Origin of the sequence: Curtobacterium sp. L3-7, assembly GCF_048756585.1 — a bacterium.
In the GTDB taxonomy this organism is placed as follows: Bacteria; Actinomycetota; Actinomycetes; order Actinomycetales; family Microbacteriaceae; genus Curtobacterium.
The window spans coordinates 1177453-1234610 of the sequence record NZ_CP151474.1 but is presented as its reverse complement, the minus strand read 5'-3'; the positions used below and the strand labels follow the sequence as shown (position 1 = coordinate 1234610).

General features: G+C 71.3%; 52 protein-coding genes and 1 pseudogene (2 of these 53 only partly in view). 21 read left to right on the top strand and 32 right to left on the bottom strand.

Features of this window, described 5'->3' with window-relative positions; translation table 11 throughout:
• Window positions 1-514, top strand: the 3' portion of a protein-coding gene (locus tag AAEP80_RS06210) for a M23 family metallopeptidase (RefSeq protein ID WP_420366371.1). The gene continues 797 nt to the left of window position 1, outside the view; only the last 514 of its 1311 coding nucleotides appear in the window; the start codon falls outside the window, past its left edge; it ends in the stop codon at window positions 512-514.
• 19 nt (window positions 515-533) lie between these two features.
• Here the strand turns inward: AAEP80_RS06210 and AAEP80_RS06205 are convergent, their stop codons facing one another.
• Window positions 534-1307 (bottom strand): phosphotransferase, encoded by a 774-nt coding sequence (locus AAEP80_RS06205; RefSeq protein ID WP_420366370.1) that lies wholly within the window; start codon window positions 1305-1307, stop codon window positions 534-536.
• 57 nt (window positions 1308-1364) lie between these two features.
• Here AAEP80_RS06205 and AAEP80_RS06200 point away from each other — a divergent pair, with 57 nt between their 5' ends.
• Window positions 1365-4310: a hypothetical protein gene (locus tag AAEP80_RS06200; RefSeq protein WP_420366369.1), complete on the top strand. Its 2946-nt coding sequence runs from the start codon at window positions 1365-1367 to the stop codon at window positions 4308-4310.
• Window positions 4311-4361: 51 nt separating this feature from the next.
• On the opposite strand, the gene AAEP80_RS06195 is transcribed toward AAEP80_RS06200, so the two are convergent.
• Genes AAEP80_RS06195 through AAEP80_RS06175 form a run of 5 tightly spaced genes read right to left on the bottom strand, consistent with a single transcriptional unit; the run spans window position 4362 to window position 6661 of the window.
• Window positions 4362-4958: a hypothetical protein gene (locus AAEP80_RS06195; RefSeq protein ID WP_420366368.1), complete on the bottom strand. Its 597-nt coding sequence runs from the start codon at window positions 4956-4958 to the stop codon at window positions 4362-4364.
• Entirely contained in the window at window positions 4955-5632 is a 678-nt protein-coding gene (locus AAEP80_RS06190; RefSeq protein ID WP_420366367.1) for a hypothetical protein, read from the bottom strand. The genes AAEP80_RS06195 and AAEP80_RS06190 overlap by 4 nt, the downstream gene beginning before the upstream one ends.
• Window positions 5629-6030, bottom strand: coding sequence for a hypothetical protein (locus AAEP80_RS06185; protein ID WP_420366366.1), 402 nt, complete (start codon window positions 6028-6030; stop codon window positions 5629-5631). Before AAEP80_RS06185 ends, AAEP80_RS06190 begins: the two co-directional genes overlap by 4 nt.
• On the bottom strand, window positions 6027-6218 hold the full coding sequence (locus tag AAEP80_RS06180) for a DUF2273 domain-containing protein (RefSeq protein ID WP_281266823.1): 192 nt from the start codon (window positions 6216-6218) through the stop codon (window positions 6027-6029). The genes AAEP80_RS06185 and AAEP80_RS06180 overlap by 4 nt, the downstream gene beginning before the upstream one ends.
• On the bottom strand, window positions 6215-6661 hold the full coding sequence (locus AAEP80_RS06175) for an Asp23/Gls24 family envelope stress response protein (protein WP_413602915.1): 447 nt from the start codon (window positions 6659-6661) through the stop codon (window positions 6215-6217). The genes AAEP80_RS06180 and AAEP80_RS06175 overlap by 4 nt, the downstream gene beginning before the upstream one ends.
• 130 nt (window positions 6662-6791) lie before the next feature.
• Here AAEP80_RS06175 and AAEP80_RS06170 point away from each other — a divergent pair, with 130 nt between their 5' ends.
• A complete protein-coding gene (locus AAEP80_RS06170; RefSeq protein ID WP_420366365.1) occupies window positions 6792-7628 on the top strand; it encodes an exodeoxyribonuclease III in 837 nt (278 codons plus the stop codon).
• A 495-nt stretch (window positions 7629-8123) separates the two neighbouring features.
• Here the strand turns inward: AAEP80_RS06170 and AAEP80_RS06165 are convergent, their stop codons facing one another.
• The gene (locus tag AAEP80_RS06165; protein ID WP_420366364.1) at window positions 8124-9047 is read right to left on the bottom strand and encodes an AEC family transporter; all 924 of its coding nucleotides are present in this window, start codon (window positions 9045-9047) and stop codon (window positions 8124-8126) included.
• A 124-nt stretch (window positions 9048-9171) separates the two neighbouring features.
• Between AAEP80_RS06165 and AAEP80_RS06160 the strand changes: the two genes are divergently transcribed.
• From AAEP80_RS06160 to AAEP80_RS06150, 3 genes are all read left to right on the top strand, one after another.
• Complete coding sequence (locus tag AAEP80_RS06160) at window positions 9172-9762, top strand: nitroreductase family protein (RefSeq protein WP_420366363.1); 591 nt, start codon at window positions 9172-9174, stop codon at window positions 9760-9762.
• 66 nt (window positions 9763-9828) lie between these two features.
• On the top strand, window positions 9829-10239 hold the full coding sequence (locus AAEP80_RS06155) for an acyl-CoA thioesterase (protein ID WP_281266818.1): 411 nt from the start codon (window positions 9829-9831) through the stop codon (window positions 10237-10239).
• A gap of 49 nt (window positions 10240-10288) precedes the next feature.
• Window positions 10289-11059 carry an HAD-IIB family hydrolase gene (locus AAEP80_RS06150; RefSeq protein WP_420366362.1) on the top strand — a complete coding sequence of 257 codons (771 nt, stop codon included), beginning with the start codon at window positions 10289-10291 and terminating at the stop codon, window positions 11057-11059.
• Between the two features lie 37 nt (window positions 11060-11096).
• On the opposite strand, the gene AAEP80_RS06145 is transcribed toward AAEP80_RS06150, so the two are convergent.
• Together AAEP80_RS06145 and AAEP80_RS06140 are read right to left on the bottom strand one after the other, a co-directional pair.
• Complete coding sequence (locus tag AAEP80_RS06145; RefSeq protein ID WP_402728045.1) at window positions 11097-11720, bottom strand: phosphoribosylanthranilate isomerase; 624 nt, start codon at window positions 11718-11720, stop codon at window positions 11097-11099.
• A gap of 49 nt (window positions 11721-11769) precedes the next feature.
• Window positions 11770-12822: a serine/threonine-protein kinase gene (locus tag AAEP80_RS06140; RefSeq protein ID WP_413602919.1), complete on the bottom strand. Its 1053-nt coding sequence runs from the start codon at window positions 12820-12822 to the stop codon at window positions 11770-11772.
• Window positions 12823-13012: 190 nt separating this feature from the next.
• On the opposite strand from AAEP80_RS06140, the gene AAEP80_RS06135 reads away from it, so the two are divergent.
• Window positions 13013-13216 (top strand): DUF2945 domain-containing protein, encoded by a 204-nt coding sequence (locus AAEP80_RS06135; RefSeq protein WP_413602920.1) that lies wholly within the window; start codon window positions 13013-13015, stop codon window positions 13214-13216.
• A gap of 6 nt (window positions 13217-13222) precedes the next feature.
• On the opposite strand, the gene AAEP80_RS06130 is transcribed toward AAEP80_RS06135, so the two are convergent.
• Both AAEP80_RS06130 and AAEP80_RS06125 read right to left on the bottom strand, forming a co-directional pair.
• Window positions 13223-13927: a DedA family protein gene (locus AAEP80_RS06130; protein ID WP_420366361.1), complete on the bottom strand. Its 705-nt coding sequence runs from the start codon at window positions 13925-13927 to the stop codon at window positions 13223-13225.
• 79 nt (window positions 13928-14006) lie between these two features.
• Window positions 14007-15110, bottom strand: a complete 1104-nt coding sequence (locus tag AAEP80_RS06125; protein ID WP_420366360.1) for an ROK family protein — start codon at window positions 15108-15110, stop codon at window positions 14007-14009.
• A gap of 56 nt (window positions 15111-15166) precedes the next feature.
• Here AAEP80_RS06125 and AAEP80_RS06120 point away from each other — a divergent pair, with 56 nt between their 5' ends.
• Both AAEP80_RS06120 and AAEP80_RS06115 read left to right on the top strand, forming a co-directional pair.
• The gene (locus AAEP80_RS06120; RefSeq protein ID WP_420366359.1) at window positions 15167-16888 is read left to right on the top strand and encodes a beta-N-acetylhexosaminidase; all 1722 of its coding nucleotides are present in this window, start codon (window positions 15167-15169) and stop codon (window positions 16886-16888) included.
• 69 nt (window positions 16889-16957) lie between these two features.
• A pseudogene (locus AAEP80_RS06115) lies at window positions 16958-17956 on the top strand (UDP-N-acetylglucosamine 4,6-dehydratase family protein); the annotation flags it as partial.
• 410 nt (window positions 17957-18366) lie between these two features.
• On the opposite strand, the gene AAEP80_RS06110 reads toward AAEP80_RS06115, so the two are convergent.
• From AAEP80_RS06110 to AAEP80_RS06085, 6 genes are all read right to left on the bottom strand, one after another.
• Window positions 18367-20457, bottom strand: coding sequence for a PTS fructose transporter subunit IIABC (locus AAEP80_RS06110; protein WP_420366358.1), 2091 nt, complete (start codon window positions 20455-20457; stop codon window positions 18367-18369).
• Between the two features lie 91 nt (window positions 20458-20548).
• Window positions 20549-21550, bottom strand: a complete 1002-nt coding sequence (locus tag AAEP80_RS06105) for a 1-phosphofructokinase family hexose kinase (protein WP_420366357.1) — start codon at window positions 21548-21550, stop codon at window positions 20549-20551.
• Entirely contained in the window at window positions 21547-22335 is a 789-nt protein-coding gene (locus tag AAEP80_RS06100) for a DeoR/GlpR family DNA-binding transcription regulator (RefSeq protein ID WP_420366356.1), read from the bottom strand. Before AAEP80_RS06100 ends, AAEP80_RS06105 begins: the two co-directional genes overlap by 4 nt.
• Before the next feature lie 358 nt (window positions 22336-22693).
• Window positions 22694-23527 (bottom strand): carbohydrate ABC transporter permease, encoded by an 834-nt coding sequence (locus tag AAEP80_RS06095; protein ID WP_420366355.1) that lies wholly within the window; start codon window positions 23525-23527, stop codon window positions 22694-22696.
• A gap of 32 nt (window positions 23528-23559) precedes the next feature.
• Entirely contained in the window at window positions 23560-24597 is a 1038-nt protein-coding gene (locus AAEP80_RS06090) for a carbohydrate ABC transporter permease (protein ID WP_420366354.1), read from the bottom strand.
• A gap of 3 nt (window positions 24598-24600) precedes the next feature.
• Window positions 24601-25926 (bottom strand): sugar ABC transporter substrate-binding protein, encoded by a 1326-nt coding sequence (locus AAEP80_RS06085; protein WP_281266805.1) that lies wholly within the window; start codon window positions 25924-25926, stop codon window positions 24601-24603.
• Window positions 25927-26158: 232 nt separating this feature from the next.
• Here AAEP80_RS06085 and AAEP80_RS06080 point away from each other — a divergent pair, with 232 nt between their 5' ends.
• Complete coding sequence (locus tag AAEP80_RS06080) at window positions 26159-26914, top strand: DUF2071 domain-containing protein (RefSeq protein ID WP_420366353.1); 756 nt, start codon at window positions 26159-26161, stop codon at window positions 26912-26914.
• Between the two features lie 101 nt (window positions 26915-27015).
• Here AAEP80_RS06080 and AAEP80_RS06075 read toward each other — a convergent pair whose 3' ends face one another.
• The 11 genes from AAEP80_RS06075 to AAEP80_RS06025 form a co-directional block, all read right to left on the bottom strand.
• A complete protein-coding gene (locus AAEP80_RS06075; RefSeq protein ID WP_420366352.1) occupies window positions 27016-28206 on the bottom strand; it encodes an ABC transporter permease in 1191 nt (396 codons plus the stop codon).
• Window positions 28203-28925 carry an ABC transporter ATP-binding protein gene (locus AAEP80_RS06070; protein WP_420366351.1) on the bottom strand — a complete coding sequence of 241 codons (723 nt, stop codon included), beginning with the start codon at window positions 28923-28925 and terminating at the stop codon, window positions 28203-28205. The genes AAEP80_RS06075 and AAEP80_RS06070 overlap by 4 nt, the downstream gene beginning before the upstream one ends.
• Window positions 28922-29977 (bottom strand): peptidoglycan-binding protein, encoded by a 1056-nt coding sequence (locus AAEP80_RS06065; protein WP_420366350.1) that lies wholly within the window; start codon window positions 29975-29977, stop codon window positions 28922-28924. The genes AAEP80_RS06070 and AAEP80_RS06065 overlap by 4 nt, the downstream gene beginning before the upstream one ends.
• The gene (locus AAEP80_RS06060; RefSeq protein WP_420366349.1) at window positions 29974-30468 is read right to left on the bottom strand and encodes a hypothetical protein; all 495 of its coding nucleotides are present in this window, start codon (window positions 30466-30468) and stop codon (window positions 29974-29976) included. The genes AAEP80_RS06065 and AAEP80_RS06060 overlap by 4 nt, the downstream gene beginning before the upstream one ends.
• A 47-nt stretch (window positions 30469-30515) precedes the next feature.
• Window positions 30516-31694 (bottom strand): sensor histidine kinase, encoded by a 1179-nt coding sequence (locus AAEP80_RS06055; protein ID WP_420366348.1) that lies wholly within the window; start codon window positions 31692-31694, stop codon window positions 30516-30518.
• Window positions 31691-32344 carry a response regulator transcription factor gene (locus AAEP80_RS06050; protein WP_420366347.1) on the bottom strand — a complete coding sequence of 218 codons (654 nt, stop codon included), beginning with the start codon at window positions 32342-32344 and terminating at the stop codon, window positions 31691-31693. Before AAEP80_RS06050 ends, AAEP80_RS06055 begins: the two co-directional genes overlap by 4 nt.
• Before the next feature lie 85 nt (window positions 32345-32429).
• Window positions 32430-32984 (bottom strand): DUF2231 domain-containing protein, encoded by a 555-nt coding sequence (locus AAEP80_RS06045; protein ID WP_420366346.1) that lies wholly within the window; start codon window positions 32982-32984, stop codon window positions 32430-32432.
• An 83-nt stretch (window positions 32985-33067) separates the two neighbouring features.
• Complete coding sequence (locus AAEP80_RS06040) at window positions 33068-35236, bottom strand: ATP-dependent Clp protease ATP-binding subunit (protein WP_420366345.1); 2169 nt, start codon at window positions 35234-35236, stop codon at window positions 33068-33070.
• Between the two features lie 54 nt (window positions 35237-35290).
• Window positions 35291-36694: an MFS transporter gene (locus AAEP80_RS06035; RefSeq protein WP_420366344.1), complete on the bottom strand. Its 1404-nt coding sequence runs from the start codon at window positions 36692-36694 to the stop codon at window positions 35291-35293.
• Window positions 36695-36788: 94 nt separating this feature from the next.
• Entirely contained in the window at window positions 36789-37061 is a 273-nt protein-coding gene (gene tatA / locus AAEP80_RS06030; RefSeq protein ID WP_413602936.1) for a twin-arginine translocase TatA/TatE family subunit, read from the bottom strand.
• Between the two features lie 163 nt (window positions 37062-37224).
• Window positions 37225-39855: a glycoside hydrolase family 2 protein gene (locus AAEP80_RS06025; protein WP_420366343.1), complete on the bottom strand. Its 2631-nt coding sequence runs from the start codon at window positions 39853-39855 to the stop codon at window positions 37225-37227.
• Between the two features lie 229 nt (window positions 39856-40084).
• On the opposite strand from AAEP80_RS06025, the gene AAEP80_RS06020 reads away from it, so the two are divergent.
• The 4 genes from AAEP80_RS06020 (at window position 40085) to AAEP80_RS06005 (ending at window position 42481) form a co-directional block, all read left to right on the top strand.
• Window positions 40085-40504: a pilus assembly protein CpaE gene (locus AAEP80_RS06020; RefSeq protein WP_402728024.1), complete on the top strand. Its 420-nt coding sequence runs from the start codon at window positions 40085-40087 to the stop codon at window positions 40502-40504.
• Window positions 40505-40559: 55 nt separating this feature from the next.
• Window positions 40560-41390, top strand: a complete 831-nt coding sequence (locus AAEP80_RS06015; RefSeq protein ID WP_420366342.1) for an aldo/keto reductase — start codon at window positions 40560-40562, stop codon at window positions 41388-41390.
• Between the two features lie 158 nt (window positions 41391-41548).
• The gene (locus AAEP80_RS06010) at window positions 41549-41686 is read left to right on the top strand and encodes a hypothetical protein (protein ID WP_420366341.1); all 138 of its coding nucleotides are present in this window, start codon (window positions 41549-41551) and stop codon (window positions 41684-41686) included.
• A gap of 72 nt (window positions 41687-41758) precedes the next feature.
• Window positions 41759-42481: a hypothetical protein gene (locus AAEP80_RS06005; protein WP_420366340.1), complete on the top strand. Its 723-nt coding sequence runs from the start codon at window positions 41759-41761 to the stop codon at window positions 42479-42481.
• A 133-nt stretch (window positions 42482-42614) separates the two neighbouring features.
• Here AAEP80_RS06005 and AAEP80_RS06000 read toward each other — a convergent pair whose 3' ends face one another.
• Complete coding sequence (locus tag AAEP80_RS06000; RefSeq protein ID WP_420366339.1) at window positions 42615-43763, bottom strand: class I SAM-dependent methyltransferase; 1149 nt, start codon at window positions 43761-43763, stop codon at window positions 42615-42617.
• A gap of 44 nt (window positions 43764-43807) precedes the next feature.
• On the bottom strand, window positions 43808-45154 hold the full coding sequence (locus tag AAEP80_RS05995) for a right-handed parallel beta-helix repeat-containing protein (protein WP_420366338.1): 1347 nt from the start codon (window positions 45152-45154) through the stop codon (window positions 43808-43810).
• A gap of 227 nt (window positions 45155-45381) precedes the next feature.
• Here AAEP80_RS05995 and AAEP80_RS05990 point away from each other — a divergent pair, with 227 nt between their 5' ends.
• The 7 genes from AAEP80_RS05990 (at window position 45382) to AAEP80_RS05960 (ending at window position 54770) form a co-directional block, all read left to right on the top strand.
• Window positions 45382-47247: a hypothetical protein gene (locus tag AAEP80_RS05990; RefSeq protein ID WP_420366337.1), complete on the top strand. Its 1866-nt coding sequence runs from the start codon at window positions 45382-45384 to the stop codon at window positions 47245-47247.
• 85 nt (window positions 47248-47332) lie between these two features.
• Window positions 47333-48769 carry a hypothetical protein gene (locus AAEP80_RS05985; protein ID WP_420366336.1) on the top strand — a complete coding sequence of 479 codons (1437 nt, stop codon included), beginning with the start codon at window positions 47333-47335 and terminating at the stop codon, window positions 48767-48769.
• A gap of 101 nt (window positions 48770-48870) precedes the next feature.
• On the top strand, window positions 48871-50247 hold the full coding sequence (locus AAEP80_RS05980) for a polysaccharide biosynthesis tyrosine autokinase (RefSeq protein ID WP_420366335.1): 1377 nt from the start codon (window positions 48871-48873) through the stop codon (window positions 50245-50247).
• Window positions 50244-50834: a sugar transferase gene (locus AAEP80_RS05975; protein ID WP_420366334.1), complete on the top strand. Its 591-nt coding sequence runs from the start codon at window positions 50244-50246 to the stop codon at window positions 50832-50834. Before AAEP80_RS05980 ends, AAEP80_RS05975 begins: the two co-directional genes overlap by 4 nt.
• Complete coding sequence (locus AAEP80_RS05970) at window positions 50834-52135, top strand: glycosyltransferase family 4 protein (RefSeq protein ID WP_420366333.1); 1302 nt, start codon at window positions 50834-50836, stop codon at window positions 52133-52135. Before AAEP80_RS05975 ends, AAEP80_RS05970 begins: the two co-directional genes overlap by 1 nt.
• On the top strand, window positions 52132-53247 hold the full coding sequence (locus AAEP80_RS05965) for a glycosyltransferase family 4 protein (protein WP_420366332.1): 1116 nt from the start codon (window positions 52132-52134) through the stop codon (window positions 53245-53247). Before AAEP80_RS05970 ends, AAEP80_RS05965 begins: the two co-directional genes overlap by 4 nt.
• Entirely contained in the window at window positions 53232-54770 is a 1539-nt protein-coding gene (locus AAEP80_RS05960; RefSeq protein WP_420366331.1) for a hypothetical protein, read from the top strand. Before AAEP80_RS05965 ends, AAEP80_RS05960 begins: the two co-directional genes overlap by 16 nt.
• Here the strand turns inward: AAEP80_RS05960 and AAEP80_RS05955 are convergent.
• Window positions 54755-56155, bottom strand: a complete 1401-nt coding sequence (locus tag AAEP80_RS05955) for a right-handed parallel beta-helix repeat-containing protein (protein WP_420366330.1) — start codon at window positions 56153-56155, stop codon at window positions 54755-54757. The two genes, AAEP80_RS05960 and AAEP80_RS05955, sit on opposite strands and share 16 nt — an antisense overlap.
• Window positions 56156-56206: 51 nt before the next feature.
• Window positions 56207-57158: the 3' portion of a lipopolysaccharide biosynthesis protein gene (locus AAEP80_RS05950; protein WP_420366329.1), read on the bottom strand. It continues 287 nt past the right edge of the window; the window shows 952 of its 1239 coding nt (coding positions 288-1239); the start codon falls outside the window, past its right edge; the stop codon is at window positions 56207-56209.

Below are 57158 nucleotides of genomic sequence, written 5' to 3'. Positions count from 1 at the left end.
GGCCCGTGAAGCAGCGGCGGCAGCGGCACGTGCGGCAGCCGCGGCGAACAGCGGCGGCGGGTCGAGCGGTGGCGGTGGCGGCGGGGCCGTCGGCTCGGGCTCCGGCAGCGGGTGGGTCCGTCCCGCCGGCGGCTGGATCACGAGCTCGTACGGCACGCGTGTGCACCCCATCACCGGCGCGACGAGCTTCCACGACGGCATCGACCTCGGCAGCGGCTGCTCGACGGCGATCGTCGCCGCGTCGGCCGGCACGGTCGAGTACGTCGGGTGGTACGGCGGGTACGGCAACTACGTCCGGATCAACCACGGCAACGGCGTGAAGAGCGCGTACGGCCACATCGTCAGCGGTGGGTTCCGGGTGTCTCCCGGGCAGCAGGTCGCCGCAGGGACGCTCGTCGCACTCGTCGGGTCCACTGGGAACTCGACCGGGTGCCACCTGCACTACGAGACCCACGTGGGCGGCGGCACCACCAACCCGGTGCCGTTCATGGCCGCGCGCGGGGTCGGCTTCTAGCGGTCCCGACGCCCTCGGGTCAGACCTCGTCCTCGTCGAGGTTCCAGAGGGCGCGGTACCAGGCCGTCCGTTCCTCGTCGAAGGGGACGCCGTACGCCTCGTGGAACAGCTGCTCCCATCCGGGACCGTGGTTCCACCCGAGCGCCATCGTGGCGACGGCGATGTCGGCCCAGCGGTCGGCGATCCCGAGCGCGCCGAGGTCGACGTGCCCGTACCAGCGCCGGTCCGCCCCGATGAGGGTGTTCGGCGTGCAGGGGTCGCCGTGACACACCACCGTGCGGTCCGACGCCGGCTCGGGGCCGAGCGTCGCGGGGTCGGACCCGGCCGCACGCGCCCGCGCCGTCCGGTCGGACGTCGACCACGCGAAGGGGCAGTCGTCGACCGGCAGTGTGTCGTGCATCGCCCGGAGGCCCTCCCCCACGGCGATCACGGCAGTCCGGGGCTCGTCGCGCCATCGGGGGTCCACGGCGCTCCACCCTGGTAGCGCGCGAGTCCGGAGCCAGGCACCGTGCTCGTCCGCGTCGTCCTCGACGACCTCCGGCACGCGGAGCCACCGGCCGGCCCAGGTCAGACGTGCCGCTTCGGCCGCGATCCAGGCCCCGTAGTGGGTCGGCACCCACTTGACGTACTCCTCGGCGGATCCGACGCTCCCGTCGCCACCGATGCGGAACGTCTTCCCGCCGATCTCGTTCACCCACACGGGGACGGCACGTCGATCGCCGACGATGCGTCGGACGGCATCAGGTGTACTGACAGCGCCCAGCGGTGTGCCGGCCTCGGGCATCGGTCCCATGACGGCGATCCTCCCACCACCCTCGGACGACAGGGTGGATCACGGTAGCGTGGGATCGTGCTGGAAGCGGGGGCGGGTGCGGCGGGCAAGGGGCTCGCGATGGCGGCGAGTGTGGTCGCGCGCCGAGTCAGGAACCGCGGAGCCGTCGAACGCGCGCTCCTCGTCTGTGTCACGGGCGCGATCGAGGACGCAGCCACCGAGCAGATGCCCGAGGCATCGGCGTTCACCACCGTGTTCTTCCGCGAGTTGGCCCGTACGGGCAGTCTCGTGGACCTGTTCCTCGCCGACGAGACGATCCGCGGCGGGATCGAACACGCGGAGCCGATTTGGGCCGAGGTGGTCGGACGCGTCCTCCGGAGCAGCCGTCGGATGGACGTCTCGGAGTTGAGCACGGACCGGTTTGCATCGACCTTCGCCGGGGCGATGTCGGCGAGGATCATCCGAGCGGCCCGGTCCGGTGAGAGTCCGCTGCACACCGAGTTCCTGGTGGCGCAGCTCAGCCCGCGGAAGGCCAGACGGCGCTCCACGGCGAACGTGTCCAAGCACCCCGACGAACCCCTCGCCGTCGGCAGTGCGCCGAGGCTCCTCGGGTTCGGGTCCCTCAACGAGCGCCAGGGAGCATCCCGCGGGTACCGGCATCGGACCGAGGAAGAGGACTCGGTGCGGCGTGCCCTCGACCGACACGGGCGTTGTGTCATCGTCGGCTCGCCGGGCGTCGGGAAGTCCACCATCGCCCGCGCCGTCTCGCGGACCGGATGGGACACGGTCTTCTGGCTCCGCGCGGGCTCGGAGGACGCGCTGCTGGCGGACTGCGCGGCCGCGCTCGCGGCGAACGGGATGGACGACACCGAGGATCCCGTACGCGCGCTCGCCCGGGCGCTCGAAGGGCGGTCGGGGTGGCTGGTGGTGCTCGACGGCGCGGCGTCGCGCGATCCGGTGGACGCCTTCGGCGCGCGCCGGGACGACCGCAGCGCGGTCCTCGTGACCGCGCAGTCGGACCTCGGGCTCCCGCGGAGGTGGGAGACGCCGGTCGGTCCGCTCGACCACGATCGATCTGTCGAACTCCTCGCTGACCTCCTCGGCGGCGGCGACCACGAGGGAGTGGACGACCTGGTGACGTTCCTCGGCGGGACGCCGCTCGTACTCCACCAGGTGGCGTCGTACATGCGCGCGACCGGCGTCACCCCTGCGGGCATGCTCGAGCGACTCCGGAGCGACACCGGGCCCGTCCTCGACCGGTACGCGCCGCACGACCACCCCGACTCGTTCACCCGCACCTTCGCGCAGGGCCGCGCGCGTGCGGTGAGCTCGTGTCCCGCAGCGGACCCCGTGCTCACGATGGTGGCGGTGTGCGGCGACGTCGGCGTTCCTCGTCAGCTCCTGATGGCAGCGGTCGACCTGCAGGGGAACGCCATGATCACCGTCGACGACGCGATCGCGGCGCTCAGCTCCGTCGGGCTCATCGCGACGGACGACGGCGACGTCGTCGGGTGCCACTCCCTCGTCGCGAGCCTCGAACTGTCCGCGGCGTCGGAGGACGTCCGGGAACACTGCCAGACCGCGCTCGAGATGTTCTCGTTGTCCGCGGACGGCCCGAAAGCGATCCCGTACGACATGGTCGCACCGGCCGTGCCGATGCTCGTCCGCGCTGCGGCGCGACCAGTCGACGAGGACTTCTCGACCTACACCGAGCTCGCCACGTTGGCCCTGCACGCCGGACGGTCATCGGGCTTCTGGAACGCGGTGCGTTCCGCCGCCGAGCTCGTGCCGACGACGACGACAGTGGACGCCTCCCGTGCGACCTTGCTCGCTCTCGAGGGGGCCTTCCTCACCATGGAAGGCCGTCACGACGATGCGAGCCGGTCGATCGCCCAGGCACTGGAGCTCGGCGCGCGGTCCGGGAACGACCAAGCGATCCTCGAAGCGCTCACGAGCCGGATGTGGGGTGCTGAGTGGCGCAGTCGGTACGCCGACGCCCTCGAAGCCGTCGATGAGATGGACGCGCGATTCGGCGATGAGATGCGGCCGGAGATCGAGCTCCACCGCGGGCGTCTCCGCGCCGCGCAGCTCGCACCGGTGGATGCGGTCGCAGTCCTCGAACCCCTCCTGGACCTCGACGTCGCGGCGTCCCAGCGGGACTCCGTGGTGACCACCCTTGCGCACACGTTCCTCGAACTCGGCGAGCCATCGAGAGCGACTCCATTGCTCCAACGGCGAGCAGCGGACGTCCGTTCCGCGTACGGACCCGACTCGACGATCTCCGCGGCGTCGTTGAACGACCTCGGGTGGGCATCGCTGGAAGCCGGAGCGTTCGACATCGCTCGCGACGCGCTTGAGCGCTCTGTCGAGACGTACGAGCGCGCCGGCGAGGGCTCGCACCGCTTCGCCGCGATCCCGTACCTGCACCTCGGGCGGCTCGAGACGATGCTCGCCGCTCGCACGCCGGCGACCGGCGCACCCCACCTTGACGAAGCCGAACGGGTCCTCGCCCGCGCCGCGGCGCTCATGCTGCCCGAATCCCCCGACAGCGCCGACGCGGCAGCCATCATCTTCGCGCAGGGAGACGTCCAGATGCAGCGCGGCCTGCACCGTCTGAGCACCGCGGGCGACGACCCCGACCTCGTGTTGGCGGGCAGAGCGCTCCTCGGTGCATCGCTGCGGAAGTTCCGAGAAGCGCGACGGATCGAAGCGGCGATCTTCGGCGACCCGAGCGCCAAGACCGCCGTCGACGACGATCGGATCGCACTCGTGCACCTCCGGCTCGGACGTCCCGCGCAGGCCGTGGTCGCCGTCGACGACGCGCTCCGGTTCCACCGGTCCGCAGCCGGCACGTTCTCCGAGGCCGCGGCGCTCGCGGAGACACGGTCGGTGCTGCTCGACGCGGCCCTCGACCGCATCGACGCGACGACGGCGGAGCACCGTCGTGCCGAACTCCGTGAGCGCATCGGTGCGGCGGGCTTCAATGCGGACCACACCGCGTGGCTGATCGGTGAGCTCGCCTGACCGGAGGTCCCCGCCAGTGGTCCGGGAACGGCGGCGGGCGGGGCGAAACCGTCAGTGCACGCGGTCCGGCCGGGACGACCCCGATCCCCCGCGCGCGATCTGCAGGAGGACGGGCAACCGCTCGCCGAGCAGGGCGTCGAGGTCGGTGACGATGTCCTCGATCCGGTCGGCGATCTCCCGCGGTGACGCACCCTTCCGCGGGCGGACCTTGATGCGCAGCGCTCGGCGGCGGCGTACCCGGTAGACGTCGACAGCGAGCGAGGCGACCTGCGGGAGGTCCCCGATGGCCGACGAGAGCGCGTGCTGGACCGCGGCGGCGTCGATGCGGACCTCGCCGGGGAGCCCGTCCGCGGCCCCGTCGTCCTCGATCACGGTGCCGATGCGGCCACCGCCGAGTGTCGTGAGGACGACCAGCGCGAGGACGCCGAGCACGACCGCTCCGCCGAGCACCCACGCCCATGCGGCGATCGAGGCGTCACGGGATGCGTCCGCACCGAGGTCGCCGAGCGACGCGCGGGCCGCCTGGTGCCAGACATCGACGGCCTGCGGGACCGTCTGCACGAGCACGGCGCCGAGTCCCCCGACGAGCAGTGCCAGCCCGACGAGGACGAGGGCGATGCGCCCGAGCGCTCGGTTGGTGGCGTTCATCCGTCAACCCGTCCGGTCGGCTGGACACGGACCCGAGCGGTGATCGGCGGCGTGGTGTCGATCTCCGCGAACTCACGCTCGACGGCGTCGGTCGCAGCGACTGCCGGCACGTCCACACCGGCAGCCGGACGGAGGACCACGTCGACGGTGCGACGGCCGACGGTTCCCACGGCCGCGTCGGGTCCGAGTCGTGTGGCGCTCCGGGCAGCGCGTGCCGCGGCGGAGGCGAGGACCTCGTCGTCCACGACGATCGCGAGCCGCCTGGACGACATCGTGTGGCGGGGGCGTCGCTGCGGCAGGACGCCCTGCAGCAGGAGCACCAGGCCGATGACCGCGACGACGGCCCCGGTGACGACCACGATGGCGTCGACGAGTCCGCGCGGTGCTCGGGCAGCGCCGTCGACGACGGCACGGGGATCGATGCCGAGGACGTTCTGGTCGAGGAACACCAGCGCCGCGGCGAACACTGCGGCTGCGGCGACGACGAGCGCGACCACGACGGCGACGACCACGCTGCCCGAACGCGAGACGTGGGTCTCGCGCCGCAGGACGCGGCGGTACACGGGGTCGTGTTCCCCCGATGCCGGCGCAGACGGCGACGACGTCGGTGACGACGCCGGCGACGAGGTCGGTGACGACACCGGCGGCGAAGCCGGTGGCGGGATCGAGCTCATCGGACTCTCCTCGGGGCGTCGACGACCGACGACGCGAACGTGATGGTGACCCGCTCGACCTTCCGGCCGGTGATGGTGTTCATGCGCTCGGCGATGGTCGCCCGAGCCCGGTGCGCCGTGTGGACAACCGATTCGTCGGGCACCGCGTGGGAACCGAGCACGGGCACAGCGAGCGGGGAGGTGATCTCGACCGCCAACGATCCGCGACCGTCGTCGGTGACCCGGGCACGGACCTCCCGGACGGGTGTGCGGAGCGCTTCCGCCGCGACGGCCTGCGCGGTCCGGACCAGCGCCGTCGTGCCGATGCGGTCGTACCCGGCGACGCGCGGCACCGCGACCGCACGGGACGGCGCGGGACCGGACGGGGCGATCGGCGGCACGTCGGCCGCCGGACTCACGACGAGCTCCGGCGTCCGCGCAGCACGTCGAGCAGGCGTCGGAAGTCGATGTCCCCGGTGACGATCCGCGCCACGACACCACCGACGATCATGAAGACGGCCACGACGACGAACGCCCAGAAGCCGAGCGTGACGGCGACGATGGCCAGCAGGGCGCCGACCCCCATCCCGACGACGGTGGCGTTCACCGGACGCGGCTCTCGGCCTCGTCGGGGGTGCCGCCCAGCGCCGGGATGTTGACGTCGTTGATCGCGATGTTGACCTCGGTGACCTCGAGGCCGACGAGCTCGGTGACGGCATCGGTCACGGCCGCGCGCACGGCGGACGCGACCTCCATCATCGGCGTCGGGTAGTCGACCACGATCGTCAGGTCGACGGCGACCTGGGTCTCGCCGACCTCGACGCGGACGCCCTGGCCGAGTGCGCTGGAACCGATGGCGTCACGGATGGCGCCGAAGGCCCGCGCCGCGTTGCCGCCGAGGGCGAAGACGCCGGGCACGTCGCGGGCGGCGATGCCCGCGATCTTCGCGACGACCTGGTCGTCGATGATGGTCTTGCCGGCGCTGGTCACCTGCGTGGTGACGCTCCCGGTGGTCGGGTTCCCGTCGACGCGGTTCGTCGTCGATGCCATGATCGTGCTCCTCACGCTCCGTGCGATGTCCTGCTCCCAGGGAACACCATCGTGCCGTACGCCGCCCGACCAGCGGCTTCCCCGCGTCGCCCACACCGCGCCGTCGGTCGCGACCGGTAGGTTCGACACCATGCGCGTCGCGACCTGGAACGTGAACTCCGTCCGCACCCGAGTCGGCCGTGTCGTCGACTGGCTCGTCCGCGAAGACGTCGACGTGCTCGGCATGCAGGAGATCAAGTGCAAGCCGGAGCAGTTCCCGGTCGAGGCGTTCGAGGCCGCCGGCTACCAGGTCGAAGCGCACGGCCTGAACCAGTGGAACGGCGTCGCGTTCGCCAGCCGCCTACCGATGACCGACGTCACCCGTGACTTCCCCGGCCAGCCCGGCTTCCTCAAGGGACACGAGGGTCCCGATCTCCCCGTCGAGGCCCGCGCGATCGGCGTCACCGTCGACGACATCCGGCTCTGGAGCCTGTACGTCCCGAACGGCCGCGAGATCGGTGACCCGCACTACACCTACAAGCTCGACTGGCTCGCGCAGCTGGCCGACCGCACCACGTCGTGGCTCGAGGCGGACCCGGACCTGAAGCTCGCGCTGATGGGCGACTGGAACGTCGCACCGCTCGACTCCGACGTCTGGGACGTCTCCGTCTTCGAGGGGCACACGCACGTCACCGAGCCGGAGCGCGCCGCCTTCCGCGCGTTCGAGGAACGGGGGCTGCAGGACGTCGTCCGGCCACTGGTGCCGTCCGGCTACACCTACTGGGACTACAAGCAGCTGCGGTTCCCCCGTGGCGAGGGCATGCGCATCGACTTCGTCATGGGATCGCAGGGGTTCGCCGACGTCGTCACGGGTGCGTCCATCCACCGGGACGAGCGGAAGGGCGATGCCCCGAGCGACCACGTGCCGGTCGTCGTGGACCTCGATCTCGAGACCTCCCTCGACGACGACCGCCCGATGATCTTCTGACGCGCGCGGACGCGCACCGCGGTCCCGCGCCTGCGCAGTCCGCACCCACCGGTCACGACACCCCGCTCGGGTCTGCCGACAGGCCACGAAGCGTCGGTCGCGATGACCGTCGCCGACGGTCTGCGACCGCTCGACGCGCGGCCGACGGGGTGTCGCGACCACTCGACACGCGGCGCGGGGTTGGCCGAACGGGAGGCCCGTGGCGGGCTGATACCGCGCCTCCCGTCCGTCGGTGGACCGCCGCCACTGCGCGCCGCGGTCCCGCGCCTGCGCAGTCCGCACCCACCGGTCGCGACACCCCGCTCGCGTCTGCCGACAGGCCACGAAGCGTCGGTCGCGACGACCGTCGCCGACGGTCTGCGACCGGTCGACGCGCGGCCGACGGGGTGTCGCGACCGCTCGACGCGGCGCGCCGAGGGGGTGTCGCGACCGGTCGACGCGCGGCCGACGGGGTGTCGCGACCGGTCGACGCGCGGCGCGCCGCCCGCCCGCGCGCTACGGGTGCAGGAGTGCGGCGATCGCGACGAGCACCGGGACGGCGCCGAGCGTCGAGATGAGCACCACGTCACGGGCGACGGGCACCGCCGCGTCGTACCGCTGCGCGTAGTTGAAGACGTTCTGCGCCGCCGGCAACGCCCCGAGCGTCGTCAGGACGAACACCTGCTGGTCGTCGAGCCCGAACACGAACCGTGCGAGCACGAACGCCACCGCTGGCATCACGACGAGCTTGATCGACGACGCCACGATGACGTCCGTCCGGATCGCCGGGTCACGGAGGGGTGCAGCGCCGTGCAGGCTCATCCCGAACGACAGCAGCACGAGCGGCACGGCGGCGGCACCGACGAGCGAGAACGGCTCGAGCACCGGATCCGGCAGCTCGATCCGGAAGGCGGAGAACACCAACCCGGTCAGCGAGGCGATGATCAGCGGGTTCGTCACCGGCCCGAGCACCCGGCGCTTCCACCCGCCCCCGGACGCCGTCGCGGTGTCGAGCACGGTCAGCGCGATCGGGGCCATCACGACGAGCTGCAGCAGGATGACGGGCACGACGGCGGTGGCCTGCCCGAGCACGTACACGGCGACGGGCAGGCCGATGTTGTTCGCGTTCACGTAGCTCGCAGCGAGCGCCCCGACCGTGGTCGTCGTGACCGAGCGCCGCAGGACGAGGGCGAACACGAGCGCCGTGCCGAGCGCCACCAGCACGGCGCTGAGCAGCGACACCCAGAGCATCGGTGACACGAGCGACGCGATGTCCGCCGTGGCGATCGTGTGGAAGAGCAGGCACGGCATCAGCACGAAGAACGCCAGTCGGCTGATCACGAACTGGGCGTGCTGCCCGAGGAGCCCGATGCGCCCGACGACGTACCCGGCCGCGATGATCGCGCCGATGATCGCGAAGCCGATCAGAACGCCACTCATCACCCCCCATCCTGTCAGTCCCGCGGCAGCCCCGCACCGAGCGCGGCAACCGGTGCCGGGCCGCCCGACATGTGACGTCGTACAGGCCGGAAATGCGAACGCATCGAATACCGTTGACCGCATCATGACCAACGCCACGACGCTCTCCCGTTCGACCGACTCGAGCCAGCCGCTCGTCCCGCTCCTCGAGGAACGGTGGAGCCCCCGCTCCTACGACGAGACCGCGACGATCTCCGACGAGCAGCTCGACGCCGTGCTCGAGGCCGCTCGCTGGGCCGCGTCCGCGAACAACTTCCAGCCCCGCCGGTTCATCGCCGGTCGTCGTGGCACCGACACGTTCCGCACGATCAACGAGAACCTCATCGGCTTCAACGCCGGGTGGGCCTTCCGCGCGAGCGCCCTCGTCGTGGGCATCCTCGAGACGCAGAGCGAGGACGGTGACGTCCGCCGCTTCGCCGAGTACGACCTCGGCCAGGCCATCGCAGCGCTGACCGTCCAGGCGCACGCCGAGGGCCTGCACGTCCACCAGATGGCCGGTATCGACGCCGCCGGCCTCGCCGCCGCGTTCGACCTGCCGGAGCGCTTCGTGCCCTTCACCGTCACGGCGATCGGCACCGTCGCGGACCCCTCGCAGCTCGACGAGAAGGCCGCAGAGCGCGAGGTCGCCCCGCGCACCCGCATCGCGCTCGACGAGGTCGTCCTCGTCAAGGAGTAGCCGCACCAGCAGCACCACCGCGGCCGGGGCCCTCGCGGGGGTCCCGGCCGCGTAGTATGTACAGACATGCAGCCCGAGATGAACTTCTACACCCGCAAGTGGGTCCGGCCGGAGGACCTCAACGCGAACGGCACGCTCTTCGGTGGCAGCCTGCTCCGCTGGATCGACGAAGAGGCCGCGGTGTACGCGATCATCCAGCTCGGCAACGGCAAGGTCGTCACCAAGTACATGTCCGAGATCGAGTTCGTCTCCTCGGCGAAGGAGGGCGACATCGTCGAGATCGGCCTCGTCGCGACCCGGTTCGGCCGGACCTCGCTGACGATGCGGGCCGAGGCGCGGAACCTCTTCACGCACCGCAGCATCCTCACCATCGACGAGGTCGTGTTCGTCAACCTGGACGTCGACGGCAACCCGGCCCCGCACGGCTACACGGAGATCACGTACGCGCGCGACCGGGTTCCCGCAACGATCCACTGATCCCGCAGCCCTGAGGATCGGGGACATGTCGCATGACAGAATCGACGGCATGACCGCACCACGTCTCGTCGCGTTCGATCTGGACGACACCCTCGCCCCGTCGAAGTCCGCGCTCGACCCGCGCATGCTCGACACCTTCGCCGCCCTGCTCGACGTGGTCCCGGTCGCCGTGATCAGCGGCGGCAACTTCCACCAGTTCGAGCAGCAGCTCGTGACACCCCTGCGACACCGTGACGGTCTCACGCTCGACGACCTGCACCTGCTCCCCACCTGCGGCACCCGGTACTACCGCTGGTCCGACGACGACTGGGCGCTGCAGTACGCCGAGGACCTCACCGACGCCCAGAAGCAGCAGGCCCTCGCCGTGGTCGAGTCCCAGGCGAAGGCCGCCGGCTACTGGGAGTCCGAGACCTGGGGCGCCATCCTCGAAGACCGCGGTTCACAGATCACGTTCTCGGCCCTCGGTCAGGCCGCGCCCGTCGCCGCGAAGAAGGTGTGGGACCCGACGGGTGCCAAGAAGGACGACCTCCGGCGCCGCGTGCAGGCCGAGCTCCCCGACCTCGAGGTCCGTTCCGGCGGATCCACCAGCATCGACATCACCCGCAAGGGCATCGACAAGGCGTACGGCATGCGGCGCCTGGCCGAGCTCACCGGCATCGCGCTCGACGACATGCTGTTCGTCGGGGACCGCCTCGACCCCGAGGGCAACGACTACCCGGTGAAGGCGCTCGGCGTTCCCTGCCACGCGGTGGAGGGCTGGGAGGACACCGACGCGTTCCTCACCGAGCTGATCCCGATGCTCGGTCGCGCCCGCGCCTGACGGCGCAACCCCGGACAGGAGGCCCGGGTCGGCCCCGTCATGGCAGGCTGCGGACCGCCTCGACGAACGCCCGGATCTTCGCCGGGTCCTTGACGCCGCGCTCGGACTCGACACCGCTCGACACGTCGACCCCGTCGGGGTCCAGGCTCTCGACCGCCGCCACGACGTTGGCCGGCGTGAGGCCCCCTGCGAGGATCCACGCCTCGTCGACCTTGCCGGTGACGGACGCGGGATCGATCAGCCGTCCGCTGCCGGGCACCGCGGCGTCGAGCAGCAGCAGGTCGTGGTCGTACGACGCCCGCTGTTCCGCGGACTCGGCGAGGTAGGCCTCCGCCGACACCGCTCGGATCGTGAAGAACCCGGCGTCCCGGGCACGCGCGAAGTCGGTCGCCGACTCGCCGCCGTGCAGTTGCAGCGTCGTGAGGCCCACCGCTGACGCGATCCCGACGATCTCGTCGATCTCCTGGTCGCGGAACACGCCGACGGCGTCGATCCCGTCCGGCACCCGCTCGACGAGCTCCTTCGCGAGGTCGGCGGTCACGGTCCGGGGACTGCCGGCGGCGAAGACGAACCCGACCGCGTCGGCGCCGGCGTCGATGGCGGCGTCCACGGTCTCGGGCGTCGACAGGCCGCAGATCTTGATCCAGCGCTGGTCGGTCATGCAGTCCATCCTGCACGAAACGACAGCCCTGCGGGTGCGCCGACGGCGATCAGTGGAGCGTGCCGGCGACGTAGCTCAGGCCGCACGCGAGCAGCACCGCGACGGCCGCGAACGATCCGGTCAGGATGTTCCGTCGGCGCCACCGTTTGACGGCCACGAACGTGCCGCGCTTGGCGTGCCGGTGCGCTGCCCGGTGCATCCGGTGGTCGCGCTTGTGCGCCGTCCGGCTCGGGCCGAGCGGCACCGGTCCGGTGACCTGCACCGATCCGCCTCGGAGCGCACGGGCGACGGCGACCGCGGTCGGTCGACGAGCCGGGTCCCGGTCGGTCATGCGCAGGAGCAGTTCGCGCCACTCCGGTCCGACGGACTCGGGGACCTCCGGACTGTTCCGGAGTCGAGCGAGTGCGGCTTCGACGAGGGTGCCGGAGTACTCCTGGTGCCCGGTCAGGGCCTCGAGCAGGACGAGCCCGAGGGAGTACACGTCCGTCGCGAAGCTGATCGGCTCGCCGGCGACCTGCTCGGGGCTGAGGTACGCCGCCGTGCCGATGATGGTGCCGTCGTTCGTCAGGCGCGATCCGTCGACGAAGTGCGCGACGCCGAAGTCGGTCAGCTTGACCGTCCGGGCGAACCCGGACGAGCCCTCGTCGCTGATGAGGATGTTGGCGGGCTTCACGTCGCGGTGCACGATCCCGCGGGAGTGCACGTACGCCAGGGCGTCGGCGAGCTGCGCGCCGAGGTCGGCGACCTCGTAGTTGTGCAGCGCCCCCTCGGCCAGTCGGCGGAGCAGGGTCGTGTCGGCGATGAGCTCCATCACGATGTACCGGTGCGGACCGTCCGAGAACTCGTGCGTGCCCGCGTCGTAGAGCGGGATCAGGCCGGGGTGCGACAGCATGCTGAGCAGCCGGATCTCGCGTTCCTGGCGGACCCGGTCGGCCGTCGTCATGGCCTGCGGCGTCGCGAAGAGCTTCACCGCGACCAGTCGGTAGGTGTGCTCGTCGCGGGCTTCGTACACGGATCCCATGCCGCCGGTGCCGATGAGCCGGGACAGCCGGTAGCGGCCGGAGAGGATGGTCTCCGTCCGTCCGTTGTCGACAAGGGTCATCGTGCGGTTCGATCCGTCGGGAGCCAGGGAGAGGCGAAGGTTGCTCGCAAGATGACTCGCCCACTACGGTACGCGCGAACGGCGACGAATGCGCGGGTGTTATGACTTCGTGACGAGGGGTACATCCCTGAGTTGATGCGGATGCATCGGGGTCTACCCTCTCGGGGACACCACCGAGAAAGGACCCGTCATGGCGCTGTCGAAGGGCGACGAGGTGCACTGGAACACCTCGCAGGGGAAGACCACCGGAACGCTCGTCCAGAAGCGTGTGAGCGACTTCGAGTTCGACGGGCAGCGGTTCAAGCCGACGGACGACGACCCCTACTGGATCGTGGAGTCCGAGAAGACCGGCAAGCGCGCTGCACACAAGGAGTCGGCGCTCACGAAGGCCTGACGCGGCTCAGTCCCCTGCGGGCTCGGCGCGACGACGTCCGCGTTCAGCACGGCTGGCGCGAGCGGCACGACCACGGCGGATCCGTCGCACGACGAACACGACGACGACCCCGGCGATCGCCGCGTACATCCCGCGGTCGATCCACTCGGTGTAGCCCTCGATCCGCTCGTACTGCGTGCCGAGTGCCGCGCCGCCGAGCACCAGCAGGCTGTTCCAGACGCCGGAGCCGATGATCGTGAACAGCGAGAACGACCAGAGGTTCATCCGGTCGGCTCCGGCCGGCAGCGAGATCAGGCTGCGCACGATCGGGACCAGCCGCCCGAACAGGACCGCGCTGCGGCCGTGCCGGTGGAACCACGCGGCGGCCTTGCGGAAGTCGTCCTCGTCGACGAGCGGCAGCTTGCCGAACCAGCGGACGGTCCGGTCGAACCCGATCACCCGGCCGAGCCAGTAGAGCACCAGCGCCCCGACGTAGGAACCGAGCGTCGCGAGGACCAGGACGAGCGCCAGGTTCATCCGCCCGGCACCGGCGAGGAACCCCGCGAGCGGCAGGATGACCTCGGACGGGATGGGCGGGAAGACGGTCTCGACGAAGAGCATCAGCGCGACGCCCCACTCGCCGAGCATGTCGATGAGCTGGAGCACCATCCCCGACAGCCCACCCATCTCGGCGTCAGGAGAGGACGTGGCGGCGGCGAGGGCAGTCGTCATGCAGCAATCGTCCCTGAGTGCCCTGACAGGCGGCAGGACGCGACCTGCGGATCAGCCCAACCCCATCAGCCCGCTCCGATCAGCCCAGGCCCATGTGCGACGCCCGCACGTGCGTCAACGACCGGGCCAGCGCACCCCTGGCGACCGCGTCCCGCCCGACCGTCGACGGCACGATCTCCACGGGGTGCCGGAGCTGCGGGCCGACAGCCTCCGCGAGCGCCGCGCAGAACACCGCTGCCGCCGGCAGGACCTCTCCCCCCACGACGACGACCTCGGGGTCGATGGTCGCGACGAGCTGCGCGACCCCGGTCGCGACGTCCGCGGCGAGCGCCCGGACGATCTCGGCGGCAGCCGCGTCACCGTGCCCGGCCGACTCCATGACGGACTCGAGGTCCGCGCCGGACGGGATCCGAGCCTCCAGTCGGGCCGGCGCGCCGGGCCAGCCGGTCGATGCCAGGCCACCCACCTCGCCCGCCGCTCCCCTGGCGCCACGCGCCAGCGTGCCGTCGACGAGGTAGGCCGCGCCGATCTGCCGCCCCATCACCAGGTAGAGCGCGTCGCGCGCACCGGTGAACCGCCCCCACATCGTCTCGGCGGTCGCGGCGAGCTTCGCGTCGTTGTCGAAGAAGGTGGGGGCCGTCGGGAACAGGTCCTGGATGCGGCCGGGCATGCGGCCCTCGACCCACTGCGGCACGGCGATCGTGTAGTCGATGGCGCCGTCCCGGTCGACGACGGCGGGGACGCCGAACGTCGCGGCGAGGAGGCGGCCGGCCCCCGGCGTCGAGGTCAGGCGCTGCACGACGTCCTGCACGCTCGCCCATGCCTGGTCCGCCGACGCGAGGTCCGGGTACACCTCCTCGACCCGGGCGATCTCGTTGCCGCGGAGGTCGGCGAGGAGCCCGACGATGCCGTGCAGCCCGAGGTCCACGCCGAGGACCGACCCGGCGCCGGCATCGGCTCGGAACCGCTTGGCCCGCCGCCCGGCCTTGTTCGGGGTGACGATCGCGTCGGCCTCCCGTGCCCAGCCCTCGGCGATGAGGTCGGCGAGCGACGCCTCGACCGTCGGCCGCGAGAGCCCCACGGTGCGGCCCAGCTCGGTGACGGTGACGGACGCGTCGCTGCGGAACAGTTCGTCGAGGATGGCGCGCGAGTTCACCAGGCGCAGGGCACCCGGTGTGCTCATCGTTGACAGGGTCTCGTTCACGGCCATAGCCTCATATTACGAAAGATCATTGAGGAATGGTGGACTCCGACATGCTCATCCCCCGCCCGCGCCTGTCGACCCCCGGTGTCGGCTCGTTCGAGATCACGCCGACGACCCGCATCGCCGCAGACGCCGCGAGCGAGTCCGTGCGGCTGTACCTGCAGCAGACGCTGCGGGGGTCCACCGGGCTGCCGGTGCGCGACGTCGAGACCCCGGGGACCGACGTGATCCGGCTGCGCGTGGCGGACGACACGCAGGCACCACGCGACGCGGACGCGGCACTCCCGACCGGCCCAGCCGGGTCCACGGCCGAGTCGTTCCGCCTCACCGTGACACCGGACGGCATCGACGTCCTCGGCGGCAGCCCGGCCGGCGTGTTCTACGGCGTGCAGGCCCTCCTCCAGCTGCTCCCCGCCGACGTCTACCGCAAGGGCCGGGTCGGCACCGGGCCCTGGACCGTCCCGGCGCAGACCGTCGAGGACGCCCCCGCCTTCGCCTGGCGCGGCGTCATGCTCGACGTCGTCCGGCACTTCCGCACCAAGGCCGAGGTCCTCCGCGTCATCGACCAGCTCGCGGCGCACCGCATCAACACGCTGCACTTCCACCTCACGGACGACCAGGGCTGGCGCATCGAGATCCGGAAGTACCCGCGCCTGACCGAGATCGGCTCGTGGCGCCGCGAGTCCCAGGTCGGCGCGCACGTCCCGGACGCCGACGGGGTCATGCGACCGCAGGGCTTCGACGGCCGACCGCACGGCGGCTACTACACGCAGGACGACATCCGCGAGATCATCGCCTACGCGGCCGACCGGTTCGTCACGGTCGTCCCGGAGATCGAGACCCCCGGGCACGTCCGCGCCGCACTCGCCGCGTACCCGGAACTCGGCGTGCACCCGGAGGCCGGGGTCGAGGTCTGGACGGAGTGGGGCATCGCCGAGGACGTCCTGAACGCCGACGACGCGACGATCGACTTCTTCAAGGGCGTCTTCGACGAGGTCGTCGACCTGTTCCCGAGCGCGTACATCGGCCTGGGCGGCGACGAGTGCCCGAAGGTGCAGTGGGAACAGGACCCCCGCACGCAGGAGCGCATGCGGTCACTGGGACTCGCGGACGAGGAACAGCTCCAGGCCTGGATCATCGGGCAGCTCGCGGCGCACATCGAGTCGAAGGGCCGTCGGGCCTTCGGCTGGGACGAGATCCTCGAGGGCGGGACGCTCTCGGAGTCGGCCACGGTCGTCTCGTGGCGGGGGCTCCGCGGCGCGTCGACGGCGGCGAAGCGCGGGCACGACGTGATCTCCTCGCCTGATGACCAGGTGTACCTCGACTACCGTCAGAGCGACCTGCCGAACGAGCCGATCCCGGTGTCGATCGTGCTCACCGTGGACGACGTCTTCGCGTTCGACCCGGTGCCGGCCGACCTGACCGACGACGAGCGCGCCCATGTCATCGGCGGCCAGGGGAACATGTGGTGCGAGCACGTGGACACCGTCCGGAAGCTCGACTACCAGCTCTTCCCGCGGGTCGCGGCGCTGTCCGAAGCGCTCTGGTCCGCAGACGTCACCGGACCCCGGGACCTCGCGGACTTCCGCGGGCGGCTGGCGGAGCACCTCGCGCGACTCGAGGCGATGGGCATCGAGTACCGCCACGAGACCGGACCGTTCCCGTGGCAGGAGCGCCCCGGCGTCCCCGGTCGCCCCGGGACGCGCGAGGAACGTGCCGCGTACATCGACGCGATGACGGCGAACATCGCCGACTGACGTTGCACATACCAGATACCAGCCGATAGGTTGGTGTCCATGGACAGGTGCACTGCGTCGGCCACCGACGACTTCGACCTCGACGCGCTGATCGGCCGCCACCCGGCCGACCACGAGCTCGAACTGCCGATCGACTTCGTCCGCGGTCGGACCGTGCTCGTCACCGGCGCCGGCGGGTCGATCGGCAGCGAACTCTGTCGGCAGCTGATGCGCTCGGATCCGGCCGAGGTCATCATGCTCGACCGCGACGAGACGGCCCTGCAGCAGGTCCAGGTGTCGGTCGCGGGGCACGGGTTGCTCGACACGAAGGACGTCGTGCTCGCCGACATCCGCGACGCGTCGACGATCCGGCAGGTGCTGCTCGACCGCCGTCCCGACGTGGTCTTCCACGCCGCGGCGCTCAAGCACCTCCCGATGCTCGAGCAGTACCCGGACGAAGGGTGGAAGACGAACGTCCTCGGGACCCGCAACGTGCTCGCCGCCGCGGTCGAGTCCGGCGTCCAGACGCTCGTGAACATCTCCACGGACAAGGCGGCGAACCCGACGAGCGTCCTCGGGCAGACGAAGCGCCTGGCCGAACGGCTGACGGCGTGGACCGCGGCGGAGACGGGTCGCGACTACGTGTCCGTCCGGTTCGGCAACGTCCTCGGCAGTCGCGGGTCGATGCTGCCGCTGTTCGCCGAGCTCATCCGTGCCGGGCGCCCGGTGACGGTCACCCACCCGGATGCCACGCGCTACTTCATGTCCATCCCCGAGGCATGCCACCTGGTGATCCAGGCCGCCGCGATCGCTCGGCCCGGTGAGGTCCTGGTGCTCGACATGGGCGAACCGGTCCGCATCCTCGACGTCGCCCGTCGGATGATCGCGGCGATGGACGGCACCTCGGACATCGTCTTCAGCGGCCTGCGCCCCGGCGAGAAGCTGCACGAGGACCTCATCGGGCGGGGCGAGACCGAGCGACGGCCCGTGCACCCGAAGATCTCGCACGCATCGGTCCCCGTGCTCGACCCCGCCACCTTCGACGGGCCGCTGCACACCGACACCGCCCCGCTCCTGCTGGCCGCTTGACGCGGGTCGCGGGTCGCGTGCCCGCGCCCGCGCACGGGCACAGGTACGGGCCCGGGCGCGGGCACGGGCACGGGCACGGGCAGAGCCGACCTGTCCCTTCCCGAGCGGCCACGACACCCCGCTCAGTTCCGCCGACCGGTCGAAGACCGTCGCTCCGCTGCTCGCCGAGCGACAGGTCGTGACCAGTCGGCGCCACGCCGACGATGGGTCGTGACCAGTCGGCGCCACGCCGACGGTGGGTCGTGACCGTCGACGCGCACCGACGACGGACGGGAGGCCCGGTGCCAGCTGGCACCGAGCCTCCCGCCCGTCCCGTGGTGACGCCCGCCCCGTGGTGACGCACGCCCCGTGGTGACGCACGCCCCGTGGTGACGCCCGCCCCGCGGTGACGCCCGCCCCGCGGTGACGCCCTACGCGGCGACCGCGACCCGGTCGTCGGCCGGCACACCCACCGCTGCGGCGTCAGCCGCCGGGGCCCGACGCACCCACTTCTTCAGGCCGACCAGCACCAGCGCCGAGACGACGGTGCCCGCCAGGATCGCGACGATGAACATCGCGACGTCCCCGATGGCGAAGAACACGAAGATCCCACCGTGCGGCGCCCGCGAGGTCACACCGGCAGCCATCGAGATCGCACCGGTAACCGCGGCACCGACCATCGACGCCGGGATGACGCGCAGCGGGTCGGCTGCGGCGAACGGGATCGCACCCTCGGAGATGAACGACGCACCGAGCAGCCACGCGGCCTTGCCGTTCTCGCGCTCGGGCTTCGTGAACCCCTTGCGGTACAGGACGGTCGACGCGAGCGCCAGGGCGAGCGGCGGGACCATGCCGGCCGCCATGACCGCGGCCATGATCTCGAACGGCACGACGTTGGTGGCCGATCCGGCACCGAGGCCCGCGACGGCGAACGCGTACGCCACCTTGTTCACGGGGCCGCCGAGGTCGAACGCCATCATGAGGCCGAGGATGACGCCGAGCAGGACCGCCGAGGCGCCGCTCAACGAGTTCAGCCAGGTGGTGAGCTGCGTCATCACCCAGGCGATCGGGCCGCCCAGCACCAGGAGCAGCAGACCGGAGGCGATGATCGACGCGAACAGCGGGATGATCACCACCGGCATCAGGCCGCGGAGCCAACGCCAGACCGGGATGCGCCCGATCCAGTAGGCGGCGGCACCGGCGATGAGACCACCGACCAGACCGCCGAGGAACCCGGCGTTCATGAACACCGCGATCGACCCGGCGACGAAGCCCGGAGCGATGCCGGGGCGGTCGGCCATGGCGTACGCGATGTACCCGGCGAGCGCTGCGACCAGGAAGCCGAGCGACACGCCACCGATCTGGAACGCGGCGGCACCGAGGTAGTACGCCAGGCCCTCCGGCGGCAGGTTCAGCAGCGTGTAGTGCGTCAGCGTGTACACGGCGTTGTTCTGACCCGAGTCGCCGTGCGTCAGTGCGATGCCGTAGCCGGCGAGCAGGAACCCGAGCGCGATGAGCAGACCGCCGCCGGCGACGAACGGGATCATGTAGGAGACGCCGGTGAGCAGCCAGCGCTTCAGCGACTGCCCGAAGTGCTCGTCCTTCGCGGTGCTGGTGCCCGCCTCCGCCGCGGATCCGGACACCCGTGCGGCGTTGGGGTCGTCCGCGGCACGGAGCGCCTCGGCGATCATCGCGTCGGGTTCGTCGACACCGCGCTTGACCGGGCCGGACACGAGCGGCTTGCCGGCGAAGCGCGAACGGTCGCGGACGTCGACGTCGACCGCGAAGACGACCGCGTCGGCCCGGGCGATGAGCGCCGGGTCGAGAGGCTCGACCTGCGAGGACCCCTGCGTCTCGACGTGCATCTCGGCGCCGGCCCGCTGAGCGGCGGCGACGAGCGCGTCGGCTGCCATGTACGTGTGGGCGATGCCGGTCGGGCAGGCGGTGACGCCGACGATGACCTTCCGGCCGGCGGTCGGTGCCGTGGTCGGCGCGGCCGGACTGGAGGCTCGGGGTGCGCCCGTCACGCCGGCGTCGGCGACCTCGCCGGTCACCTCGCGGTCCACCAGGTCGACGATCTCCTGCGGGGTGGTCGCGGCGCGGAGGGCGGCCGTGAAGTCGTCGCGGATGAGCGCACGGGCCAGGGTCGAGAGGACGGTGAGGTGGTCCTTGTCGGCCCCCTCGGGCACGGCGATCATGAAGACCAGGTCGGCGTCGCCGTCCGGGGCGCCGAACGGCACCGTCCGGGCGAGCCTGCTCATCGCGAGTGTCGGTTCGGTGACCGAGGCCGACCGGGCGTGCGGGATGGCGATGCCACCGGGGACGCCGGTGCCGACGCTCGCCTCACGCTTGATGGCGTCCGCCGCGAGGGCGCTTCCGTCGGCGGCGCGGCCGGTCGCAGCGACGCGGTCGGCGAGGACGCGGATGACGTCGGACGAGGTGGCGCCGAGGTCCTCGTCGAGGCCGACGAGGGCGACGCTGATGAGGCCGGGACTCGTGTCCGAGCTGCGCGCAGCGGTCATGGTGTGCTCCTTTGCAGTGGCGCGGTGGCGCTGGGGTTCGCTGTGGTTCGGGTTGCGGTGCTGTTGGCGGTGATGGGTTGCGGTGGGGCGGTCAGGCGGCGGGTGCCGCCGTCTGACGGAGGCGGGTGACGGTGACGGCACCCGGGTCGGTGTGGTCGAGCGCCGGGACGTCGCTGCCCGGGAGCGCGGCTGCCGCGGCCCCCGTCGCGACGGCCTGTGCGAGCCGCTCCTCCGGCGGCCGACCGGCGACCTCGGCGAGCAGGTAACCAGCCAGGGAGGAGTCACCCGCGCCCACGGTCGAGCGGGCGACGATGCGGGGTGCCGCCGCGGCGAACGAGCCCTCCGGCCCGATCAGGATCGCGCCGGCGCTGCCGAGGGTGAGCAGGACGGTGTCCACGCCACGGTCGCGCAGCCGTTCGGCTGCCGCTGCCGCGAGTTCGTGGTCGCGTTCGTACTCGTCCGGGTCCCCGCCGACGATCTCGGCGAGCTCCTCGGCGTTCGGCTTGACGAGGTCGATCCGCTCGCCGGACTGCAGCAGCGCGGTGAACGGCACGCCGGACGAGTCGACGGCGATCCGGACGTCGTCGCCGTGCCGCTCGCGGACGGCCCGCACGAGGACGGCGAGTGCGTCGTCCGGCAGGCCGGGCGGGAGCGACCCGGCGAGGACGACCCACCGGGCACGAGGTCCGGTGGGGGTGACGTCCGCGGTGTCGGCGACCAGCGCCGCGAGCTCGTCGAGGCGCCCGGCGAGGGACGGCCCGGGCTCGTTGAGCTTCGTGGTCGTACCGGTCGGCTCGGTGACGGTGACGTTGGACCGGAGCGGTGCGCCGATCGGCAGCGCGGCGGTCGGGATGCCGCGGGTGGCGAGGCCGAGCAGGACCGGGTCGAGCTCGTCCCCGGGCAGGACCGCGATCGTGTCCCCGCCGCTGGCGACGACGACACGGGAGACGTTGACGCCCTTGCCGCCCGGCTCCGCGGTCGACCGGGTGGCGCGCTGCACCGAACCGCGCTGCAGTTCACCGGCGAGCTCGATCGTGCGGTCGAGCGACGGGTTCGGCGTCACCGTGACGATGCGCGTGCTGGACTCGTTCATGCCACGACCACCTCGACGTCGGCGTCGGTGAGCGCTCCGGCGAGGTCGGCTGGGGGCTGCTCGTCGGTGACGATCGTGTCGACCTCGTCGAGCCGGGCGAAGCGCATGAGCGCCTCGACGCCGTGCTTCGCGGCATCCGCGAGGACGACGCTCCGCCGTGCGGCGAGCACGTACGCGGCCTTCACGGCGGCCTCGTACTCGTCCGGGGTGCTCAGGCCGAACCCGGCGGAGAGCCCGTTCGTGCCGACGAAGGCGATGTCGGGACGCAGCGCGCCGATCTGCTCGACGGTGGCGGTCCCGACCGCGGCGCTCGTCACACCGCGCACGCGGCCGCCGAGCAGGTGCAGCTCGACGTGCTCGCTGTGCTGCAGGGTCGCGGCGATGGGGACGGAGTTCGTGATGACGGTGATCGTCGCGCCGGACTCCGCGGGCTCCCACCGTGCGAGTTCGGTCGCGACGGCGGCGCAGGTCGTACCGGCGTCGACGGCGATGGACCCGGTGAAGGTCGGGGGCACGAGGCGCATCGCGGCCCGGGCGATCGCGGACTTGGCGGACCCGTGCTGCCCCTCGCGCTCGGCGACGGTGAGTTCGACCACGCTGGAGCGTCCGACCGGGACCGCTCCCCCGTGCACCCGGCGGAGGACCCCTGCCGACTCGAGCGCGTCGAGGTCACGCCGGACGGTCTCGGTCGTGACGTCGAAGTGCTCGGCGAGATCGGCGACGGAGACCCGCCCTGCCGACTGCAGCTCGGCGGCGATCGCATCGTGCCGCTCGGTTGCGTACATGACCGAACTCCTTCGTTCGCGTTGGTTTCAGGAACTGTACGTCCACACCCAACACAAACGCAAGTGTTTCGTCTTCGATCCCACACACCCGCAGACGTGCGCGTGCTCTCGCTCCCGCTCCCGCTCCCGCTCCCGCTCCCGCTCCCGCTCCCGCTCTCGGCCGGTCACAACACCCCGCTCAGTTCCGACGAGTGGTCGAGAATCGTCGCCCCAGTGCCGCACGGCCGACGATCTTCGACCGCTCGGCAATCACGGACGGGGCGTCGTGACCAGTCGCCGACCGGGATCGAGAACAGGAACGACGGACGGGAGGCTCGGTGCCAGCTGGCACCGAGCCTCCCGTCCGTCCCCTCCGGCGCTACCCCTTCACAGCGCCGGCCGTCATGCCGCTGACCAGACGACGCTGCACGATGAGGAAGAACACCACGACCGGCAGGCTGAACAGCACGCTCGCCGCCATGAGCCCGCCGAAGTCCGTCCCCTTGTTCGTCGAGAAGCCCGCGAGCCAGACCGGCAGCGTGTACATCGACTGGTCCTTGAGCATCACGTAGGCGGTCAGGTAGTCGTTCCACGCGGCGATGAACGCGAACACGCTCGTCGCGATGACCCCGGGCATCACGAGCGGGAACAGCACGCTCCACAGGATGCGGAAGGTGCCAGCGCCGTCGGTCTTCGCCGCCTCTTCGATCTCCACCGGGACCGCGACGAAGAAGCCGCGCATGACCCAGATCGAGAACGGCAGGACGCTCGCGACGTACGCCAGGATCAGCCCGATGTAGCTGTTGAGCAGCCCGAGGGACTGGAACGACAGGAACAGCGGGATGAGCAGCGCCCCCGACGGGATCATCTGCACGAAGAGGATGCCCACGAGGATGGCACGGCGCCCCTTGAACCGGAACCGCGACAGCGCCGCCGATGCCAGGAAGCCGACGGCGATCGACAGCAGCACCGCGGCCACCACGACGATCGCGGAGTTCCGGAGGTACCCCAGGAAGCCCTCTTGCGTGAGCGCCCTGGTGAAGTTCTCGATCGTCGGGTGGATGGGCGCCCAGATCGGCGTGAGGGTGGTGACCTCGTCCGCTGGCTTGAACGCGGTGTTCAGCATCCAGTAGATCGGGAACACCCACACCAGGCAGAACACCACCGCGACGGTGTTGGCGAGCACGCGGGGCTTCCGCTTGCGCTGGCGCACCTGGCGCGCTTCGGGTCGAACAGCAGGAGCCGTCACAGGTCTTCCTCCCCGCTCCGGATGAGCCGGCGGATGTAGTAGCTGGTGAGCACGCCGAGGATCGCCGTCGAGATGACCGCGATCGCCGCACCCTGCCCGTAGGCGTTCGAGACGAAGGACTTCACGAAGGTCCAGACGCCGAGCGTGAGCGTCGCGTCCTCAGGGCCGCCCCTGGTGAGGAGCCAGATCTGGTTGAACACGTTGAAGTCCCAGATCACCGAGAGGATCGTCACGAGGAGCAGCGTCGGGGCGAGTGCCGGCAGCGTGATCGCGCGGTACATGGCCCACGCCGAGGCGCCGTCGAGCGACCCGGCTTCGTAGTACTCCGGCGCGATCTGCGACTGTGCCGCGTAGAGCGTCAGGGCGACGAACGGCACCGCCTGCCAGATCACCAGGGTCAGGACGATCGTGTACGCCTGTCCCGGGTGCGACGCCCAGTTGTCCTGGGTGTGGTCGCCGAAGACCCGCATCTGCGTGATCAGCCAGTTCAGGACGCCGTAGAAGGGCTGGAACAGCCACTGCCACACCAGGCTCGAGGCGACGTTCGGCATCGCCCACGCCAGGACCAGCACGACGCTGACGACCGTCCGCATCGCGACCCCGAGCCGCGTGAGCAGCTGCGACACTCCCATCCCGATGACGAGCGTGCCGATCACCATCGACGCGGTGACGGCGATCGTCCGCAGGATGACCGGCCAGAAGCTGCCGTCGGTGAGGACGTTCGTGTAGTTCGTGAGGCCGGCGAACCCGGCCTGCCCGGTGAAGATCGCCCGCAGGCCGTACTCCTGGAAGGAGATGACGATGAGCCGGACGAGCGGGTAGACGACGAGCGCCAGCAGGAGCACCGCGGCCGGTGCGAGCAGCACGAGGGGTGCGCGCGAAGCACCGACGGAGCGACGACGGGGGCGGGGCGGGCGGGCGGACCGTCCGGTCCGGCCGGACCCGGGGACCCGGCCGGCGACGGGCGGTTGCCCGGCGCCGGCGACCGGCCCGGCAGGTGCCGAGCCGGTCGCCGTGTCAGCGGTCGAGGTCATCGACTACAGACTCGCGTTGAGCGCCGAGGTGAGGTGCTTCGAGAAGTCCTTCGCGGATTCCTCCGGCGTCTTCCGGCCCGTCGCGATGTCCGCGAACATCGACTGGAAGGACGCGTCACCCTCGATGGTCGCCCACCCGGGCGTCGCCGGGGTCGGGCGGCTCGTGCCGGCTGCGGCGAAGTACGGCTTGTGGAGCTCGTCCACGTCTGCCGCCACCGAGTCGAGCAGCTGCGTGGAGTTCGGCTCCCACCCGTCGACGCCGAAGACCTGGTCCTGCTGGAACTTCTTCGAGGTCAGGATCTTCATGTAGTACAGCGCGAGGTCCTGGTTCGCCGACTTCGACGGGATGCCGAGGTCCGATCCGCCGAGGAACACCGGCTGCGTCTTGCCCTCGGTGGCCGACGGCATCGCGAAGGTGCCGATCTGGTCCTTGAGCTCCGGCTTCGCCGTGGTGATCGAGCCGATCTCCCACGCCGAACCGAGGATCGCGGAGGTGTTGCCCTGCGCGAAGACGTCGGACTCGGCCGGCTTGTCGGTGTTGATGTCCTGCGTGGACTTCGCCGAGTAGGCGTTCTGGAAGTCCTTCCAGGCGGTCAGTCCCTTGACGGCGTCGGCGGAGTCGATCGCCCCGGTCCACTTGCCGCCCTTCTCGGTGGCGATCTGTCCGCCGGCGTCCCACACCCACTGCAGGCCGCCGTACCAGTACTGCCCCGGCATGTAGAACGCCGAGAAGTCCGCAGCGGGGTTCTTCGCCTTGACCTTGTCGAGGTCGGCGGTGAGTTCCTCGTACGACTTCGGCGTCCCGGTCACCCCGGCGTCCGCCCAGGTCTTCTTGTTGTAGATGACCGCACGGTTGCCCGCGAAGAGCGGTGCGCCGTAGAGCTTGCCGTCGACGGTCGCGGGCCCTTCGAGCCCGGAGAGCCAGGTCTGCCCGTCGGCCAGTTCCTTCTTGTACGGGCTGAGGTCCATCAGCCCACCCGTCGCGGCGTACACCGGCACCTGGGTGTTGCCGAGGTCGACGATGTCCGGCGCGTCCTTCTGGGCGAGGGCGGTGGTCAGCTTCGTGGTGATGCCGTCCCACTGCTGCAGCTGGAGCTTCACCTTGGCGCCGGTGGCCTTCGTGAACTGCTTCTCGGCGACGTCGAGGATCTTCGGGCTGAGGTCGCCGTTCATGATCCAGACGTTGAGGGTCTTGCCCTTGCCATCGGGTGTGCCGATGGACTTCGTTCCGCTGTCGGAAGCTCCGTTGCTTCCGGCAGAGCACCCGGCGAGGGCGAGCGCGGCCGCCAGGCCGAGCGCACCGAGTGCGGCGAATCGCGTGCGTGTCACGTTGACTCCCTTGGTCCGACCTTTATGAAAGGACGTTGCGTAATGGCAATGAAAGACCCTCGGGGCAGGGTTGTCAACCTCCGATTTCCTGCCTGTGGAGACCGATGATCCGCATGTTTCCGGGGGATAACGGATATCGAACGAATCCTGCCGATTGCTTGACGAACTGGTCATGACCAGGCACCATTCCACCCCCTGGCGCTCGCCCCGCGCGGGGGCTAGCATCCGACGGGTGACCACCGCAGCGCACAAGGCGTCGACGAAACCGACCACGACGACCCCGTCCCGCGCCGGCATCGTCGCCCGCATCGACCGTCGGCTCCTGGTGAACTTCCGGGTCGACCCGACCGCACTCCGTCGCGTCTTGCCGGACGGCCTCCGCCCGCAGCTCGTCGACGGATCGGCGGTCACCGGCGTCTGCCTGCTGCGCATGGCCGGCCTCCGACCACGCTGGGTTCCTCGCGGGATCGCATGGGGTGCCGAGAACGCCGCGCACCGCATCGCCGTCGAGTGGGACGGACCGACCGGAGTCCGTCGTGGCGTGTACATCTCGAAGCGCTACAGCGCGTCGTGGGTGCCGGTCGCACTCGGCGGACGGGTGATGCCCGGCGTGCACCAGCACGCCCGCTTCGACGTCGACGAGGACGGGGAGCGGTTCCGTGTCGGCTTCGACGCCACCGACGCCGAGGTCGACGTCGACGTCGAGCGCGTCCCGGCGCATCGCTGGACGAGCAGCGTCTTCCGCGACGTGGACGAGGCATCCGACTTCTTCCGCGCTGGGAGCACCGGCTGGTCCCCCGACCACCGCGGCGCACTCGAGGGCCTCGAGCTCCGTACGGACGCATGGCAGGTCTCCCCGGCCCGGGCGCACCGGGTGCACTCCTCGTTCATCGACGCACTCCCCCGCGACAGCGCCGAGTTCTCGGACGTGCTGCTCATGCGGAACGTGCCCGTGACGTGGGGCACGGAGCGCTGGCCCGGAGCCTGATCCCGGAAGGTCGGCTGACGGATCCGGACGCGACCGGCCTGGAGGCCCGGTGCCGGTCCGTCGGACCGGCACCGGGCCTCCAGGCCGTTGCGTCCACTGCCCTACACGGCTGCCAGCGCCGAGGTCGGCGGGATACGCGCGGCGCGCGCCGCCGGGTAGAGCCCGGAGATCCCGCCGATGACGACCGTCGCGCCGAGCCCTCCGGCGACGGCCCACAGCGGAACGGCGACCGGACACCCCTGCCCGAGGGCGAAGGCGACCGTCACCCCGACGCCGATCACCACACCGGCGACGCCGCCGACGAAGGACAGCAGCAGCGACTCCACGAGGAACTGGTCGCGGATGTTCCGCCGTCTGGCGCCCAGCGCACGGCGGACTCCCACCTCGGCCCGTCGTTCGAGCACGGTGATCACCATCGTGTTCGCGACACCGATGCCGCCGACGAGGAGTGCCACCCCTCCGATGCCGACGAGCAGTCCCGTGAACGAGTCGTCGGTGGCGTTCTTCGCCGCGAGGGCGTCGGACGGCCGCGTGACACCGACGTCCTGCGGGGAACCAGGGCGGATCGCTCCGGCCAGCACGTCTCGTGCCTGTTCCACGCCATCGGGGACCACTCGCGTGTACACGGCGGTCGGGGCCCCGTCGAACCCCAGCTGCTGCGCGAGCCCCCGCGGGACGAACACCTGCTGGTCGAGGTCGCCCGCGAGCTGGACGGGCTGCAACACCCCCACGACCTGCACCCACTGCCCGCCGATCCAGACGTGGGTGCCCGGCCCGACGACGTCGATCCCGAGCGACTTCGCCGCACCCGCGCCGAGCACGGCCTGCGGCGGCGCGTCCGCACGGTCGTCGATCCAGTGTCCGGACGCGAACTCCCCGCCGAGCACCCCTGGCACGTCACCCCATGCGGCGAGCAGACCGATGCCCTTCGTCTCTGGCTCCGGGATGTAGGCGTTCCGGTAGACGTGTCCGTCCGCCACCGTCCCCACCGCAGCGGCCTCCTCGACGTCGTCCTGACGGAGCACCGACTCCAGGGCCGTGCCGGGCAGCGGCGGGGTCTCGCCGAACCCCTGGGCCTTCGTGGCGGTGAGCACGTTCGTGCCGAGCGCATCGAGCACCTGGTCGAGCTTCGCCTTGCTCGACGAGGAGATCCCGACGACGGCGATCATCGCCGCGATGCCGATCGCGATCCCGAGCGCCGAGAGCACCACGCGGCCCGGACGGGTGCGGAGCCCGAAGACACCGAGGCGGAGCAGGTCGCCCGGCCCGAGGCGCGAGCGGACCGCGCTCACCGGACACCACCGATCGCCACGGCGAGGTCGGCTGCCGATGCGCTCGGCGCTCCGGCGGAGTCGTGCTCCACCAGCCCGTCCCGCATCCGCACCTGTCTGGGCAGTGACGCCGCGAGGTCGAGATCGTGCGTGATCACCATGACCGTCGTGCCTGCTGCGTTCAGCTCGCGCAGGAGCGCCAGGATCGCGGCGCCCGAGCTCGAATCGAGGGCTCCGGTGGGTTCGTCAGCGAGCAGGATCGTCGGCTCGCCGACGATCGCACGCGCGATGGCCACGCGCTGCTTCTCACCGCCGGACAACTGGTTCGGCCGGTGCTCCGCCCGGTGTCCGAGCCCGACTCGTTCGAGGGCGTCGACGGCACGCCGGCGCCGCTCGCGTCGACCGCAGCCGGCGTAGAGGAGCCCGTCGGCGACGTTCTCCGCCGCCGTCGCGCCGGCCTGTAGGTGGAAGTGCTGGAACACGAACCCGACGTGGTCGGCGCGGAGCATCGAGAGCGCGTCGTCCGACATCGCCGCGACGTCGTTGCCGGCGATCGTCACCGTCCCCGACGTCGGCCGGTCGAGCGTGCCGACGATGTTGAGCATCGTCGACTTGCCCGACCCTGACGGCCCGACGACCGCGACGAACTCCCCTTCGGCCACCTCGAGGGACACCCCGCGGAGCGCGCCGACGTCCCCGTAGGTCTTGCTGACGTCGCGGAGCGCGAGGACCGCGGTCATCCCGGCACCACGACCTCGTCACCTGCACTGACGGCACCGGTGACGGCGACTCGCCCGTCGGCCGTGAACCCGGGCTCGACCGGCACCCGCTTCGTGGTCCCGTCGCGCTGCACGACGTCGACGGCGTACCTACCGCCGTCGAGCGCGACGAGCGCGGCGACCGGCACCGACAGCACGTCCCGCTCCGTCGTGCCCTTGGCGTCGAGCTGCGCCGATGCCGCCGCGGGGAGCTGCCGGTCCCCGGGATCGAACGACACGGAGACGTCCACCGTGTTCCCGCCGTCCTCCGACGCGCTCGGCTGGACGTCGATGACCTCGCCGGTCATCGGGTCCCCGGCACCGTTCACGCGGACGTCGACCTCCGTGCCGACGGCGAGGCGTTCGGCGTCCCGTTGCGCGATCGTCGCCTGCACGATGCGCTTGGTGCTCGTGACCGAGATCACGTCCCCGCCGGCCGGCTGCCCGAGCTTGCCGTCGACCACGCCCACACGGACGTCGCCGTCCACGAATGCGATGTCGTCCACGGTCAGACTGCCGGTGACCTCCAGCCCGCGGTCCTTCTGCCACTGCCGCACCGCCCGCTGTGTGCGCGGTCCGAACGTGTCGTCCTGCGCGACGTCGTAGCCGAGGGCCGCGAGGTTCTCGTTGAGCTGCCGGACGTCGGTGCCCTGCAGCCCGCGCTCGAGCGAGCGCCAGAGCGGCACCGTGCCGTACATGGAGCGGACGCCGCGCTCGTCGACCGCGTAGAGGAACTCGTCTCGGTGGATGACCTGCCCGGGCTTCGGCAACCAGGTCAGCGTGCCCTGCGCCGCACCAGGGACTCCCGTCGAGGTCCCGTAGCCCAGTGTCCCCGCGAACACCCTCGAATCCGTCAGGTCACCCTTCGTGACCGGGGACGTGGCTCGCTTCGACGTCCTCGTCTGCTCGGCGGAGGCGGTCGGCGTCGTCCGCAGGTCGACGAGCGCCCATGCCCCCGTCCCGACTCCGAGAGCCGCGGCGAGGCAGACGCCCGCGATCACCATGCGCATCCTGGTGGGAGCGGCGCTGGTCACTTCGTGACCTTCTCGACCGGCCCGGAGGCCTCCTCGTGACAGGTCTTCGCCACGTCGTCGAACGTGGCCTGATCGCCGGGCTTGTAGGACAGCCAGCCTTCTTCGTCGTCCGGGTAGTCGGCGAAGCCGTTCTCGCGGATGCACTTCGCGGCCTGCTGCAACTGCTCCTCCATGCCCGCCATCGGTTTGGCCGCCTGGACACCGTCACCCGCGCCCGACCCGGCGCCCGCGCACTCGGTGAGGTCCGCGGACCACTGTTCCTGGTCGACGCCCTCCGGGACCGAGATCGTCTCGGACTTCCCGGACGGGTCGGCCATGTCGTAGCCCTTGCCGCGCATGCACTCTGCGATGGTCGCCCCCTTCTGGCCGGCGCCGGATGCGCTCTCGCGGACCGTCGGGGCGTTGCTCGAGCAGGCCACCAGCAGTCCGGGGAGGAGCAGGAGCCCGGCGACGAGCGCGATCGTCTTGGTCTTGTTCGTGGTGTCGGTCATGAGGCCAGCACACCGGAATCGGTGTTTCGGCCCTGGTACACCCGTGGTTACGCCGACGAAACGTCGACCTGCACGCGCAGCCCGCCCTCGTCACGACCCGCGACCGAGAACCGCCAGCCATGTGCCTGCGCGATGGAAGCGACGATCGAGAGCCCGAGCCCGCTGTGCCGTCGTCCGGAGTCAGGCACTGCCGAGCACCGCCGGAACGGCTCGACGAGCAACGGCACCACGTCGTCCGGCATGATCGGCCCCGAGTTCTCGACGACCATCCCATCCGGCGACGTGGTCACGTGGACGAACCCGTTCAGCACGTTGTACTCGACCGCATTGCCGACCAGGTTGACGAGGAGCTGACGGACCAGCAAGGGCTCGCCGGGCACGATCAGGCCCGGAGGCTCGGTGCGGTCCTCGTGGGTCACACGCACGCCCGCCTCGTCGGCGGCTCCGGCAGCTCCCGCGACGACCTCGTCCACGACCGCCCCCAGGTCGACGTCCGTCGTGGCGCCCGCCAGGCCGCGGTCGGCCTCCGCGAGGACGAGCAGCGACTCGACGAGGTGCTCCGTCCGGCGGTTCTGCTCGAGCAGTTCGTCCCGTGTCGTCCGGACGTCCTCGGCGTCGGCACCGTCGTGCAGTCCGATCTGCATCGCCGCACGCTGGACGGCGAGAGGTGTCCGCAGTTCGTGCGAGGCCTGCGCGACGAACCGTCGCTGGCTCTCGAACGCCGATTGCAGCCGGTCCAGCAGGTCGTCGACCGTTCCGGACAGCCGCCGGAGTTCGTCGTCGGGGCCCTCGAGCGCGATCCGCTCGTGCAGGTTCGACGCCGTGATCCGGGCGGCGGTCGCGGTGATCCGGTCGATCGGACGGAGCATGCGGCGGCTGAGCAGCCACCCGATCCCACCCGCGACGGCGCCAGCGCCCGCGATCCCGATCGCCGACCACTGCCACTGCTGCGCCGCGACGATGCGCACGATCGCCACCGACCGCAGCTTCGAAGGGGCGAGGTCGCCCGGGTCGGTGGCGCCCGTCGGCATCGGCTTCGGCGCGGCGGTCGCGTCCGTCGGCCGGAAGTCGGTCGAGTCATGCATCGTGGTCGTGTACGCCTCGCTCACGCCCGCCTGCGACATCAGGTTCGAGAACACGACGACCCCGGCGGCGAGCGCCATCGCCGCGAGCGCGAAGACCACGGCGGTGCGGACCCGGATGCTCCACGTGCGCCTGCCCGTCACAACGCGTAGCCCTTGCCGGGGACCGTCCGGATCGGATCGGGCTCGCCGAGCTTCTTGCGGAGCTTCGACATCGTCACCCGCACGGCCGCGGTGAACGGGTCGATGTTCATGTCCCAGACCTTCTCGAGGAGTTCCTCGGCGGAGACGATGCGGCCATCGGCGCGGAGCAGGGTCTCGAGGACGCCGAGCTCCTTGGACGTCAGGTCGAGCGGCCGTCCCGCACGCGTGGCGATCCGCCGGTTGGTGTCGACGAGGAGACCATCCCGTTCGAGGACGGGTGCCGCGGGTGCGACGCTCCGGCGCCCGAGTGCCCGGACGCGGGCGACCAGCTCGGGGTACTCGAACGGCTTGGCCAGGTAGTCGTCCGCGCCGAGTTCGAGGCCGTTCACCCGGTCGGTCAGGGTCGTCGCTGCGGTGAGCATGAGGATGCGGGTCAGACTCCCCCGACCGGCGAGCCGACGGGCGACCTCGTCACCGTGGAGCCCCGGGACGTCGCGGTCGAGCACGACGACGTCGTAGTCGTTCACCGCCAGGAGCTCGTCGGCGTGGTCGCCGCGGTACGCGACGTCGACGGCCATGTCCTGCCGGGTCAGGCCCTTCGCGACCAGGTCGGCCAGGGCGATCTCATCGTCCACCACGAGTACACGCATACATGTATTGCATACGATGTTGCTCTGCGTGGACTGGGACGACACGTCCCGAGTCTTCGCCGTACGGTGTTTCGCGGCTGTTGCGTCAGGCCTCGAACGGGACCTCGCCGTGCACACTCACCCCGGCACGCTGCCGGTAGGCCAGGTGCCCACCCAGGTACCCGCCGACACCCACCACCGCCAGTCCGGCGAACCCGAGGAGCTTCCCCGCGCCGTGGTTGCCGCGCTTCCGCTGCAGCCACGAGAACCCGTAGAGCGAGATGCCGACCCAGTTCACGGCCTGGTGCACCCACCCCGTGCGGAGCTGCTCCCGGTCGAGTTCCGACCAGTCGACGTACCCGGCGACGCTGGCGCTGCCCGACGACACGAGTCCGACGCCGACGAGGGTCTTCGCGGCCTTCGCGTTGCCCTTCCCGCCGAGCAGGTCGAGCACCGCCGCGGAGATCCACGCCCCGAGCGGGACCTGCACCATCAGCGGGTGGATCGGGTGCCCGAACGGCACGCCGTGCAGCAGCCGACGGAGCGACCTGGGCTTCGCGAGGACCTCGACCACCTTCCGGTCGATGTCGACGGCCGTGTCGAGCACGCTCGCGTGCTCGATGGACTCGGTGAGGCGACGGAGCGCGCGGATCTCGGGCATGGGGGTGAACGTAGGCCGCCAGGCCCGTCACCGGTCCCAGGAACCGGTGACGGGCCTGGCGTCGGCCGCATGCCGAGCCGCAGCTACTCCTCGACGATCTCCGCCAGTTCGAACGGCTCCACCGTCAGGGCGTCGCCGCCCTCTGCGACGTCCACGCGGACGGTGTCGCCGTCGCGCACGTCACCCGCGAGGATCGCCCGCGCGAGTTGGTCGTCGATCTGCCGCTGCATGAGGCGACGCAGTGGCCGCGCGCCGTACACGGGGTCGTACCCGCGCTCGGCGAGCCATCCGCGTGCCTGGGGGGTGACGGCGAGCTCGAGCCGACGACCGGACAGGCGCCTCGCGAGCCGGTCGACGTACAGCGAGACGATCTGCCCGAGGTCCTCCGCGGTGAGCGCCTGGAACACCACGATGTCGTCGAGCCGGTTGATGAACTCGGGGCGGAAGGCCTGCTGCACGAGCTCGCGGACGGCCTCTTGGCGCTGGTCCTCGGTCAGGGACATGTCGGTCGTGAACTGCGAGCCGAGGTTCGACGTCAGCACCATGATCGTGTTCCGGAAGTCGACCGTGCGGCCCTGCCCGTCGGTCAGACGGCCGTCGTCGAGCACCTGGAGCAGCACGTCGAACACCTCGGGGTGGGCCTTCTCGACCTCGTCGAGCAGGATCACCGAGTAGGGGCGACGACGGACGGCTTCGGTGAGCTGCCCGCCTGCCTCGTAGCCGACGTACCCGGGCGGGGCGCCGATGAGCCTGGCGACGGAGTGCTTCTCGCCGTACTCGCTCATGTCGATGCGGACGAGGGCCTTCTCGTCGTCGAAGAGGAACTCCGCGAGGGCCTTCGCGAGCTCGGTCTTGCCCACGCCGGTCGGGCCGAGGAACAGGAACGACCCGGTCGGGCGGTCGGGGTCCGAGATGCCGGCGCGGGTGCGTCGGACGGCTTCGGACACGGCGGCCACGGCGGGCCGCTGCCCGATGATCCGGCGGCCGAGTTCGGTCTCCAGGTGCAGGAGCTTCTCGGTCTCGCCCTGCAGCAGTCGGCCGACGGGGATGCCGGTCCACTGCGCGATGACCGCAGCGATGTCCTCGTCGGTGACGCTGTCGTTCACCATGCGGTCGGCCGACTCGGCCTGTTCGGCGGCGGCGAGCTCGGCTTCGATCCGGGGCTTCTCGGCGTACTCCAGCCGCGACACGGTGGCGTAGTCGGCTTCCCGCTGCGCGCGCTGGCTGCGCATGTTGAGGTCGTCGAGCTGCTGCTTGAGCTCACCGATGCGGTTGAGGCTCGCCCGTTCCGCCTGCCAGCGCTGCTCGAGCGCCGCCAGACGTTCCTCTCGGGAGCGCAGTTCGGTGCGCAGGGTCTGGAGCCGGGCCTTCGAGGCGTCGTCCTTCTCCTGCTTGAGCGCGAACTCCTCGACGCGCAGCCGGTCGACGTTCCGCTTCAGCTCGTCGATCTCGACCGGGCTGGAGTCGATCTCCATGCGGAGACGCGACGCTGCCTCGTCGATGAGGTCGATCGCCTTGTCGGGCAGCTGCCGGCCGGAGATGTAGCGGTTCGACAGGCTCGCCGCGGCCACGAGCGCGGAGTCGTTGATGGTGACCTTGTGGTGCGCCTCGTAGCGCTCCTTGAGCCCGCGGAGGATCGCCACCGCGTCCTCGACGCTGGGCTCCCCGACGTAGACCTGCTGGAAGCGCCGTTCGAGTGCCGCGTCCTTCTCGATGTACTCGCGGTACTCGTCGAGGGTCGTCGCGCCGATCAGCCGGAGCTCACCGCGTGCGAGCATCGGCTTGAGCATGTTCGACGCCGCGACGGAGCCCTCGCCGCCGCCGGCGCCCATGAGCGTGTGCAGCTCGTCGATGAAGGTGATGACCTGCCCGTCGGAGTCGTTGATCTCCTTGAGCACGGCCTTGAGCCGCTCCTCGAACTCGCCGCGGTACTTCGCGCCGGCGATGAGGGCGGAGATGTCGAGCGACACGAGTCGCTTGTCCTTGAGCGAGTCGGCGACGTCACCCGCGACGATGCGCTGGGCGAGTCCTTCGACGACGGCGGTCTTGCCGACGCCCGGCTCACCGATGAGCACGGGGTTGTTCTTCGTGCGCCGGGTCAGCACCTGGCTGACACGGCGGATCTCGGCGTCGCGGCCGATCACCGGGTCGAGCTTGCCGCTGCGAGCGACGGCCGTCAGGTCGACGCCGTACTGCTCGAGGGCGGTCTTCTGACGCTCTTGCGAGTCAGGCGCGCCCTGGAGGTTCGCCATGGGGTTCCGTCCTTTCCTTGCGTTGGTCCGATACTTGAGTCTACTCGACTCAAGTTAGGTTCGCGAGTGGGTGTTCCGGATGCCGACGGCACTGACGACCGAACCGGCGAGGAGCAGCAGCGCCATCACGATCACCGCGCGGTGGAACCCGCCGACGCTCATCGCACCGCCGAGCACGACGCCGGCGAGCGCCACCATCACCAGGCTCGCGATGCGGGCGATCGCATTGTTCACCGCTGAGCCGACACCGGCCTCGGTCTGCGGCACGGAGCCGAGCACGGCGCTGGTCAACGGCGTCACCATCAGGGAGATCCCGACACCGACGAGGACGAGCCCCGGGAACACCGCGTACCAGTACGCGCCTGGTTCGCCGCCGACCAGGACCATGAGGAGCGACCCGACCGCGGCGACCGCTGGTCCCGCAGCCATGAACCAGCGTGGACCGTACCGACCGGCGAGCGATCCGACCGTCGTCGAGAGCAGCAGGAGGAGGACCGTGGGCGGCAGCGTCGCGAGGCCGGCGAGCCAGGCCGGGAGCCCCCACACCTCCTGCAGGAAGAGCGTGACGACGAAGCCGACCATCCCGAGGGCTCCGTAGATCGAGAGCGTCGCGATGTTGCCCACCGCGAAGTTCCGGGCGCGGAACAACCCCAGGGGGACGAGCGGTGCCCCGGTCACCCGGGTGACGCGGAGCTCCCACGGCACGAACCCGACGAGCGCCAGCCCGCCGATGACGAGCGCGGCCACCACGGTCGGCGCACCCCACCCGAGCCGCCCCTGCTCGATGAGCCCGAGCACCACCCCGCCGACGCCGACCACCGCGAGCACGGCGCCGACCACGTCCACGCGGGGGCGGTGCCCGGCGACGACGTCACCCGAGATCCGGCGGACGAGCGGGATCGTCACCGCGATGGGGACCGCCGTGAGGACGAAGATCCACCGCCAGCCGATGCCGTCGACGATGAGCCCGCCGATCACCGGACCGACGATGACAGCGGCGCTCGACCACGCCGTCCACGACCCGATCGCCTTCGCCTGCGCCGCTCCCCGGTAGGCCGCGACGATGAGCGCGAGCGAGCTCGGGGTGACGAGCGCGCCACCGACGCCCTGCAACGCCCGCGCCACGATGAGCACGGCACCGGTCGGCGCCACCGCGCACAGCACCGAAGCGACCCCGAACACGACGAGGCCCCACGTGATGATCCGGACGCGGCCGAACAGGTCGGAGAGCGAGCCCGCGACGAGGATCAGCGACCCGAGCGTGACCAGGTACGCGTCGACGGTCCACTGCTGCACGACGAGCCCGCCGCCGAGTTCCTGCCGGATGGCCGGCAACGCGACGTTCACGACGCTGGAGTCGAGCCCGACCACGAAGGACGCCAGGATCGCGACGACCAGCACCACGCGGCGGTCGTCACGGAGCGGCGCGGTGTGCACCGGGCTGGCGGGATCGGTCATGCGCTCATCATGCGCCCTCGGAGCGCCCCGGGAACGACGGAGCCCCGCACCTGTGGACAGGTGCGGGGCTCGGTCGTTCCCGGGGCTGGGATGTCTAGTTGGTGCGTGAGTCCGAGTTGGGCTGGACGGACGGCGCCGGGTTGACGACCGGGGCGGCCGTCGAAGCCTGGTCGGCGGGGACGCTCTGGACGGTGGTGCCGTCCGTGCCCTTGGCCTTCTTGTCGTCGGTGTCCATCTCCTTCTTGAAGATGTTGATGGACTGGCCGAGGCCCTTGGCGAGCGCCGGCAGCTTCGTCGCGCCGAACAGCAGCACCACGATGCCGAGGATGATCAGCAGGTGTACACCGGTGAGGTTTCCGAGCATCATGACTCCTTGATTCTGGAAGTGGTCGCCGTCAGCTCGTCGTCATCGACGGGCCCGGCGGAAGCCGTGGTCCGTCCATCGTAACTCGCACGGGCCGGGAAGCCCAGGTCGAGCGCCCGAACGAACACCTCCCGCACAGGATCGACACCATCAGCGCGCCAGGAGGTCAGTCCGCCAGCACGCGGTCGAGCGACCACAGCACGGCGGTCCCGGTCAGTCTCGGGATGTCCGCCTCGGTCACGCCGTGCAGGCGGTACGCGACCCGCTCACCCGGCAGCAGGGTCATGAACCCGCGGTCGACGGTGCCACCCGGCTGCACCCGGTCGGGCTGGAGGAGCAGGTCACGCACGAGCGACTCGGCCTCGACGACCAGGTCGAGCCCGTCGCCGTCCGCCGCGGGGGTGAACGCCGCGCGGTAGTGCGCCGGTTCCCACCGCATGTCCTTGTCCGGCGCCGGAGTCCACACCGCGCGACGCCAGTCCATGTCGGCCACGACGAGCTCACCGGTCGGGTCGCCCACCACCCCGACCGCGTCAGGCAGGGTCACGACCGCGACACCGGCCGCGTCGAGGTGCACGGGCAAGGTCTCCTCGGCGAGGACACGGCCGGCGAGGTCGATGCGCCGGACGCGGACCACGCTGTCGAGACCGCGGCGGGTCGACCGGACGGCAACCTCGATCGGCGAGGAACCGGCGGGTGCGGAACCGGCCACGTCCGCGACCGGCAGCGACGCGGTCGGGTGATCCGAGCCTCCAGTCCGGTCCGGGGCAGGAACCGTCCGGACCGACGAGACGGGCCGGATCGCCACCAGGACGTCGTCGTACAGCCGACGCAGCTCGTGCGCCAGCGGCTTCAGCCGCCCTGCCGAGTCGATCGCCGACCAGGACGACACGGGCCACAGGTCGTTCAGCTGCCAGACGATGACCCCGGTGTTGCGGGGCCAGTGCGTGCGCCAGTGCTCGACGCCGGTCGCTATGGCGCGCGCCTGCTGGAGCTGCGTCAGGTAGTGCCACCGGTCGAAGTCGGACGGCACGAGACCGAACCGGGGCGCGAGCCCGTCCGCGAGCTTCTGCATGCCGGATGCGGCCTTCTGGTGGTGCACGACACCGGGCGAGGACGGCGTCATCGGCTCGTCCGAGACCGCGTCGCGCATGGTGCGCCACGCGGGCGGTGCCTGCCAGCCGAACTCCGACACGAACCGGGGGACCGAGTCGCGGTAGTGGTCGTCGGAGAGGCGGTTCCAGACGTCCCACGAGTGGTGCGTCTCGTGGTCGACGTCGTTCGCGAAGAGCGACTCGGAGCCGGACCACGGCGACGCGACCGTGTAGAACCGCGACGGGTCGACCGCATCGACGATCGTCGGCAGCAGGTCGAGGTAGTAGTCGAGGCCCCAGCCGCGCTCCCCGAGCGCCCGGTCCCAGCCGTCGACGTCGTGCAGCCAGATGTTCTCGTTGTTGCCGTTCCAGAGCACGAGCGAGGGGTGCCGGGAGAGCCGGGCGACGTTGTCGCGGGCCTCGGCGATGACCTCACTGCGGAGCGGCTCGTCCTCGGGGTAGGCCGAGCAGGCGAACGGGAAGTCCTGCCAGACGAGCAGGCCGAGCTCGTCGCAGACCTCGTAGAAGTCGTGCGACTCGTACACGCCACCGCCCCAGACGCGGACCATGTTCACGTTGAGGTCGGCCGCTGCACGCAGGCGCGATTCGTACCGCGGACGGTCGACCCGCGACACGATGACGTCGTCGGGGATCCAGTTCACACCGCGGACGTCTATGCGCGTGCCGTTGACGTACACGTCGAACGGACGACCGATGTCGTCCACCGCGGTGTCGATCCGCGTCGACCGGAACCCGGTGCGGAACCCCTGGCGGTCGAGGACCTCGCCGTCGACGGTCTGCAGCTCGACGACGACGTCGTAGAGCGGCTGCTCGCCGTACCCGCGCGGCCACCACCGCTGCACCTCGGGGACCCGGACGGTGACGACGGTCTCGTCCTGCTTCGGGGTGACCTGCGCGCGAGACCGCTGCCGGGTCTTCGCGCCGTCCTCGGTCTCGCCGGAGACCGTGACGACGAGCACGAGGTCGTCGTCCTCGCCGTCCTGGTCGAGGTCGTTCAGGCCGGACCGCTCGAACGCGATGTGTGCGTCGAGGACGCCTTCGCCCGCCTCGATGTCGACGAGCGGCCGGACGTCGCGGAGCCTCGCGGTCGACCAGCGCTCGATCGCGATGGGACGCCAGGGGCCGCTGGTCACCGCGGTGAGCCCCCAGTCCCAGCCGAAGTTCGACGCCATCTTGCGGACATACGGGAAGGGCTCGTCGTACGGCCCTGGCATCGCGCCGGCGCGGGCTGCGACGCGGCCGGCTTCGCGGTAGGGCGACTCGAACAGGATCTCCAGGTCGCGCTCGGTCCTGGCGTTGCTGCCGTCCGTGGTGTCGCGGAGGTCGAAGCGGTAGCGGCGGTGCATGTTCCGGGTGGCACCGATCTGCACGCCGTCCAGCGTCAGCTCGGCGACGGTGTCGAGGCCGTCGCAGACCAGGTCGACGCGCTCGTGACCACGGGGGTCGACGTCGAGCGTGCGCGAGTACGTCCAGTCGGCGCGCCCGACCCACTTCGCCGCGTCCTCGTTGCGGTCGAGCGTCGGGTCGGCGAGCAGGCCCTCGCGCTCGAGGTCCGTGTGCACCTGACCGGGGACCGTGGCGGGGATGCCGGCGATGGCACCGGCCGGCGCGGTCGCCGGAGCGGTCTCGTCGACCATGGCGACGGTCCAGGCGTCGCGGAGTTCCTCGCGTTCGAGCGTCATGCGGATCCTTCTCTGGGCGGGCCGATCCGTGGCCCACCGCGGTCGGGGCCCGGCCGGCGGACCGTCCCGTGGCCGGTTCAACCGCCTGGAGGCACGGCACCGGTCGTCCGGGCGTCGTCGCGTCGCGCGCGTGGAACAGTCGAGTGGCCCACGCACGAGGGTGCTCCGCGATGCTAGTACGGGTTGCTTTCGGGAACATCCGTACGGGCTGCCGTGGCAGGTTGGGGAGGTGATCACCGTCGAACTCGCCAAGGACCTCCGCGCAGCCGGGCTCCGCTGGAACCCCGAGACCGGGGACCGGTTCGTCATCGACAAGCCCGGGGTCGACGACGACGTGTACACCGTGTCCGAGATGACCGTCGAGCGGCACGACCACCCGTCGGGCACCATCCTCGGGTTCAACGGGACGACCGAGTGGGCGCTCGACTCGGTGACGGCAGCCGAGTCGCTGTGGTTGCCGCGCGAGGACCAGTTGCGCGAGCTGCTCGGACCGTCGTTCGTCGGGCTCACCCGGGTCGCCGCCGGGGAGCGTGTGGTGCACACGGTGACAGTGGTGCTCCGGGGCGAGGACCGGTCGTTCGCTGCTGCGGACCCGGCGATCGCGTACGGGCAGGCGTTGGTGGCGTACATCACGGCCGCGCTGGAGTGAGCGTGCCTGAACGAATCCGGAATGGGGTTCGGGTGTTCCCTGGTTGTCTGGGAGCATGACCGTTCCGAACATCACACTCAACGACGGCAAGACCATCCCGCAGCTCGGCTTCGGTGTGTTCCAGATCGACCCCTCCTCGACGAAGGAAGCGACCCTGACGGCGCTCGAGGTCGGCTACCGCCACATCGACACCGCCGAGATGTACGGCAACGAGAAAGAGGTCGGCGAGGCGATCGCCGAGTCCGGCATCCCCCGCGAGGAGATCTTCGTCACGTCGAAGCTCAACAACGGCTTCCACGACCCCGCGCTCGCGCTGGAGAACGGCAAGAAGTCGGCCGACCTGCTCGGTGGCTACACCGACCTGTTCCTGATCCACTGGCCGCTCGCGACCGTCAGCGACTTCGTGCCGACGTGGAAGACGTTCGAGGAGCTCTACGCCGCCGGCACCTCGCGCTCGATCGGTGTCTCGAACTTCGAGGCGCACCACCTCCGCAAGCTCGTCGCCGAGACGACGATCACCCCGTCCGTGAACCAGATCGAGGTGCACCCCTACCTGGCGCAGGAGTCGCTGCGCGCGGTCAACCGCGAACTCGGCATCGCGACGGAGGCATGGTCCCCGATCGCCCAGGGCCTGGTGCTCGACGACTCGACGATCGTCCGGATCGCGGAGTCGGTCGGCAAGAGCCCCGCGCAGGTCGTGCTCCGCTGGCACATCCAGCGCGGCGACATCGTCTTCCCGAAGTCGGTCACCCGTGCCCGCGTCGAGGAGAACTTCGCGATCTTCGACTTCGAGCTGTCCGACGAGGACATGACCGACATCACGACGCTCGACAAGGGTCACCGCACGGGGCCGGACCCCGACACGTTCGCCTACATCCCGGAGTAGGCGGGGGCCGGGCGGTCCTGTGGGCGGGCTCGGTAGCTGCTCGTCCTGACGACAAGTGCGCATGCGCCCGCATGCGCACTTGTCGTTTCCGCGTGCAGCTTCGCCGGACGCCTGTGGACAAGCCGGGAGGCTCGCCCCGCGCCCGCCACGATGGGCGCGTGATCCCCCTCCCGGACTGCCCGATCGTGCGCGTCGACGACCGCACGCCGCCGTCCGTCGCGCGGGCTGTGCAGCGCCGTGCCGGCGCCGACCTCGTGCGGATCGGTCGCGGACTGGACGTCGACCGTGCGCAGTGACTCGCGCTGGACGACCGGGCGCGGCACCTCGTACGGGTCCGCGCCGTCCTCCCCCGGCTGCCCGGCGACGCGGTGTTCGCCCACGAGTCCGCCCTGCTCCTGCACGGCATCCGGCTGCTCGGTCCCGCGCCGGTCCGTGTCGTGGTCGCCGAACCGTGTCGCACGCGCGTCGACCGCCGCTCCCCGCTCGTCGAGTCGCACCCGATGCCACCCGGCGCGCTCGAGACCGTCCACCTCGGCCCAGAGGACGTCCCGGTGCTCGGCCTGGCGGGCGCGGCGGCCGCCACGGCACGGTCCATGCCGTTCCGGGACGCGGTCGTCGTGCTCGACCAGGTGCTCCGCCGAGGGGTCCCCCGCGACGAGATCGCCGCGGCCCTGGCGCCAGGGTCCCGACGCGGCGCGGCCCTGGCGCATGCCGCGCTCGACTTCGCCGATCACCGGTCGGACTCGGTCGGCGAGTCGCTCGCCCGGGTCGTCCTCCACGAGACCGGAGCCCCGCGGCCGCAGCTCCAGCACGAGTTCCGCTCCCCCGATGGCCTCCGCGCCCTCGTCGACTTCTGGTTCCCGGACCAGGTCGTCGTCGTCGAGTACGACGGCGCCGTGAAGTACCGCGATGCACGGACGCGCGACGGCCGCTCCCCGGAGCAGGTCGTCATCGCCGAGAAGACCCGCGAGGACTGGATCCGCGCGCTCCCCGAGGTCAGAGCCCTGCGTCGGCTGACATCGCACGACCTGCGCTCGGTGCCGTTCGTGGCGGCGACCCTCCGCGCCGCCGGGGTCCCGACGACCCACTGACGCGCCCGCGAGTCGACCGCGGCCCGTTGCCCGTTGCCTGTTTCCCGTTGCTGCGCGCGGTCCCGACAACCGCACGCGCGCCCGCATGCGCACTCGTCGTCAGGGCGAGCACCTCCGCTGGCGAGCCGGCCCGTCAGGCCCGGCGGGACGCCGTCACGGTGAACTTGTCAGTGCGGACGACCTGACGGGTCGGTCCGACGACCTTCTCGAGCACCGGCCGGTACCGCAGGTGCGAGTTCCAGACGCACCACAGTTCACCGCCGGACTGGAGGATCGTGGCCGCGTTCCGGAACATCGCCTCGGCCGCGTCCGTGCTCACGGTGGTGTCCGCGTGGAACGGCGGGTTGCAGAGGACCAGCTGGGCGGACCCCTCGTCGAGTTCGTCGCCGGCGTCGCTCCGGACGGTCGTGACGCGGTCGCCGACGCCGTTGCGGTCGGCGGTCGCGCGGGTGCTCGCGACCGCCGCGTGCGAGACGTCGGTCGCGACGACACGGATCCCCGGCCGTCGCCGCGCGATCGCCGTCGCGATGACGCCGTTCCCGCAGCCGAGGTCGACGGCGACCCTGGCGGTCGGCACGGCGTCGTCCATCGCGTCGAGGAGCACCCGGGTGCCCATGTCCAGGGAGGAACCGGCGAAGACCCCGCCGTGCGCGGCGATGGACATCCCGAGTTCGTCGTTGTGCACCACGCGCGGCCAGGGCGCCGTGATGGCCGCACGGTTCGCGGCGGCGGTCAGGGGGTCCTGGGCGACGAGCAGCCGCGACTTCGCACGCCCGCGGGACGCCACGACCTCGCCGAAGGACCGTCGGAGGACGTCGTTCTGCGACAGGGTCATGAACTTCGTCCGTCCACCGCAGAGCAGCACGACGTCCGGTGCGGCGAAGCGTGCGACGGCCCTGGCGATCTCGTCGAGGCGGTCCAGGGACTTCGTCAGGCGGAGCAGCACGAGCCGGGCGTCCCGGAACGTGTCCTCGAGGGAGTCCGGGTGGTGGAAACCCCGGTGGCCGAACGTGCCGGCGTTCGCCTGCAGGGCACGCTGCGACACGAGCGAGTCCTGCACGACGCGGACGTTCGTGGCCCCGTGGACCGCGATCACGCCGATCGTGAGGACGCCGCGCTGGTCGTCCACGATCGCGACCGCTCCGGGCTGCCGCAGCGCGTCGCCGTGCACGTGCGGCGCCTCGTCGAGGATGAAGCGGTCGGTGCCGTCGATCGCGAGCAGGTCGGGCCCGTCGTCGTCGGGCGTCCGTCGGAAGAGGTCGGCGAAGTCGAACGCGGGCACCGGTGAAGCGTAGTCGGTCGGGCTCTCGACCGGCGCGGAACCGGTCATCGTGTGATGTGGGCACCCCCGTCCGACTCGTGGACGGTCGCCCCGCTGAACGTGTTCCCGCTGACCACGAAGCGGTTGGTCCGATCGCCGAACCGCAACCCGACGCGCACTCGTGGCTCCGTCCGGTCCACGCGGTTACCCGTGATCCTGCCGTCGTTCGCGGCGGACCGGACGTCGATGGCGACCGCGTCGCCGGAGACACCGGTGATCCGGTTCCCGCGAACCGTGAGGGCGGCGTTCGAGTGCTCGACCGCGATCGCGTCGTCGACGCTCGACACGATGGTGTTGTCCGCGACGGTGAGCCCGCGCGTCAGCTTCACCAGGATCCCGCCCGCGTCGGTGCCGCCGGCCCCGGTGACGGTGTTGCCCGTGACGGACCCCGTTGCCCGCGGTGCAGTCGACCCGACCGTGGTGCCGGCTCCACTGACGACGATCCCCGACCCGGCAGCCAGGGCACCGGTCCGGGTGACGCGGTTGCCGGCGATCACGAGGCCGGTCGGTGCGACGTCCGTGGTGCCACGGTCGGTCGCCGACTTGCTCGGGACCGCCGCGATCCCGACCCGGCATCCGCTGACGACGTTGTCCCGGATCTCGATCCGGTCACCCGCGTGGGTGTCGATCCCCTCCCACGCCGGGACGCCGCTGACGCGGTTGCGCAGGACCCGGACACCCGACGACCGCCGGGTGACCGCAGTGCCGGCCGTCGCGTCCCTGGTCACCGTGATGCCGTAGGAGTTCACCTCGTCCGCACGCTGCCGGACGTCCGAGACCACACTGTCCTGCACCACGGAGTCCGTCACACCGAGCAGGAGCACCCCCGCGTACCCCACCCTGGCGACGGACACGCGCTCGACGACGACGCGGTCCGCGTACTCCACGTGGACGCCGTCGCGCGGGACGTCGCGCAGGTGTCCGCCCGAGATCCGGACGTCGGACAGGGGCGTCGATCGCTTGCCGCGCACGGTGATCGCGTTCGACCGGCCGCCGCTGGGAGCTCCGACCCCGGTGATCTCCGGTGCGACGATCCGGACGTCGGACGCACGCACGACGACGGCGTCCTGGTCCGCGGTCATCCGGATCGCCCCCGCGCCGGTGAACCGGATCGTGACGGCGCGCACGACCGTCAGCGACGTCGATCGTTCGAAGGGCTCGCTGATGGTCAGCGTCCCGCCGACCGGGAGCGCGTCGAGCGTGGCCTGCAGCGCATCCGGAGCACCCGTCTCCCCGTCCGCACTCCCACCGCGGCCCCACGTCGCGACCACCGCGGCGGCGGCGACGCCGACGACGCCCGCCACGCCCCCGATGACGACCGAACGACGCGTCGGCGAGTGCGGTCCATCCATGGCGACCCCTTTCCTCGGATATCAGAATACTCGCGCACTCAACCATGAGGAGGGCATTCCCGAATGGTCTATATTACGCGAATAAATGCATTTGTGAATGTTACATTTCACACCCACAGGTTCGCCTGTATCTGATATCTTCCGTGTCACTCTTCAATTCGACAGAAAGGGCAGCAATGCCGAAGTCGCAATGCACGGGCCGGACGAAACGGACCCTCGGTGCGAGCGTGCTCGTACTCACCACGGTGACCGCGAGCCTCACCAGCACCAACGCCTGGGCAGCATCGACCCTCGACGACGCCCAGGTCGTCGGCCCGCTCGTGACGGAGACGTCGTCGTTCGAAGGGGCGCTCGCCTTCAGCGCACCGTCCGCGGGACGCGCCGGTCAACCGGTCCCCGCGAACCGTGCCGCGACCCTGGCTCAGGCACGGGCTGCCGCAGCCAGCTGGTTCGTCCCCGCGGCCGGATCGACGTCGACCGTCCGCCCCCAGTCCGATCCGGGACTCTGCCTGACCGCCGAGAGCCGGTCCGTCACGAATTCGTCCCCGGTCACGCTCGAGGACTGTGTCGCCGGCGACCCGGCACAGCTCTTCACACAGGCGGCCAACACGGGATCGAACAACCCGATCGGCACCGGCATCAAGTCGACGTACAACGACGGCTACCTCGGGCTGTTCAACAAGGACGACGTGATGCGACTCCAGTCCCGGACGGTCGCCGACCGCGTCCCGACGATCGACGAGTTCGTCTCCGGCTTCACGGCCCAGGTCGACGGCGTCGACGTCCTCACGCGGACGGCGCGCATCTCGGGAACGGGCACCGCCGGTGCGAGGATCCTGGTGAACGGCGGTGCACCGGTGTGGGTCGACCAGAACGGCCGCTGGTCGACCTCCGTCGGATCCCTGGCCTTCGGTCCCAACGAGATCGGACTCGAGCAGTACGAGGGCGTCACGAAGACGGGCGAGGCAACGCTCACCGCGGAGCTGACGGCCGATGCCCTGACCTTCGACACCACCTTCCCCGCCGACGTCGACGCCGCCGTCCGCGCGTCCGGGACGGCGCATCCGGGCGCACGCGTGTCGCTCTTCCGTCCAGACGGTCAGCAGATCGGCGCGTCGGTCATCGCCGACGCCGTGACGGGCGCCTGGGCGACGACGATTCCGGCTCCGGACGCAGGCGGCCGGTACGCGGTGACGGCTGCACAGTTCCTCGACGGGCTCCGGGACACGGTGCACGACGTGACCAGGTCCGTGGACTACGGCTCTCCGGTGAGCATCACCACTCCGGAGGACGGCGCGACACACACTGGCGGAGCGCTCCACATGGAGGGCAGGGGCGAACCGGGCTCCCGGATCGAGGTCCACGACGTCACCGATGGTGACACCGTCATCGGGCGGAGCCAGGACGGCGTCCTGCCGAACGAACGCTGGACCGTGGACACCACGGCGCTCGACCGTTCCGAGCACGTCCTCCGGGTCGTGCAGCACTCCAGGGGCGCGAACACCACCATCGCCGAGGTGACGGTGAACCCGGGCTCGACGAGCAAGCTCGCGCCGATCACCCTCGACCGGCCGGACACCGTGACGCCTGGCGTGACGAACACCTTCTCCGGTCGGGGCGAGCCGGACGCCTCGTACGAGGTCCTGAACGTGTCCGACACGCCGCTGGTGCCGGGCAGGCTGACCATCGACCCGGACGGCAACTGGACGTTCGACCGGGTGATCTCGTCCGGCGCGACCGAGTTCCGGTTCAAGATCCGGCAGAGCAAGGGCGACGTCACGGAGACCTCCGAGTTGTTCGTGCTCCGCGCGAACCAGGGCTTCGACCCGGTCACGCTCGACACGCGGTCGGTGCGGCCCGGAGAGGTGAACACCTTCACCGGCAGCGGACCGAAGGGCGCGACGTTCGAGGTGCTCAACGCTTCCGGGAACGCGATCGTGCCGGGACGCCACGAGATCGGCGGAGACGGTACGTGGTCGTTCGACCGGATGGTGTCGGCCGGGCAGCTCGACTTCAAGTTCAAGCTCCGCATCACCATCGACGGGGCGACCTACACCACGTCGCTCTTCACGGTGTCGGCGAACACCCGCTGACCCGGACTGACCGGCGGGGCCGTCGAACCCACGGCGACGGCCCCGCCCACCGCCCACCATCCGATCTCCATCGAGGAGGAACCACATGACCAAGCACCGCCGTCGGAGCATCGCCGCCGCCACGACCGCCGCGCTGCTCGCCGTCGGCACGCTCACCGCGGGGGCGTCCACGACAGCGACACCAGATGCGGTCCCCCGCATCGGCCAGGAAGCACCCATCACGCCGAACACGACGGTGAGCGCGCCGCGGGACGTCCGCGTGGATGCCGAGGAGAACGGCATGTACATCTTCGCGACGCCGGTCTGCAACTTGGCCAAGTCGTGCAGTTCCTGGGTCAAGATCCCGAGCGTCGGCATCGAGCGCAAAGAGGTCGACACCAGGTACGGCATCCTCGTGCCCTGGCCGTCGTCCTGGCGCGAAGGCGAGACGATCTCGTCCGGGTACGTGCACTCCTACGCGCGCGACATCTTCGGCATCGGCTGGTACAGCAAGACGACCACGTCGCTCGGCGCGATCACGCGTCCGTACGCGGTCCGCCCGATCACCGCGCGGGTGACGGGTCAGGACGACTCCGCGCGTTCGGCGTCGGTCACCGGCACCGCGACGCCGAACGCGTCCATCCGGAGGAACAACACCGTGGTGGCGACCGCGAACGCGAGCGGCACCTGGAGCGCCGTCATCGGCGGGCTCAGCACCGGCAAGAACACACTGACGTTCCAGCAGTACGTCGACAACGACTACCGGAACCAGACCTCCGTCGACGTGACGTTCGCACCGAAGCAGCTGCTCACGGGCATCACCGGGACGACGACGACGCTGCCGGCCGGATCGACCACCACGGTGTTCGGACACCTCCGTGCCACCGCGGAGTTCGCCACCCCGGGATCGGACGCCAGGGTCACGTTCACCGCGCCGGACGACACCACCTTCCCGCGAGCGCTCACGACGGTCCGCGGCCAGCAGCGTCCGGCATCGGGTGGCGACTGGACGGACTTCCCCGCTGACAACCTCGTCGACGGCTCGGTCTCGGCCGACGGTCGATCGGTCACCTTCCGGTGGGCGCCGGGCAACGCCGGCTGGAAGCTCACCGCGGGACAAGAGGTCCGGTTCGGTGTCCCGGTGCAGAACCCGGGCAACGCCGCCGACACTGGCGAGCTGCGGATGTCCGTCACCGGCTCCGCTCCGCAGGGCTCGCTCGCAGCATCGGCGACGACGCCAGTGCAGATCGAAGCAGGCACCCTCTCGCCGGTCACCCGGACCGGTCCGGACACGGTTTCTCCCGGGACGACGAACACCTTCACCGGGACCGCGACGCCGGGAGCCACGTACCAGGTCGTGGACGCCACGGGCGAGGTCATCGTCCCCGGTGGCCCGTTCGACGTCGACGACCGCGGCAACTGGTCGTTCACCGCCGAGGTCCCCGTCGGAGCCACGGACTACGCGTTCGCGATCCGGCAGACCGCGTTCGGCCAGACCGAGACGTCGCAGCTCTTCCGGGTGCCCGCCGACACCCGGAACTGAGACGGCGGCCGGGCGAGGAGACGCCCGCAGGCAACAGGACGTCTCCTCGCCCGGCACCCGTGGCCACAGAACCGACCGAGTCCAGAGACCGGGGACCCCGCATGAACCACTTCGTCGTCGCACGAGCCCTCCTCTCCGGATGGTGGATCGTGCTCGCCGTCTCGATCGTCGGCGGCGGCGTCGCGCTCCTGGTGACGAGCACGACACCGCCCACGTTCCGCGCGTCGACGTCGTACTACGTCTCGGTGGCGGGGCAGGAGAGCGCCTCCGCTGGTGAGATCGCCCAGGGGTCCACCGCCGCGCAGCAGAAGATCAAGTCGTACACGGTGCTGGCGTCGTCACCGCGGGTCCTCGAGCAGGTGATCGCCGCGCTGCGGCTCGACACGACCCCCGCGGCGCTCGGGCGCCGTGTGACCTCCGTGGTGAGCACCGGGACGGTGATCATCGAGATCTCGGTCACCGACGGCGATGCCCGGGCCGCCGCGCGCATCGCCGCCGCAACGGGTCGGGTCCTCGCAGAGGTCGTCTCCGAGATCGAGCCGAGGACCGCTTCCGGAGAACCGTCCGTCCGTCTCGAACGCGTGTCGGAGGCATCGGTCCCGACCGCACCGATCGCACCGAGGACGTCCGCGGACCTCGCGCTCGGGTTCGCCGCCGGACTGGCATCCGGGACCGGCCTCGCCCTCCTCCGCGCCGCTGCCGACACGCGCGTCCGGTCCGCAGAGGACATCGACGCCGACGTCCCGCTGATCGGTGAGATCGGCATGGATCCAGAGGCTTCCCGGCAGCCGCTGATCGCCCGCGACGAGGGCACGACCCCCCGGGCGGAGGCGTTCCGCAGCCTCCGCACCAACCTGCAGTTCCTGCGGACCGGCGGAGTCTCCACGATCGCCGTCACGAGCCCGCGTCCTGCCGAGGGCAAGACCACCACGACCCTGAACCTCGCGATCGCCCTGGCCCAGAGCGACGTCCGCACCGTGGTCGTCGACGCGGACCTCCGACGCCCGAACGTCGCGAGCACCCTGGACCTCGAGGGCGCCGTCGGCCTCACCGACCTGCTCGTCGGCCGTGCCGAACTCGACGACGTCCTGCAGGAATGGGGGTTCGACGCGTTCAGCGTGCTCCCCGCGGGGACGATCCCGCCGAACCCGAGCGAACTCATCGGCTCGGCGGCGATGGAACAGGTCATCGCGGACCTCACCGAGCGGTTCGACGTCGTGCTCGTGGACACACCGCCGGTCCTGGCGGTGACCGACGCAGCGCTCGTCAGCACACTCGTCTCCACCACACTCCTCGTCGCTGCCGCCGGTCAGACCAAGCGCTCGGACGTCCGGCTCGCTGTCACCGCGCTGACCCGCGTCGGCGAGCGTGTCGACGGCGTCGTCCTGACGAAGTCGCGACGACCGGTGGCCGACGGCTACTACGCACGCCCCGGTACCACCACGTCCGCGCCGGTCGCCTTGAGGAGCACATCGTGAAGCGCGCGCTCGATGCGATCGGGGCGGCGCTCGCCCTCATCGGCCTGTCCCCTTTGCTCATCGGGCTCGCGGTGCTCGTCGCGGTGCGCCTCGGCCGCCCCGTGCTCTTCCGCCAGGACCGGCCCGGACTGCACGGCACGACGTTCACCATCGTCAAGTTCCGCACCATGCTCGAACCAGCAGCAGTCGCCGGCGCGGTCGATGACGCCGATCGCCTCACCCCCTTCGGTCGCTGGCTCCGCTCGACGAGCCTCGACGAGCTGCCGAGCCTCTGGAACGTGCTCGTCGGCGAGATGAGCTTCGTGGGGCCGCGACCGAGCCTCTGCCGATACCTCGACCTCTACACACCCGAGCAGCACCGGCGACACGACGTCCGCCCCGGCCTCACGGGGCTCGCGCAGGTCCGTGGTCGCAACGCGCTGCCGTGGCCGGAGCGGCTGCGATCGGACCTCGAGTACGTGGACACCAGGTCGCTCGCCCTCGACGCCCGCATCCTGCTTCGGACGGTCGGGGTCGTGCTCCGCCGCGAGGGCATCACGACGCCGGGTCACGCGACGAGCGAGGCGTTCACCGGGACGAGCACGTGATGCCCGGGCAGCGCGTCGTGTGGATCGTCAACCACTACGCCCACCACCACGAGCGGGACGGTCGCGCCACTCGTCACCAGCTGCTCGCGGAGCACCTCGGCGACCACGGCTGGCGCACCGTCGTCGTCGCCGCCGGCACCGACCACCCCACCGGACGCGCACACATGCGACGGGGCCGCCTCCGCGAGCGATGGGCCGGCGCCGGCTACGAGTTCTGCTGGCTCCGCGGTGTCGACCACCGTGGCACCGGGCTCCGGCGTACCACCAGGCGCCTCGCCGACATCGTGTCCTTCACGCTCCTGCTCCTCGTCCCCGGCACGCTCCGTGGCCTCCCCCGACCGGACGTCGTGGTCGGGAGCTCGTTCCACCCGCTCGCTGCCTGGGCCGCGTCGCTCCTGGCCGCCCGGTTCCGCGTGCCGTTCGTGTTCGAGCCCCGCGACCTGTGGCCGGAGTCCGCGATCGGGCTCGCCGGGCTCGCTGAACGCCATCCGCTCGTCCGGGTGCTCCGGTCGGTCGAACGGCGCACCGTCGACCGTGCCGCGCACCTCGTGTCGCCCCTCGACGGCGTCGGCAGGTACTACGCCGAGCGCGGCCAGCCCAGGCCGTTCACGTGGGTACCGAACGGCGTGCGGACCGCCGAAAACGACGTCGACGTCGACGAGACCAGCACAGCCGACGAGACCAGCGGAGCCGGCGCACCCGACGCCGATGGGTCCGCTCCGTTCACGATCGCGTACATCGGGTCGATGGGCCCGGCGAACGCCCTCGAGACCCTCCTCGACGCCTTCGTCCTCGCAACGGGCCGTGCCGGCGCCGCCGGCGGACCGCAGCTCCGACTCCGCATGGTCGGGGACGGCGCCGACGTGGGCGCACTCCGGGAACGCGTGTCGAGCCTCCCGTCCGCCCCGGACGTGATCTGGGACGGACGCGTGCCGCAGGACCAGGCCCGCCGCATCGGCCAGCAGGCCGACTGCCTCGCCGTCACGATGCACGACCTGCCGCTCTACCGGTACGGGGTCTCGATGAACAAGCAGTACGAGTACATGCTCGCCGGGCGGCCGCTGCTGGTCGCGGCTCCGGTGCCTCTGGCACCGGTCGCCGCGGCGCGCTGCGGGCTGCAGGTCGCCCCTGACGACCCGGCCGCGCTCGCGGAGGGCATGCTCGCACTCGCCGCCATGCCGGCTCCGGACCGCGACGCCATGGGCGCGCGCGGCCGCGCGCACGTCCTCCGCGACAACGACTACCGCACGCTCGCCAGCCGGTACGCCGGCGCGCTCGACGCTGCGGCGAGCGCCGCATGACGCCGGACATCGTGCACGTCTCGAGCGCCCATCCGTGGGTGGACAACCGCGTGCACCTCCGCGAAGCCGCTGCGGCGGCGGATGCCGGGTACCGCGTGCGGTTGATCGCGGTCGACTGCGCCCTCGACGCTCCGCTCACCGCCGTGGAGGTCGTCCGGATCCCGCGCCGCCGCCGTCTCCGACGGATGCTCGTCTCCACGACGCAGGCGCTCGCGCTGGCGCTGCGGTCGCGGGCGCGGCTCGTCCACCTCCACGACCCGGAGCTCATCTGGACCATCCCCGTGCTCCGCGCCGCCGGCCGGATCGTCGTGTACGACGCGCACGAGGACCTGCCCGACCAGATCTGGGGCAAGGACTACCTGTCGTACCGGCAGCGGGCGGTCCTCTCCGCCCTGTCGCACGGTCTGCTCCGGCTCGCCGGCACCGCGGACCGGGTCGTCACGGCGACCGAGTGGACGGGCCGCCGGTTCCCGGCGGCGCGGCGGATCGCGATCCACAACTACCCGTTGCGGCGCGCGGCCGACGACGGGCAGACCGGACTGGAGGCTCGGCCCACCGTGGTCGCGCACGTCGGCGTCCTGAGTCACGACCGTGGGATCGACGTGGTCGCGGCCGTCCCCGGCCAGCCGGACTTCCCGCCGGGCTGGCGGATCGAACTCGTGGGGGCGATCGACGCCGCCACCGACACGACGGCGCTCCGTGACGCCGAGTCGAGCGGCCGGCTCCGCCACGGCGGGGTCGTCGGCCCGATGCAGGCGCGCGACCTGCTGCTCGGCGCGCGGATCGGCGTCATCCCCTTCCGGCGGACGCCCGTCACGGACCAGATCTTCCCGACGAAGCTGTTCGAGTACCTCGCGGCGGGCCTCGCGGTGATCGCGACGGACACCCCGCTGTTGCGCATGCTGCTCGATGGCTCCGACTGCGTCACCTTCGTGCCGCCGGACGACCCCGCCGCGATCGCCGGTGCCGTGCGCCGCTATGCCGAAGACCCGGGCCTGCTGCTCAGGCACGGCGCGGAGGCGCGGCGAGCGGCGCAGCGGTTCCGGTGGCACCGTGAGGCTGCTCGCCTCGTCGCGATGTACGACGAGCTCCTGCCGTGCGTGCGTCGCTGACGGCGGCAGAGCGATCGCTCCTCGTCGCGCTGCTCCGCCGAGTGGTCGTGGTGTGCGCCACGGTCGCGGTGCTCGGCGTCACGACCGACTGGATCGCGGCGAACCTGGTGGCGCCGCTCTTCTCCTACAACGGGTTCACGCACGTCGACGCATCGTGGCAGGTCCGAGTGGTGGTGACCGCCCTGACCGCGGCCGTCGCCCTGGCGCTGCCCGCCGTCGTGCGCAGGCCGTCGCACGTGGTGCTCTGGACGATCTTCGTGGTGTGCGTCGCACCGACCATGCTGATGAGCCCCTCGACCGGGTACCTGCCGACCGACACCGCCCTCGCGCTGAGCGCCGCGGTCGGGGTGTCGTTCGCGCTGGTCTGCATCGCGACGCCGCGAGCACCGGCCCCACCGGCGGTGGGCGGCGTCGACCGGATCCCGTTCGGGGCGCGTGGCATCGACCGCGGGGCGCTGACCTGGACGGTGTGCGGCGTGTACTCGGCGGCGACCTACGGCGTGATGGTCGCGACCGTCGGGCTGCAGGTCCGCTTCCTCGCGCTCGACGACATCTACGACGTGCGCGCCGAGTACGCAGCGGACGTCGGCACGGGCGGGACGCTCGGCTACCTGCTCACCGGGCAGGCGTACGTGATCAACCCGCTCGTGCTCGCCCGCGGACTCGCACGACGGCGGCCGAGCCTGGTCGCCGCTGCGGTCGTCGGGCAGTTCCTGCTGTACTCGAGCACCGGGTTCAAGGCCGTACTGTTCTCGTTCGTCGCCGTGCTCGGCATGGCCGTCCTCTTCCGGGGTCGGTCCGCGCGCGGATCGACCCCGCTCCTGGTCGCACCGATCGTCATCATGATCGTGTCCGCCGTCGCCGACGAGGTCCAGGGCGGGATCACGTGGACGTCGGTGTTCACGCGACGGTTCATGCTCACGCCCGGGCTCCTCAGTTCGGTGTACGTGCAGTACTTCTCGGACAACCCCGTCGCCGAGTACGGGTACTCGTTCCTCCGGGCCTGGGTGGACTACCCGTACGACCTGCCGCCACCGAAGCGCATCGCGGCCTTCCTCGTGCCGGGGTCGACGGGGTACGCGAACGCCAATCTGTTCGCCGACGGGTTCGCGAACCTCGGGTGGGCGGGCATCCCGGTGGCGGCGGCAGCGCTGCTGCTGTGGCTCCGGGGGCTCGACCTCGCCGCCCGGGGACTGCCGCTCCGGGTGGCGGCGATGGCGGTCGTGATGCCGAGCATCATGCTGAGCAACACGTCGATCTTCACGGCGATGCTCTCGCACGGGCTGCTCGTCGGGACGATCGTGCTCGCGATCGCCCCGCGGAGCGGGTGGGACCGCGCGGACGGGACCGCCTGCGCCACCGAGGCCGGCCGCGCGGACGGGGTCGGGCGCGCGCCCGGGGTCGGGCGCGCGCCCGGGGTCGGGCGCGCGCACGGGGTTGGGCGCGCGCCCGGGGCCACCGGGGCCGCGCCGGTCGGGCGTCCGGACGTCGCTCCGTCGGTGGCGCCTCACTCCTCTCGGTAGCGCGTCACCGCCCCGGCCGTCGCCACGACGGGCGTCGTCGTGGCCCGCCAGTCGTTCGCGACCAGCACCACGTCGTTGTCGGCCTGCCGGCACTGCACGCCGTACACCGGCGGCGCGGTCGCACCAGCGGTGTAGCGGTTGTCGAGCAGGACGACCGTGTTCGCCGTCGCCCGGACGTCGACGGCGACCGACGTGGCGGTCCCCTGCGGTCGGAGGCCGGCCACCACGTTGCCGATCAGCGTGAGGTCCTCGTTGGAGTGGTAGAGCGAGACACCCCGACGGACACCGTCGGTGCACCGGTTGTGCGCGAGCACGACGCCGCGGGTCAGGTAGACGAGGATCCCCGCGTCACGATCACCGTCGCCGTACCCGGTCACGGTGTTCCGGAGCAGGATCCCGGTCGCGCGCTCCGCGGCCGACCCCACGGTCTCGCCCGCACCGCGCACGATGATGCCCGAGCCCGGCCCCTGCGTCGAGCGGGAGACGACGTTGTCCACCACCGAGCAGTCGAGCGGCGCGTACTTCGTCGCCGACGCGTCGGATTCGTCCTTCGACGGCACCACGGCGATTCCGACCCGGCAGTCCTCGACACGGTTCCGGACGATCGCGATGGACGAGCCGCCGTGTGTGTCGATGCCCTCCCAGTGCGGGACGTCCGAGACGTGGTTGTCGGCGATCAGGATCCGGCTGCTCCGCGGGGAGTCGTCGAGTCCTGTCGTCGTGGCGCGGACCGCCTCGATGCCGTACGAGTTCGGGTACGGCGCCGGCTGGGTCACACGACGGATGCGGTTCCCGGTGACGGAACCCCGGACGCACGAGAACATGAGTACCCCGGCGTACCCGACGTCCGCGATGTCGCAGTCGTCGACCACGAAGCCCTCGCAGTGTTCGAGCAGGACACCGTCGTGCGGGAACCCGTGGACACGTGCACGCGTGACGTGCACGTCCCGCAGGGGTGCCTTCGCCGTGCCCGTCGCGCGGACGCCCCGACCGAGCCCCGAGTGCTCCGCACCGGGACCGTCGAGCACGGCGTCGACGACGCGTACCAGGCTCGACCGGATGTGCACGAGGTCGATGTCCCGGTCCGTGGCAACGGATCCCCCGGCGAACCGGAGCGTCAGCGGCTGGTCCACGACCAGTGGTTCCGCGAGCGTCCACCGACGCGTCACGTCGACGACGGCGTGCGGGCGGGCCTGGTCGAGGACGTCCTGCAGCCGTGTCGCGTCGATGTCCGAGGCGGACCGTGACGCCGACGTCGGCGCGGGCGGCACGGACGCAGCCCGGGCGGAGGGCGTGCGTCCGATCAGCACCGCGCCGGGAGCCGCTGCCGCGCCGAACAGCGCCGCGCGACGGGTCAGGGTACGGGCGGCGTCATCGATGCGCATCGTCGGACCCCGTCCGTCCGTCGCACCGGGCCGTGCACGGGTGCGAGTCGGTCAGTCGCGGACGGACCGGGTCGCCGCGACCACCAGCCCGAGCATCACGAGGTAGGACGCGATCATCGCGGCGGAGAGCCCCGCCAGCACCACGGGCACGGGCGCACCGAGCAGCGTCGGCACGACCACCGCACCGGACGTCAGGACCAAGCGTCCGGCATCCCAGGCGAGTTGCGAGGACTGTCGACCGAGCATCCCGAGTACCTGGCTCACCGGCGACACCGCGACCTGCAGCGCGAACGCCGGCGCCAGGATGCGCGCGTACTCGCCCGACCGTGTCCAGTCCGGCCCGAACACCGCACCGAACACCGACGGCCCGGACACCATCACGACGACGGCCGCAGCAGCCCCGAGCACCAGCAGACGACCCACGACCCGCCGGAGCGGATCTCGTACCGACGCTCCGGCGCGGATCCGGCCACCGATCGCCCCGGCGACCGTCTGCGCGACGGCGTCCGCGAGCATCCCGACCGGTGAGCCGAGGACCCGCATCGTCAGGGCCACCAGTCCCGCCGCCGCACTGCCGTGCGCCGCGGCGATGAGCAGCCCCGGTGCCTGCTGCCCGACCACGTTGAGCATGGAGGACCACGGGGTGAACCAGAGGAAGCGTCGGTGCACCGACAGTGCGGCCCGGACGGAGTGCGGTGACGGGCTGGCTCGGAGCGACGCCGGACGGAGCATCCCGAGCAGTGCCGCGAGTCGCCCGGCAGCCAGTCCACCGGCGAGCCCGAGGGCTCCGGTCGAGGCCATCACGAGGTTCCACATGGTCTGCCCGACCCCCTGGCACACGTTCCGGATCGCGATCGAGCCGTGGCGCTGGCCCCGGGCGAGCACCGCGGTTGCCACCCGGTGGAGTCCGACGGCCCCGGTCGTGACCGGGATGATCCACCAGAGGTCCGCGAACGTCGGCGCCGAGAACTGCGCAGCGAGCGCTTCGCGCGCGAGCCAGGTG

Excerpts from the sequence above, each read along its gene's own strand:
- AAEP80_RS05995 (WP_420366338.1), bottom strand. The coding sequence starts at position 45,154 with ATGGATGGACCGCACTCGCCGACGCGTCGTTCGGTCGTCATCGGGGGC.
- AAEP80_RS06090 (WP_420366354.1), bottom strand. The coding sequence starts at position 24,597 with ATGACCTCGACCGCTGACACGGCGACCGGCTCGGCACCTGCCGGGCCG.
- AAEP80_RS06060 (WP_420366349.1), bottom strand. The coding sequence starts at position 30,468 with ATGACCGACACCACGAACAAGACCAAGACGATCGCGCTCGTCGCCGGG.
- AAEP80_RS05985 (WP_420366336.1), top strand. The coding sequence starts at position 47,333 with ATGACCAAGCACCGCCGTCGGAGCATCGCCGCCGCCACGACCGCCGCG.
- AAEP80_RS05965 (WP_420366332.1), top strand. The coding sequence starts at position 52,132 with ATGACGCCGGACATCGTGCACGTCTCGAGCGCCCATCCGTGGGTGGAC.
- AAEP80_RS06170 (WP_420366365.1), top strand. The coding sequence starts at position 6,792 with ATGCGCGTCGCGACCTGGAACGTGAACTCCGTCCGCACCCGAGTCGGC.
- AAEP80_RS06205 (WP_420366370.1), bottom strand. The coding sequence starts at position 1,307 with ATGGGACCGATGCCCGAGGCCGGCACACCGCTGGGCGCTGTCAGTACA.
- AAEP80_RS06160 (WP_420366363.1), top strand. The coding sequence starts at position 9,172 with ATGACCAACGCCACGACGCTCTCCCGTTCGACCGACTCGAGCCAGCCG.
- AAEP80_RS06025 (WP_420366343.1), bottom strand. The coding sequence starts at position 39,855 with ATGACGCTCGAACGCGAGGAACTCCGCGACGCCTGGACCGTCGCCATG.
- AAEP80_RS06190 (WP_420366367.1), bottom strand. The coding sequence starts at position 5,632 with ATGAGCTCGATCCCGCCACCGGCTTCGCCGCCGGTGTCGTCACCGACC.
- AAEP80_RS06150 (WP_420366362.1), top strand. The coding sequence starts at position 10,289 with ATGACCGCACCACGTCTCGTCGCGTTCGATCTGGACGACACCCTCGCC.
- AAEP80_RS05955 (WP_420366330.1), bottom strand. The coding sequence starts at position 56,155 with ATGCGCATCGATGACGCCGCCCGTACCCTGACCCGTCGCGCGGCGCTG.
- AAEP80_RS06195 (WP_420366368.1), bottom strand. The coding sequence starts at position 4,958 with ATGAACGCCACCAACCGAGCGCTCGGGCGCATCGCCCTCGTCCTCGTC.
- AAEP80_RS06050 (WP_420366347.1), bottom strand. The coding sequence starts at position 32,344 with ATGCGTGTACTCGTGGTGGACGATGAGATCGCCCTGGCCGACCTGGTC.
- AAEP80_RS06035 (WP_420366344.1), bottom strand. The coding sequence starts at position 36,694 with ATGACCGATCCCGCCAGCCCGGTGCACACCGCGCCGCTCCGTGACGAC.
- AAEP80_RS06175 (WP_413602915.1), bottom strand. The coding sequence starts at position 6,661 with ATGGCATCGACGACGAACCGCGTCGACGGGAACCCGACCACCGGGAGC.
- AAEP80_RS06015 (WP_420366342.1), top strand. The coding sequence starts at position 40,560 with ATGACCGTTCCGAACATCACACTCAACGACGGCAAGACCATCCCGCAG.
- AAEP80_RS06155 (WP_281266818.1), top strand. The coding sequence starts at position 9,829 with ATGCAGCCCGAGATGAACTTCTACACCCGCAAGTGGGTCCGGCCGGAG.
- AAEP80_RS06165 (WP_420366364.1), bottom strand. The coding sequence starts at position 9,047 with ATGAGTGGCGTTCTGATCGGCTTCGCGATCATCGGCGCGATCATCGCG.
- AAEP80_RS06110 (WP_420366358.1), bottom strand. The coding sequence starts at position 20,457 with ATGACCGCTGCGCGCAGCTCGGACACGAGTCCCGGCCTCATCAGCGTC.
- AAEP80_RS06145 (WP_402728045.1), bottom strand. The coding sequence starts at position 11,720 with ATGACCGACCAGCGCTGGATCAAGATCTGCGGCCTGTCGACGCCCGAG.
- AAEP80_RS06105 (WP_420366357.1), bottom strand. The coding sequence starts at position 21,550 with ATGAACGAGTCCAGCACGCGCATCGTCACGGTGACGCCGAACCCGTCG.
- AAEP80_RS06135 (WP_413602920.1), top strand. The coding sequence starts at position 13,013 with ATGGCGCTGTCGAAGGGCGACGAGGTGCACTGGAACACCTCGCAGGGG.
- AAEP80_RS06045 (WP_420366346.1), bottom strand. The coding sequence starts at position 32,984 with ATGCCCGAGATCCGCGCGCTCCGTCGCCTCACCGAGTCCATCGAGCAC.
- AAEP80_RS06100 (WP_420366356.1), bottom strand. The coding sequence starts at position 22,335 with ATGTACGCAACCGAGCGGCACGATGCGATCGCCGCCGAGCTGCAGTCG.
- AAEP80_RS06130 (WP_420366361.1), bottom strand. The coding sequence starts at position 13,927 with ATGACGACTGCCCTCGCCGCCGCCACGTCCTCTCCTGACGCCGAGATG.
- AAEP80_RS06070 (WP_420366351.1), bottom strand. The coding sequence starts at position 28,925 with ATGACCGCGGTCCTCGCGCTCCGCGACGTCAGCAAGACCTACGGGGAC.
- AAEP80_RS06140 (WP_413602919.1), bottom strand. The coding sequence starts at position 12,822 with ATGACCCTTGTCGACAACGGACGGACGGAGACCATCCTCTCCGGCCGC.
- AAEP80_RS06125 (WP_420366360.1), bottom strand. The coding sequence starts at position 15,110 with ATGAGCACACCGGGTGCCCTGCGCCTGGTGAACTCGCGCGCCATCCTC.
- AAEP80_RS05970 (WP_420366333.1), top strand. The coding sequence starts at position 50,834 with ATGCCCGGGCAGCGCGTCGTGTGGATCGTCAACCACTACGCCCACCAC.
- AAEP80_RS05980 (WP_420366335.1), top strand. The coding sequence starts at position 48,871 with ATGAACCACTTCGTCGTCGCACGAGCCCTCCTCTCCGGATGGTGGATC.
- AAEP80_RS06040 (WP_420366345.1), bottom strand. The coding sequence starts at position 35,236 with ATGGCGAACCTCCAGGGCGCGCCTGACTCGCAAGAGCGTCAGAAGACC.
- tatA (WP_413602936.1), bottom strand. The coding sequence starts at position 37,061 with ATGATGCTCGGAAACCTCACCGGTGTACACCTGCTGATCATCCTCGGC.
- AAEP80_RS06120 (WP_420366359.1), top strand. The coding sequence starts at position 15,167 with ATGGTGGACTCCGACATGCTCATCCCCCGCCCGCGCCTGTCGACCCCC.